Here is a 57,671-nt window from a genome sequence, read left to right as displayed (position 1 = left end):
CGACACCGCACCTGCCTTGTCGGGATGGCAATGCGCATAAAGATGGAGATCGCGCGGAGCAGACTTGCCTGCGTCGAGCACGATCGTTCCCATCAGCCGGCGCCACAGCAGCGCGGCCCAATAGCTTGGCCGCGGCCGGAACGTCGTTTCCTCGAGCAGGCCGTAATCGCTGGCGGCCAGCGTGTTGTGCATCACCACCTGCACGCCGGCCTTCGCCAGGCGTCCGAGCTGGTCGAGATAGCGGAACGTGTCCAGAAAAGTCCGGTCCCATAAGCCGCCGCCGCAGGCAGCATCAGCCGTCTCGGTCAGCCAGATCGGCTTGCCCGGCTCGAATGCGTCGCGCAGGGCCTGGTAGGTCGCGCGTGTCGTATCCGTGCGGCCCAGCCATTGCTCCGAGAGGGCTTGCGCCGGATCGTCCTGCCCGCCGCAGCGCGGCGAGATCGTGTTGTAATGGTGATAGGAAAACCGATCGACGCCGGGACCGGATGCGGCAAGCAGATCGCGCGTGGTGAGCCCCGCCCCGGATGGCGACGGTGGATCGCCGGCCGAGCCCGGGCCGAGGATCAGCGTCTCCGGTGCGGCGCGCCGCATCCAATCGCGAAAGACCTTGAAGTCGCGGCCATAGGCGGCCGCGTCATAGCCGGCCGGTGCACCGTTCGTCGCCGCGAGCGTCGGCTCGTTCATGAATTCGGCGGCGGCGATGCGGCCACCGAGCGCGCGCGTCGCCTCGATCAGCTGCTGCGCCTGGTCCGGCGTCCAGGTGCCGTGGGCATCGCGGCTGCCGGGGCTGATCGCAAAGGAGGTGACGATCTCTGCATCGACCGCACGCGCGAACTCCACGACGCCGCGCCATTGCGCCCGGCTGAGCACCGAGCTGAATCCCGGCGGCGGCTGTCCCGGCGCCTCCGCAAAGACCGTCGCATTGGCCCAGGTGCCGCTGACGCGCAGATAGGCCGGCGACAACGCCGCCGCGAGCCGGCGTAGCCGCCCATTGGCAAGGTCGATCGGCGGGCGCGCGCTGTAACGATCCCGTTGGTCGAAGGCGCGTGCGGTTCGCGGATAAGGTGTCCAGAACCGCCCGCCGGTCACCTCCACCATTTCGATATTGTAGGACTGAAAGCGCGCATCGACCTTTCCGATCGGCGTCAGTCCGGCGGGCGAGATGGCGATGTCGTCGGCCTGCGCCGCACAGGCCGTTGCGGCGGCGAGCAGGGCAATCGCGCCGGCCGCGAGACCGGCCGGCCGCGGTCGGGACCCTGGTCTGTGGTGTGCTGCCGCCTGGTACGCCATGCGCGTTGCCCGGTGCCACAAGGCCGGAGGCAATCTGGCCTTCCCTTCGACCCGGCTATTTTATCCCTATTTTACCTTGCCGTTGCCGCCGAGAGCGTGCGGGCCCGGCGGACCACCCATGGGGACAAAAAAATTTTGCAGGCCCCTCTTGAAACCGGTTGCCGGTTTTCTAAGTCGTTTTTCGCCGCGAGAGCGGTGTGCCGGATGCCAGATCGGGTCCGGCACGGGCGCCGGGCAGGTCTTTCGGACCCGTCTGAATTCCCGCCTTGCGCTCCTTCGTATCCATCTTGCTCTTTGGAGGACTTGGTTATGAGGACCAGTTTTGACTTCGCGCCCCTGTGGCGATCCACCATCGGCTTCGACCACCTCGCCGACCTCGTCGACAGCACGCTGCGCCAGGCGACCGAGGACAATTATCCCCCCTACAACATCGAGCGTTCCGGCGAAGATCACTACCGGATCAGCCTTGCGGTAGCGGGGTTCGGCGTTAACGACATCACCGTGACGGCCGAACAGAACGCGCTCACCATCGAGGGCAAGAAGCCCGAGACCGCCGCGCGCGAATATCTGTACCAGGGCATCGCCGCGCGTCCGTTCCGGCGCGTGTTCAACCTTGCCGACTACGTCCAGGTGAAACAGGCCTCGTTCCAGGACGGGCTCCTGATCATCGACCTCGTCCGCGAGGTTCCGGAAGCCATGAAGCCGCGCCGCATTCAGATTGCGGGCGGCGCTCCCGCGGCATCGCAGATCGAGCAGAAGAAGGCAGCCTGAGCGCTCGCATGAACGTCAAGCGGGACGGCGGCGATGTGGCGCCGCCGTCTCCTCGCCAACAAGCCGTCCCCCTGGAAAGGAGCATGTGGGAGACTTAACCGATGACCAACGTGAATACCGGTTCCGGCACTCTCAATCCGCTGTTTCATCCTGCCGCCCACTACGATTCGCCCGCCGACGTCCTGAATGCCGAAGAGCTCGCTTCGCCCGAGAAGCGCGTCATCCTGTCGTCCTGGGCATCGGACATGTACGCGGTCGAATCCTGTCCCGCCTTGCGCGAGATTCCCGGCATGAGCCACACGGTCCGGCTCGCCGACATTCTGGCCGCCTTGCGCAAGCTCGACGGCGACAACGACAATGACGACCCGCCGCGCGGCGGCGGCGTGCCGATGCGGCTGCGGCGGCCATGGGCCGCCGCAGAAGGGCGGGCGGCATGATGGTCACGCCCACCGTCCTCGCCCTCGTGCTGCTCGGCCAGGCCGCGGCAGCCTGGACCGTCCCGTTTCTGGTCCTGCAGGGCATGATCGTCGCGTCAGGCGACGAAGGCTGAAGCCACGGTTTCGACCATCCCCACAACACAAGCGGCAGGGTGACGATGATGAATGCTGTGCGTCTCTTGTTCCTGGCCTTGCTGATGCTGACGCTCACGGCATCGCAGCCTGCCGCCGGCCAGATTCCGGATCTGAAGACCGGTGGCCCGGTGCCGACCCTGGCGCCGCTGGTACGTCAGGTGACGCCGGCGGTGGTCAACATCTCCGTGCACGGCCGCGTGCGCGAGGACAACCCGCTCTATCGCGACCCGCTCTTTCGCGAGTTCTTCGACGTGCCCCGGCAGATCGAGAAGGAGGTCAATGCGACCGGCTCCGGGGTGATCGTCGACGCCCAGCGCGGCTATGTGCTGACCAACAATCACGTGGTCGAAGGCACCTCCGCCGTTCAGATCACGACCAAGGACGGCCGGCAGTTTTCCGCCAAGGTCATCGGCCGCGATCCGCCGACGGATGTCGCGGTGCTCCAGGTCCAGAACCCGGTCGGGCTCAAGGCGCTTGCCTTCGGCGACAGCGACGGGCTCGATGTCGGGGATTTCGTCCTTGCGATCGGCAATCCCTTCGGCCTCGGCCAAACCGTGACCTCGGGGCTCGTCAGCGCGCTGGGCCGCACCGGCCTCGGCAAGCAGGGCTATGAGGATTTCATCCAGACCGACGCGGCGATCAATCCCGGCAATTCCGGCGGCGCGCTGGTCAGCCTGCGCGGCGAGCTCGTCGGCATCAACTCGGCGATCATCTCGCCCGCGGGCGGCAATGTCGGCATCGGCTTTGCCATTCCGGTCAACATGGCGCGCAAGGTGATGGAGCAGATCATCGTGAGCGGCCGCGTCGAGCGCGGCCGCATCGGCGTTTCGCTGAAAGACCTGCATCCGTCGGTCAACAAGGGATTGAATCAGGGTGCCGTCATCGCCGAGATCGCGGCGGATTCGCCCGCAGACAAGGCGGGCCTGCGCAAGGGCGACGTCGTGACCGGCGCCGATGACCGCCCGATCCGCACCGCCGCCCAGCTCCGCAACACGATCGGCCTCGCGCGCGTCGGCGAGGACGTGAAGCTCACGCTGCTGCGCAATGGTGCGCCGTTCACCGCCACCGTCAGAGTGGCGCCGGCAGCCGAGCCGAGCAGCGCGCTCGCAGGCCCCAATCGTCTCGTCCGCTGAAACGAATGCGCCGACGAACCGCGGAAGCGGTTCGCCCCCTGCGTCGGCAGGGCTATCGCATACGACTTGTAGCGGCGGCCGGTGCGCCCGCCTCGTCCTTCGAGACGGCGCTGACGCGCCTCCTCAGGATGAGGCTCATCAGCGACAGTGCCTCTTGAACTGTAGCCACGCACTCCGTCCTCATCCTGAGGAGCCCGCCTCAAGCGGGCGTCTCGAAGGATGGCCGCGGGAAGGGCTCTCAAATGCGATAGCCTTGGGGTGTCGTGCCGTGTGATCTCCCATCTCAAGCCGCGCGGTGATTCCATTCGCCTTGCAGGTCCCGGATCAGCCGCCGCTCGCGTTCGATGCGCTGGCGATAGAGCTCGCGCTCATGCTCGCTCTTGGCGCTGGCAAGAAGCAGCTCGTAATGGCCAATGACCCTCTCGCTGCCGCGGATGAGCAGGTCGCGCTGGCTGTTCATTGCGCCATCCCCATTGCGCCAGCCGGCGCCTCAGAGGCGCGGAGGCCGACGGGAAAGGTCGCTGCGGTCAGGCCATCGAGCGCCGATTGCTCTTCGGCGAGGCGTCTCTCGATGAACTGGCGCTCCAGCTGCGACAACCTGGTCTTCAGCAGGCGCCGGTAGCGGTGGATGTTGTTGCGGTGCGCACGAATGCGGGCCAGATTCTCATCGAGCATCGTCGTCTCTCCAGACGGTCGCGTTGGATCCTTTGGTTGTGCGAGGATGAGAAGGTCTCTTCTCGGCGAAAAAAATATTCAGCGCGCGAGCGCTGTCAAGATCTTGGCGCGCCTGTCCTTGTTGCTGGCTCCTGGAGATCGACGATCGGCCAATCGACCTGTCCGGACGGCCGGTTCCGGGCGCGATTGCCTTTTGTTGGCCGGCAAGTGAACCTCGTGTGGCCATATTTGAGCAGGAGTGATCTGTCGCGAGGGAGGCGCTCCGATGAACAAGGCACTGATCACTGCTGTCGCAATGCTGGCCTGTGTGCCCGCGAGCGCGCTCGCACAGGAGCGCGCGGGCGATGCGGCGCTGGGCGCGGTCTCGGGTGCGGTCGTGCTGGGCCCCGTCGGTGCGGTCGCCGGAGCCTTGATCGGCTACACGGCCGGACCGTCGATCGCCCGTTCCTGGGGCCTGAGAGGCTCACAGTCGGCAAGGCAGCGGCAGCCGCCGCCGCGTCGTGCCGCCGCGACCGGCAGCCCGTCGCGCACGCGCGAGGCGATGGCCGCCAACGGCCAGATGAGAGCTGCCGGCAATTCGGCCCCGCCGGTCCAGGCTCCGCCGGTTCAAGCCGCGCCTGCCGCGCCGGCGCAATCGCCCGCACCGCCCGTTCAGGCATTCGATTAAGGCCGCCAACTTCAGGCCGCAGCCTACGCCCGCTCTAGGCCTCGCCGAGAATTTTCTTCGCCGCGCGAAGGTGCGGCTTGTCGATCATCTGGCCGTCGAGCCGCAGCGTGCCGGAATTGGGATTGCTCGCGAAGGCCGCGATCACCTTCTCCGCCCAGGCGCGCTCGGCCCCCGTCGGCGCGAAGGCCGCGTTGACGATGTCGACATGCTTGGGATGGATCAGCGCCTTGGCCGAAAAGCCGTCGCGCCGCGCGGCGCGCGTCTCCTGCTCGAGGCCGGCGAGGTTGTCGATGTCGGTGTAAACCGTGTCGATCGGCGCGACCTCGGCCGCGGCCGCCGCCATCAGGCAGAGATCGCGCGCCAGGCGATAGGGGCTGTGGAACACGCCGCCGCTCGCCTTCTCGGTGGCGCCGAGCGAGGCGGAGAGATCTTCCGCGCCCCACATCAGGCCGGCGAGGCGAGGGGAGCAGCCCTTGTAGCTGCCGAGACCGAAGATCGAGCCGGCGGTCTCCGTCGCGACGCAGACGATGCGGGTCGAACCGATCGCGATGCCGGCAGCGGCTTCTAAAGCCTCGAGCCAGGTCGCGACCTGCCGCACGTCGTCGCCGCCTTGCGATTTCGGCAGCACGATGCCGTCAGTCCTGCCCGGCATCACCGCGGCGAGATCCGCCAGCGTCAGGCCGGTGTCGAGCGCGTTGACGCGGACATAGAGCTGATGCGGGCCGGGGCGGCTCTTCAGCATCGAAAGCGTGAGCTCACGCGCTTCCGCCTTCTTCTCGGCGACGACGGAGTCCTCGAGATCGATGATCAGCGCGTCGGCCTTGCCTTCGCTCGCCTTCTCGAATTTGCGCGGGGAATCGCCCGGCACGAACAGCATCGAACGCATCAGACCGGCCTCTTGTGCATCATCGCCATGCGGCGGCATTTACCGACGATCTCGTCGTTCTGGTTCAAAGCGTGGTGCTCGAACTCGACGAGGCCGGCCGTGGGCCGCGATCTGGATTCCCGCACCGAGAGCACCTTTGTCGTGGCCCGCAACGTGTCGCCATGGAAGACCGGCTTTGGAAAGGTGACGTCGGTCATACCGAGATTGGCGACGGTGGTGCCCAAGGTCGTATCATAGACCGTCATGCCGATCATGATGCCGAGCGTGTAAAGGCTGTTGAAAATGCGCTGGCCGAACTCGGTCTTCTCGGCGAAATGCGCGTCGATGTGCAGCGGCTGCGGGTTGAGCGTCAGCAGGCTGAATAGGGTGTTGTCCATCTCCGTGACGGTCCGGGTCAAGGGATGCCTGAACTCCTGGCCCACGGAAAAGTCCTCGAAATAAAGTCCGGCCATCGCGGTTTCCTCCCTGCGAAATAACGGCGCGCTCTTGCCGTCGCGCCGCATGACCCCATGCATGGTAGACACACTTCGCGGGCAAATTCACGTATCTGCATGCGGTTTTTCGAGCTAAAGAACGCAAGGCGAAGGGAGATCAAGGCCATGGATTTCGCGCTCACCGATCAGCAGGAAGCCATTCGCGACGCCATCGCCAAGATCTGCGAAGGCTTTCCCGACGCTTATTGGCTGAAGAAGGACCACGACGGCGGCTTCCCGCACGACTTCCACAAGGCGCTGGCGGATGCCGGCTGGCTCGGCATCTGCGTGCCGGAGGAATATGGCGGCTCCGGGCTCGGCATCACGGAAGCCGCGATCATGATGCGCACCATCGCCGAGTCGGGCGCCGGCATGTCCGGTGCCTCGGCGGTGCACATCAACGTGTTCGGACTCAATCCCGTCGTCGTGTTCGGGACCGAGAAGCAGCGCAGGCGCATGCTGCCGCCGATGGTCGAGGGCCGCGAGAAGGCGTGCTTCGCCGTCACCGAGCCGAACACCGGCCTCAACACCACGCAGCTGAAGACCCGCGCGGTCGCCAAGAACGATCGCTACATCGTCAACGGTCAGAAGGTGTGGATCTCGACCGCCCAGGTCGCACACAAAATCCTGCTGCTGGCGCGCACCACGCCGCTGGAGGAGGTGCGCTCGCCCACCCACGGCCTCAGCCTGTTCTACACCGATTTCGATCGGAACAGGATCAAGGTCCACGAGATCGAGAAGATGGGCCGCAAGATCGTCGATTCCAACGAGTTGTTCTTCGAGGACTTCGAAATCCCGATGGAGGATCGGATCGGCGAGGAAGGCAAAGGCTTCGAGTACATCCTCGAAGGCATGAATCCGGAGCGCATTCTCATCGCGGCCGAGGCCGTCGGTCTCGGCAAGCTCGCGCTGTCGCGCGCGACCGAATACGCCAAGACGCGCGTCGTGTTCAACCGCCCGATCGGCAAGAACCAGGGCATCCAGCATCCGCTCGCGGTGAACTGGGTCGAATTGGAAGCGGCCTGGCTGATGGTGATGTCGGCGGCCTGGCAATACGACAAGGGCATGCCCTGCGGCGCGGCGGCCAATGCCGCAAAATATCTGGCGGGCGAAGCGGGCTTCTCGGCCTGCGAGCAGGCGGTGATGACCCATGGCGGCTTCGGCTACGCCAAGGAATTCCACGTCGAGCGCTATTTGCGCGAGGTGCTGATCCCGCGCATCGCGCCGGTCAGCCCGCAGCTTGCGCTCAGCTTCATCGCGGAAAAGGTGTTGGGGCTCGCGAAGTCGTATTGAACGAGTCTATTCGGCGGCGATCCGCTCCATCGCCATGGCGCGAAGCCTGGCGCGCTGGATCTTCACGCCGTTGGCGCTGTCGGTGACGGGGAAGGCGTCCACGACATAGATCCGCGCCGGCACCTTGTAGCCGGCGAGCCGCTCGCGCAGACGCGCGATCAGCGTCTCCTGCGTTGGTGGCTCCGTCGTCGGGATCACGAAGGCGACGCAGCGCGCCTGCCCCTTGAGATCGACTGCGACGACCTGGGCGTCGGCGACGCCAGCGCAGGATTTGAGCTCGTCCTCGATCTCGCCCGGTGCGACCAGGAAGCCGCCAAGCCGCATCGCATCGCCGGCGCGGGTCTCGTAGACGAACGAGCCGTCGCCGCGCAGCCGGCCGATGTCGCCGGTACGGAAGAAGCCGTCGGCGGTGATCGCCTCGCGCGTCGCCGCAGGATTGTTGAAGTAGCCGAGAAAGCGCGAGGGCGCGCTGATCTCGATCTCGCCGGAGACGAGGCTTCCGGCGAGCTCGCCGGTCTCGACATCGCGCACGCGGACTTTCGCGTCGGGCGACATCGGCCAGCCGCCGCCCTCGATCCGATCGGCGAAGGCATCATTGGGGCGGCCGATCGAGAACAGCGCCTGCACCTCGCTCGAACCGTAGAGGCCGAACAGCTTCAGGCCGCGCGCCTCGGCCTCCGCAGCCAGCTCGCGCCAGCCGGGCTGGAACGCGGCGAAGCCGCAGACTTCGAGATGCGGAAACGGGCGTGGCGCATCGGTGAGGGCGAGGATGCGCCGGAACATCTCGTCCGAGCCGAAGGCATGCGTGATCGGTTGCGTGCTGAGGATCTGCAGGGCCGGCGCGGCCTCGAAGGCGTCGAGCACATGAATGGTTGCACCGGCTGCGAGGAAGCCGAGCAGGCTCGTCATGCCGAACGTGCCGCAGAACGGCAGGATGGCCAGCAGCGAATGACGGTGGTGATCGAGCTGGAGCGCGCGGGCGACGGAGGCGGCGTGCGTCGCCAGCGTCGCTTGCGAATGCGCGACGAGCTTCGGCCCCTTGGTGGTGCCCGACGTCGTGTAGAGCAGCACGGGCAGGTCGACATCATCCTGGATCGGCGGAGGGGGCGGGTAGGGCGTCTCGAAGGCATCCAACCGCACGCAGGGCCAGTGCGCCGGCAGCGCATTTGCGCCGACCACCGCCAGCCGTTGCAGCGCGGGCACTTCGGCCTTGCCGATATCGGCGAGGATTGCGGCAAAGTCGATCGCGCGGAATGCGGCCTCGACCACCAGCAGCTTCGCGCCTGATAGTTTGAGCAGGTGCGCGACTTCCGCGCTGCGATAGCGCGTATTGACGGCGGCGACGATCGCGCCGAGCCGTGCGGCGGCGAACAACAGTGCGAGCCATTCGACCCGGTTGACCAGCCAGACCGCGACGACGTCGCCCTTGCCGATGCCTTGCGCCGCAAGCCAGGCGGCGGTCTGCTCGATCTTCGCCGAGAATTCCGCGCGCGAGACGGCGTTGCCGTCGAAGACCAAGGCAGGATCGGCCGCGCTCTTGATCCGGAGCAGCGATTGCAGCGAAACGTCGTTGGCGCTCATGGCCATCGGACTAACCCGATCGCGAAAACCTGTCTACTTGGTGCCGAACATCCGGTCGCCGGCATCGCCCAGGCCCGGCACGATGTAACCGTGGTCGTTGAGCCGCTCGTCGATCGCGGCGGTCCAGATCGGCACGTCGGGATGCTCGCTCTGGAACTTGGCGATGCCCTCGGGCGCGGCTAGGAGGCAGACGAAGCGGATATCGCGGGCGCCGCGGGCCTTGAGCAGGGAGGCGCCGGCGCAGGCCGAGTTGCCGGTCGCCAGCATCGGGTCCATCAGGATCACGGTGCGGTCGGACAGGTCCTGCGGCGCCTTGAAGTAATATTCCACGGCCTGCAACGTCTCGGGGTCGCGGTAGAGCCCGATATGGGCGATGCGTGCCGAGGGCATCAGCGCCAGCATGCCGTCGAGAAAGCCGACGCCGGCGCGCAGGATCGGCGCCAGCGTGAGCTTCTTGCCGGCGATCTTGGGCGCCTGCATGGCCGCAATCGGCGTCTCGATCTCGACCAGCTCCAGCGGCAGGTCGCGCGTCACCTCGTAGCCGAGCAGCATTCCGATCTCGTTCAGGATCTCGCGGAAGCTCTTGGTCGAGCGGTCCTTCTCCCGCATCAGGGAGAGCTTGTGCTGGACCAGGGGATGGACGACGACATTGACGTTGCTGATGCTCATGAAACCGCTCTACACGGTTCCGTGAAACTGCGCCAGATCGGCCAGGTACTTTTAGGCAAAGCCTTTTCTGCGGGATAGGCGGCCTCAACCGGGCATCGCGACCGCGGTTGCTCACTTCACAGGCAGCCATGGTCAGCTCGCGGTCGATCGCGTGCGAGATCGGACGAGCTAGACCCCGTGCCTCGCGCCGCCCTCTGTCAGACCTGAAGTAGCCTGTGATTTCCACGAAGAATCGATCGACGGCGCCGAGGCTGATTGGCGGACGGGCCTAGCCGAAATGATCGCAGGCGACCGGCTCATAAAGTGGGTCCAGCATCGGACGGACCGAAGGAACGCTCGGTCGCGATGCGTCGGCGGTCAGCGCCCGCACCTCGACGAATGCCGACAACAGGGCGAGCGCGAGGTCGGCATGGCGTGCCTCGACTGCGGCATCCAGCCAATCCGGCAGCTCGCGCTCGCGCGACAGCGCGCAATGCCACTCGCCGTCATCGTAGGCGATGCGGCGGACCTGCCACATCGGCAGCTCCAGCTCCATCACAACCAGTGCGGCATCGGCCCATGCCCCGACATCGATCAGGCGCGTGAGGCGTGCGGTGCGCTCGCTGTCTCCGAGCGAAGGGATGCGCCGGCAGGCGTGTCCGATGATGTCGAGCATCAGCGGCCGCGTCGTCGCATGTGCCTTGCGCAGCCGCTCGGCGAGCGAGGGGAGATCGAGCGGGTGGAGAGCGGCGGTCATGTCAGGCCTCCTGGAATGGCGTCGGTCAGTCGGCCGGCCTCGCCAAAATGGCCTGGAGGGGATTTGAAAACGAGATGGGGTTCGGGCGAGAGATATAGGGATTCCATAAGTGGACGGGGCCTTCCGGGCAGCGCGATCGTCCCTCGACTTTCGTTCTTGCCAGGGCCGCCCGCCGAGACGGGCCGGCCTTTATGAGATTCCTATAACGTTGTCATAGGCCTCATCTCGAAAACCTATGGGCGCGGTGGCACCTCAGCGCGGTGAAGTTTCCGGCCGCGCCGCGATCAATCGCAGCAAGCGGCCAGCCGGAATCCAGAGACGGCTATGCCGGACATCGTCTCGCTTGAGGAGTATCGCCATGATGGACCTTTTGATGCTGGCGCTGGGCTTCGTCTTCTTTGCCCTCGCGATCGGCTACACCTATGCCTGCGAACGGCTGTGAGGGAGCGGACCATGATCTTCGATTATGCGCTCGCCGGCGCCGTTTCGTTCGGCCTCCTGATCTATCTCACCTATGCACTGCTGCGGCCCGAGCGGTTCTGACGCCGTGCTGCTGCTCGTCGAATTGCTGCTGGCCGACGCTGCGCTCGTCTCGGGCCTGCTCGCGCTGCTTCTGCCGCACTTGCGCCGGACCAAAAGCCTGAAGGGTTGATGCCATGACTGTGATCGGTTGGTTCCAGATCATCCTCTATTGCGCGATCGTGGTCGCGCTGACCAAGCCGCTCGGCTGGTACATGACGCGCGTATTCAAGGGCGAACGCACCTTCCTGTCGCCCGTCCTGCGCCCGATTGAAGCCGGCATCTATTGGATCTCCGGCGTCGACGAGAAGCGCGAGCAGCACTGGCTCACCTACACGGTCGCGATGCTGCTGTTCCATGTCGGCGGCTTCCTCATCATCTATGGCCTGTTGCGGTTCCAGGCCGTGCTGCCGTTCAATCCGGCCGGGCAATCGGCGGTCGCCGAGGATCTGTCCTTCAACACTGCGATCTCCTTCATCACCAACACCAACTGGCAGAATTACGGCGGCGAGAGCACGGTTTCGTATCTCGTCCAGATGGTAGGCCTGACGCACCAGAACTTCCTGTCGGCGGCAACCGGCATCGCGCTGGCGGTGGCACTGATCCGCGGCTTCTCGCGCGCCTCGATGCGCACGGTCGGCAATTTCTGGGTCGATGTCACCCGCACCACGCTCTACGTGCTGCTGCCGATCTGCGTCGTCTACACGCTGTTCCTGGTCTGGCAGGGTATGCCGCAGACGTTGGGCGATTACGTCGAGGCGACGACGCTCGAGGGCGCCAAGCAGACCATCGCGGTCGGCCCGGTCGCTTCGCAGGTCGCGATCAAGATGCTCGGCACCAACGGCGGCGGCTTCTTCAATGCCAACGCTGCGCATCCTTTCGAGAACCCGACCGCGCTGTCAAATTTCGTGCAGATGCTGTCGATCTTCCTGATCGGCGCAGCCATGACCAACGTGTTCGGCCGTATGGTCGGCAACCAGCGCCAGGGCTGGGCGATCCTCGCCGTGATGGGCGTGCTGTTCGTCGCCGGCGTCGCTGTCACCTATTGGGCGGAAGCCAATGGCACCTCGACGCTCCAGGCGTTGGGCCTGACCGGCGGCAACATGGAAGGCAAGGAGGTCCGCTTCGGCATCGTCGCCTCCTCGCTGTTCGCCGTGATCACGACGGCGGCGTCCTGCGGCGCGGTCAACGCCATGCATGACAGCTTCACCGCGCTCGGCGGCATGATCCCGCTGATCAACATGCAGCTCGGTGAGATCATCATCGGCGGCGTCGGCGCCGGCCTCTACGGCATGCTGCTGTTCGTCGTGCTCGCGATCTTCGTCGCTGGCCTGATGGTCGGGCGCACGCCGGAATATGTCGGCAAGAAGATCGAGGCGCGCGAGGTCAAGATGGCGATGCTCGCAATCCTGGTGCTGCCGCTGATGTATCTCGGCTGGACCGCGGTCGGCGTGGTCTATCCGGCGGCGGTCGCCTCGATGGCCAATGCCGGCCCGCACGGCTTCACCGAGGTGCTCTACGCCTTCACCTCGGCGACCGGAAACAACGGCTCGGCGTTCGCGGGCCTCACCGGCAACACCTTCTTCTACAACCTCACGCTCGCATCCGCGATGTTCGTCGGCCGCTTCTTCATGATCATCCCGGCGATGGCGATTGCGGGATCGCTCGCGGCCAAGAAGTCGATTCCGCCGTCGGCGGGTACGTTCCCGACCACCGGCGGGCTGTTCGTCGGCCTGGTCGTCGGCGTGATCCTGATCATCGGCGGCCTCACCTTCTTCCCGGCGCTCGCGCTCGGCCCGATCGTCGAGCACCTCGCGATGAACGCCGGCCAAGTGTTCTGACTTCTGATTGGTTTGGAGTGACCTCCATGGAAACGATGAAACTGCAAAAGCGCGCTCCGATGTCGGCGATGCTCGATCCCAGGATCGTGCTCCCTGCGATCCGGGCGTCCTTCACCAAGCTCGACCCGCGGCTGATGGTGAAGAACCCCGTGATGTTCGTGGTCGAGATCGTCGCCGCGCTCACCACGGTGATCTTCCTGCGCGACCTCGTCACGGGCGGAGCGAGCCTCGGCTTCACCTTCCAGATCATCCTCTGGCTCTGGTTCACGGTGCTATTCGCCAATTTCGCTGAAGCCGTTGCGGAAGGCCGCGGAAAGGCGCAGGCCGAATCGCTGCGCAAGACCCGCACCGAGAGCCAGGCCAAGCTTTTGACCGGCGCCGGCCAGGCTTTCAAGCTGGTGCCGGGCACCAGCCTGAAGGTCGGCGACATCGTGCTGGTCGAAGCCGGCGACACCATTCCGTCCGACGGCGAGGTGATCGAGGGCGTCGCCTCCGTCAACGAGGCCGCCATTACCGGCGAGTCTGCGCCCGTGATCCGCGAATCCGGCGGCGACCGTTCGGCGGTGACCGGCGGCACGCAGGTGCTGTCGGATTGGATCCGGGTGCGCATCACGGCAGCCCAAGGCTCGACCTTCATCGATCGCATGATCAAGCTGGTCGAAGGCGCCGAGCGGCAGAAGACGCCGAACGAGATCGCGCTCAACATCCTGCTCGCCGGCCTCACCATCATCTTCGTGTTCGCCACCGTCACCATTCCGAGCTACGCGGCCTATGCCGGCGGCTCGATCTCGGTGATCGTGCTGGTCGCGCTGTTCGTGACGCTGATCCCGACCACGATTGGCGCGCTGTTGTCGGCGATCGGCATCGCCGGCATGGACCGCCTGGTGCGCTTCAACGTGCTGGCGATGTCGGGCCGTGCGGTCGAGGCCGCCGGCGACGTCGACACGCTGCTGCTCGACAAGACCGGCACCATCACGCTGGGCAACCGGCAGGCGACCGCGTTCCGTCCCGTTCGCGGCGTGACCGAGCAGGAGCTGGCGGATGCCGCCCAACTTGCCTCGCTCGCAGACGAGACACCCGAAGGCCGCTCCATCGTCGTGCTGGCAAAGGAGAAATACGGCATCCGCGGCCGCGACATGGCGGAGCTGGGTGCCACCTTCATCCCGTTTACGGCGCAGACCCGCATGAGCGGCGTCGATGCCGGCGGCTCGTCGGTGCGCAAGGGCGCGGTCGATGCCATGCTCAATTATGTCGGCGGCGGCGCGCCGCTGGCGGTTGCCTCCGGCAACACGGCGCGGGCGATGCAGCCTGCTGCGCTCTCGGAGGTGGGCCGTGAGACCCAGGCCATTGCCGATGAAGTCTCGAAATCCGGCGGCACGCCGCTGGCTGTCGCCAAGGACGGCAGGCTGCTCGGGATCGTCCAGCTCAAGGACATCGTCAAGGGCGGCATCCGCGAGCGCTTCGCCGAGCTGCGCCGCATGGGCATCCGCACCATCATGATCACCGGCGACAACCCGATGACGGCGGCCGCCATCGCCGCGGAAGCCGGCGTCGACGATTTCCTGGCGCAGGCAACGCCCGAGGACAAGCTCAAGCTGATCCGCGACGAGCAGGCCAAGGGCAAGCTGGTGGCGATGTGCGGCGACGGCACCAACGACGCGCCGGCGCTCGCCCAGGCCGATGTCGGCGTCGCCATGAACACCGGCACCCAGGCCGCCCGTGAGGCCGGCAACATGGTCGACCTCGACTCCAACCCGACCAAGCTGATCGAGGTGGTCGAGATCGGCAAGCAGCTGCTGATGACGCGTGGCGCGCTGACGACCTTCTCGATCGCCAACGACGTCGCCAAATATTTCGCGATCATCCCGGCGATGTTCCTGGCGTTCTACCCGCAACTGAGCGTGCTCAACGTCATGAACCTGTCGAGCCCGCAGAGCGCCATCCTGTCGGCGATCATCTTCAACGCGCTCGTCATCATCGCCCTGATCCCGCTCGCGCTGAAGGGCGTCGCCTACCGCGCCGTCGGGGCCGGCGCGCTGCTCCGGCGTAACCTCTTGATCTACGGGCTCGGCGGCATCGTCATTCCCTTCATCGGCATCAAGGCGATCGACCTCGCGGTAACCGCGTTGCGCTTGGCTTAACCCCGTCATTGCGAGGAGCGAAGCGACGAAGCAATCCAGACTGCCGCTGTGGAAAGACCCCTGGATTGCTTCGCTTCGCTCGCAATGACGAAAAGACAGAGGAGACCTAACATGCTCAGAGAAATCCGCCCCGCCATCGTCCTGCTGCTGGCGCTCACCGCCATCACCGGGCTTGCCTATCCGCTCGCCATGACCGGCATGGCCGGCGCGCTGTTTCCCGTGCAGGCGCAAGGCAGCCTGATCGAGAAAGACGGCAAGGTGATCGGCTCCGCCCTGATCGGGCAGGAGTTCAAAGACGACAAATATTTCCACGGCCGCCCCTCGGCGACGCTGGCGCCGGACCCGAACGACTCGGCCAAGACGGTGTCCGCGCCCTACAATGCCGCCAATTCGGGCGGCTCCAATCTCGGCCCGACCAGCAAGGCGCTGGCCGACCGGTTGAAGGAAGATGTGGACAAGCTCAGGCGCGAGAATCCGAACGCCTCGGTGCCGGTCGACCTGGTGACGACTTCGGCCAGCGGCCTCGATCCGAACATCTCGCCGGAAGCGGCGCAATTCCAGGTGCCGCGCGTGGCGAAGGCGCGGAGTCTGCCCGAGGATCAGGTCAAGCAGCTTGTGACCGCCAGCACCGAAGCCCGCCTGCTCGGCCTGCTCGGCGAGCCCAGGGTTAACGTTCTGGCGCTGAATCTCGCGCTCGATCGCATGGCCGCGAAGTAGCCGTCTAGGCTCGCAGTGTGGGGGTGATTATACTGGCAAGATGGTCCGAGAGCGCCGCGATCCCGAACAACGTCCGTCCCCGGAGGCCCTGCTGGAAGCGGCGCGCCGGGAGGAGAGCGCGAGCGGCAGGCTGAAGATCTTCGTCGGCGCCGCTCCCGGCGTCGGCAAGACCTACGAGATGCTGCAAAGCGCCCATGCCAAGCGCAAGGCCGGCATCGATGTCGTGGTCGGCTTCGTCGAGACCCATGGCCGCGCCGAGACCGAGGCGCTGGTGCGTGGCCTCGAAGTGGTGCCGCGCAAGCGGCTGGACTACCGCGGCCAGATCGTCGAGGAGATGGACCTCGACGCGGTGATCGCGCGGCGGCCGCAGATTGCGCTGGTCGACGAGCTCGCCCACACCAATGCGCCCCTTTGCCGCCACCCCAAGCGCTATCTCGACGTCGAGGAGCTGCTCTCGCACGGCATCGACGTCTACACCGCCGTCAACATCCAGCACATCGAGAGCCTGAACGACGTCGTTGCCCAGATCACCCACGTCCGGGTGCGCGAAACCGTGCCGGATTCGGTGTTCGACCGCGCCGATGCGATCGAGCTGATCGACCTCACGCCAGACGACCTGATCCAGCGGCTGAAGGAGGGCAAGGTCTATGTGCCCAAGCAGGCCGAGCGGGCGCTGGAGCATTATTTCTCGCCGGGCAACCTCACGGCGCTGCGTGAGCTCGCACTGCGGCGCACCGCCGAGCGGGTCGACGAGCAGCTGCTCAACCACATGCAGGCGAATGCGATTCCCGGGCCCTGGGCCGCGGGCGAGCGCATCCTGGTCTGCGTCAGCGAGGATCCCCGCGCGGCCGGCCTCGTGCGCTACACCAAGCGGCTGGCCGACCGGCTGCATGCGCCGTTCACCGCGATCTCGATCGAGACGCGGCGATCGCTGCAATTGTCCGACGAGGAGCGGGATCGGCTGGCCGATACGCTGCGGCTCGCGGAATCGCTCGGCGGCGAGGCGCTGACCATTCCCGCCGTCGGCCGCCGCATCGCCGACGACGTCGTCAATTTCGCGCAAGGCAACAACGTCACCCAGATCGTGATCGGCAAGTCGACGCGCTCGCGCTGGTTCGAGATGACGCGCGGCTCCGTCGTGCACGATTTGGTGCGCCGCGCGGGCAATATCAGCGTTCACGTCATCCCCGGCGACGAGCTTTCCGGAGAGGCCGCGCCCAAGATGGCGGTGCAGACCGCCGCACGATCCGAGCCATTCGATCCCTTGCCTTATCTCAAGGCGCTTGGAATCGTGCTCGTGGGTCTCGGCGCGGCCAAGCTGATCCAGCCTTATTTCGGCATCGAGAACGTCGACCTGGTGCTGCTGACCGCGGTGGTCGCGGTGGCCGTGCGCTATGGCCTGTGGCCGTCGCTGCTGGCGACCGTCGCGGCCTCGCTGTCCTACAATTTCTTCTTCCTGCCGCCGATCTACACTTTCACGATCACCGACCCGACCAATGTCGCCGCCTTCGTGCTGTTCCTGGTGGTGGCGATGATCGTCTCCAATGTGGCGGCGCGTGTGCGCATCCAGGCCGACACCGCGATCGGCCGGATCAGGATGACCGAGCAGCTCTATGCCTTCAGCCGCAAGCTCGCCGGCACCGCCACGCTCGACGACGTCTTGTGGGCGAGCGCCTACCAGACCGCATTGATGCTCAAGGTCCGCGTGGTGCTGTTGTTGCCGGATGAAGGCCTGCTCACGGTGAAATCAGGCTATCCGCCCGAGGACGAGCTCGACCAGGCCGATCTCGCTGCCGCCAATTGGGCCTGGAGCAACGATCGCCCCGCCGGCCGCGGCTCGGACACCTTGCCCGGCGCAAAACGGCTGTTCCTGCCGATGCGCACCGGGCGCGGCCCGATCGGCGTGATCGGCATCGACAACGACCGCACCGGCCCGCTGCTGACGCCGGACCAGCGCCGGCTGCTCGATGCGCTGGTCGACCAGGGCGCTCTCGCGATCGAGCGCGTGCTGCTGGTCGAGGACATGGACCGCGTCAAGCGCACCGTCGAATCCGAGCGGCTGCGCTCGGCACTGTTGACCTCGATCTCGCACGATCTGAAGACGCCGCTGGCGTCGGTGTTGGGCGCAGCCTCGACCATGCGCGATCTCGCCGGTGCGCTCTCCGACACCGAGAAGCGCGACCTGCTCGCCACCGTGATCGACGAATCCGAGCGGCTCAACCGCTTCATCGCCAATCTGCTCGACATGACCAAGCTCGAATCCGGCGCGATCGTGCCCAACACGGCGCTGCACGATCTCGGCGAAATCGTGGGCAGCGCGCTGCGGCGCGCCAGCAAGATCCTCAGCCGCCACAAGGTCGAGCTGGTGCTGGCCGCCGATCTGCCGATGCTCCAGCTCGATGCCGTGCTGTTCGAGCAGGTGCTGTTCAATCTGCTCGACAACGCCGCAAAGTACGCGCCGCCGGAGACGACGATCTCAATCCGCGGCCGGCGCGACGGTGCTCATGTCGTGCTCGAGATCGCCGACGAGGGCGCCGGCATTCCGGCGGACGAGCTCGAGAGCGTGTTCGACAAGTTCTATCGCGTGCAGAAGGGCGATCACGTCCGTCCCGGCACCGGGCTCGGGCTTGCCATCTCCCGCGGCTTCGTCGAGGCCATGCGCGGCACGATCTCCGCTGCCAATCGCAGCGAGCGAAGCGGCGCGGTGCTCACCGTTCGCCTGCCGGTTCCGGCAGAGAACCACGCATTGGATACCGCCGCATGAGCGCCGCTCCGATCAAGGTCCTGGTCATCGACGACGAGCCGCCGATCCGCAAATTGCTGCGGATGGGGCTGACGACGCAGGGCTACGACATCCTGGAGGCGCCGAACGGCAAGACGGCGCTGGAGAAGCTCGACGAGGAGCCGGCGCTGATCATCCTCGATCTCGGACTGCCCGACGTTCAGGGCCATGAGCTGCTCCGCACCATCCGCGCCCGCAACGAAGGCGTGCCGATCGTGGTGCTGTCGAGCCGCGGCGACGAAGCCGGCAAGGTCCAGGCGCTCGATCTCGGCGCCGACGATTATCTGACCAAGCCGTTCGGCATGGAGGAGCTGCTGGCGCGGCTGCGCGCCGCGCTGCGCCACCAGCTTCAGGTCAAGGGCGAGCGTCCGGTTTTCCGCACCGGCGATCTCTCGGTCGATCTCGTCCGCCGCATCGTCAAGATCGGGGATCGCGACGTCAAGCTCTCGCCGAAGGAATATGACCTGTTGCGGGTGCTGGTGCAGCACGCCGGCAAGGTGCTCACCCACCGCTTCCTGCTGAAGGAGCTGTGGGACGAATTGACCGATGCGCAATATTTGCGCGTCTATGTCCGCCAGCTCCGCCAGAAGATCGAAGCCGATCCGGAGCGGCCGCAATACGTGCTGACGGAAACCGGGATCGGGTATCGGCTGAAGGCGGGGGATTAGCGTTCCACAGACCCCGTAGGGTGGGCAAAGGCGCAACGCGCCGTGCCCACCATTCTCTCGATTTCGATAAAGGTGGTGGGCACGCTTCGCTTTGCCCACCCTACGAGACTGTGAATCTTTTGTACCGCGCGTCAGACGAATGTGATTCTCTGGGCAGACTGATCTGCTGGAGAGGATGATGGCTGACGACGGACTTTTTGGTGAATTGCCGGAGCAGTCGGCACGAACCGAAGCGGTGCCGCAAGGCGCACCTCGGCTGCGCGAGCCTGTGCGCAATCAGGTCGAATTGCGAGCGGTCGATATCGACAGCCTGATCGGGCAGGATCATCCAGCGCGGGTGATCTGGGCTTATGTCGAAGGGCTGGACCTGAGCGAGCTGGAAGATCGCGTCAAGGCACGGGAAAACAGGCCGGGCCATCCGGCGCCATCGCCACGGTTGTTGCTGGCGCTTTGGCTGTACGCCGCGAGCGATGCCGTTGGCAGCGCGCGGGCGCTGGACCGGCTCTGCGACAGCCACGACGTCTACCGCTGGCTCTGCGGTGGCGTGTCGTTGAACCATCACGGGCTGTCGGACTTCCGGGTCGGCTGTGCCGACTTGCTCGACCGTTTGCTGGTTGAACATCTGGTGGCCCTGAACGAGGCAGGGCTGGTCGATCTGGAGAAGCTGACCCAGGACGGGGTGCGGATACGAGCGAATGCCGGGACCGGATCGTTCCGGCGGGAGGCGACGCTGGATCGGCAGATGGCGCAGGCCGAGGCCATTGTGGAAGAGCTCAAGCGCGAGGTCGATGCGGACCCGGAAGCCAGCAATCGGCGGATCCGGGCCGCCAAAGAGCGGGCGGCGCGCGAACGCAGCGAGCGGGTGCAAGCCGCGCAGGCCGCGCTGGCCGAGATCAAGCGCAAGCGAAAACAGCTCGACGACAAGGGCGGCAATGGCAAGAAGCCGAAGGAGCCTCGGGCCTCCACCACCGACCCGCAGGCCAGGGTGATGAAGATGGCCGATGCCGGCTTCCGTCCGGCCTATAATGTGCAGGTGGCTAGCGCGGCTGGCGAACTGATCGTGGTCGCGATCGATGTCGACAACAGCGGCTCAGATCGTGGCTTGATGCGCCCGATGCTGGAGCGAACGCGCGCTCGGCTGAAGCGCTTGCCACGCCGCTACCTCGCCGATGGCGGGTTCTGCACTGGCGACGACATCGAATGGGCGCATGGCGAGGGCATCGAGGTTTACTGTCCACCGCCCCAATCCAGGAGCGGTGTCGATCCCTTCTTACCCCGGAGCAGCGACGGTCCTGGCATAGCGGCCTGGCGTGCTCGCATGGCCAGCGAAGCCGGCAAGGCACAGTACCAGGCCCGTACCATCTGCGAATGCATCCATGCCCGCTGGCGCAACTGGGACCTCAGGCAACTGACCGTGCGCGGCATCGAGAAGGTCCGTGCCGTCGTGCTCTGGTACGCCCTCACCAACAACATCCTGCAAGGGCATCGTCTCGCAAAAGCATAGATAACCAACAGCCTGACGCCGCCGGCTTCCCCCATCAAGGGGCGATACCACCCCTTGATGCCGAAGCCGAAACAAAACGAATTGGCTCACAGGCTCTACGATATCTCTCTCCACATCGTCATTGCGAGCGCAGCGAAGCAATCCAGAGTCCCGCCGCGGAGGCGGTCTGGATTGCTTCGTCGCAAGGGCTCCTCGCAATGACGCCGGTGTAAACTAGCCCGCCTTCCTGTGCCGCGCCGTCGACCGGTGCGCCTTCTTCGGAGCGTGCCGCCGCCCCGTCGCGCGGCGCGCATGCGACTTCGCCGCCGTCTTCTTGCCGCCCTTCAGGCTCTGCTTCAGCGCGTCCATCAGGCTGACGACGTTGCTCGGCCGCTCCTCGGGCTCGGGCAGCTCGATCTTCTTGCCGCTGGCCTTGCGCTTCACCAGGGCCTTCAGCGCGTCCTCGTATTCGTCCTTGAACTTGCTGGGGTCGAAATGCGCCGCCTTGGTCTGCAGGATGTGGCCGGCGAGCTCGACCATGTCCTTGGTGATCTTCGGGCTCTTGATGTCGTCGAAGAACTGGTCCTCCTCGCGCAGCTCGTAAGGGAAGCGCAGCGTGGTGCCGAGCAGGCCCTTGCCGAGCGGCTCGATCGCCATGACGTGCTCGCGGTTGGTCAGAACGATCTTGGCGAGCGCGACGCGTTCCTGGTCCTTCATCGCGTCGCGGATCACCGCGAACGCATCGGCCGCCGCCTTGCCGTCGGGCGCGATGTAATAGGGATGGTTGAGAAAGCGCTGATCGATCTCCTCGCGCGGCACGAAGCTCTCGATGTCGATGGTATGGTTGCTCTCGATCTGGACCGCCTCGAGCTCCTCCGGCTCGATCTCGACGTACTTGCCCTTGCGCAGCTCGTAACCGCGGCCCTTCTGGTCGCTCTCGACGACGTCACCGGTCTCGGAATCGATCATCTGCTGCTTGAGCCGGTTCCCGGTCTCGCGGTTGATCAGGTGAAAGCGCGTCTTCTCGGCCGCGGTGGTCGCCGGATAAAGCACGACCGGGCAACTGACCAGCGACAGCTTCAACGTTCCCTTCCAATAGGCGCGCGGGGCCATTCCATTCTCCAGCGTTTTCAAGGCGTTTTGGAACCCCAACCGTCCCATCGGGTTTTGGTTCCGGGCGGGACTTTCGCCGTGATAGGCTTTGAGTGCCGAACGAGAAGCGGGACCGGTCGTGCTGCAAAAACTTTCCACTTACCGACAGAAGCGAGACTTCGAGAAAACGCCGGAGCCATCGGGCAAGTCCGCCGTGGCGCCATCGAAACAGCGGCGCTTCGTGATTCAAAAGCATGATGCGAGCCGGCTGCATTACGATCTCAGGCTCGAATTCGACGGCGTGTTCAAGTCCTGGGCGGTGACGAAGGGGCCCTCGCTCGATCCCCATGACAAGCGGCTCGCGGTCGAGGTCGAGGACCATCCGCTCGATTATGGCGATTTCGAAGGCACGATTCCGGAAGGCCAATACGGCGGCGGCACCGTGATGCTGTGGGACCGCGGCACCTGGGACTCGGACGATCCGGAAGCCGGCTTCAAGAAGGGCGATCTGAAGTTCACGCTCCACGGCGACAAGCTGCAGGGAAGCTGGGTCCTGGTGCGCATGCGCAACCGCGGCGGCGAGAAGCGGACCAACTGGCTGCTGATCAAGCATCGCGACGAAGATGCTCGCGAAGGTGCGGACAACGATATTCTCGAGCAGGACAAGTCCGTCGCCTCCGGCCGCACCATGGAGCAGATCGCCGCGGGCAAGGGCCGCGCGCCGAAGCCGTTCATGCTGGCCAAGGGCACCAAGGGCAAGGCCGACGCAGTCTGGCAGTCCAACCGTGCCGAGGAGACGAAAGGGCGCACGGTGAAGCCGGCGCCGCGCACCGCGTTGAAGGCCGGCAAAGCGGCGAAGACAAGTGCCACGACCGCGACGAGCGCCAAGAAGGTGTCGGAGATGCCGGATTTCGTTGCGCCGCAGCTCTGCACGCTGGTCGAGCGGCCGCCCGGAGACGAGGGCTGGTGCCACGAGATCAAGTTCGACGGCTATCGCGTTCAGCTCCGGGTCGAAGACGGCGAGGCGACGCTGAAGACCCGCAAGGGTCTCGACTGGACGAGCAAGTTCGCCTCCTTCGCCGAGGAGGCGGCCGCGCTGCCGGACGTGATGATCGACGGCGAGATCGTCGCGCTCGACCATAACGGTGCGCCGAACTTCTCCTCGCTGCAAGCGGCCCTGTCCGACGGCAAGACCGACGACCTGATCTTCTTCGCTTTCGATCTGCTCTTCGCAGGAAGCGAGGATTACCGCCGCCTGCCGCTCAGCGAACGCAAGGCCCGCCTGAAGCAGCTGCTGGGCCAGCGCAAGCGGAAATCGACCCAGCTCCGCTATGTCGAACATTTCGAGAGCGGCGGCGATGCCGTGCTGCAATCGGCCTGCAAGCTCGAGCTCGAAGGCGTGGTGTCGAAGAAGCTGAACGCGCCCTATCGCTCGGGGCGCACCGAGAGCTGGGTCAAGTCGAAATGCCGCGCCGGCCATGAGGTGGTGATCGGCGGCTACAAGACCACCAACGGCAAATTCCGCTCGCTGATGGCAGGCGTGCAGCGCGGCGATCATCTCGCCTTCGTCGGCATGGTCGGCACCGGCTTTGGCGCGGACAAGGTCAAGCGCCTCATGCCGTCTCTCAAGGCCATGGAGGTCAAGGAGAGCCCATTCGGCGGCAAGAACGCGCCGAAGAAGACGCGGGACGTGCACTGGCTGAAGCCGGAGCTCGTCGCCGAAATCGAGTTCGCAGGCTTCACGGCCGACGGCAATATTCGCCAGGCGGCGTTCAAGGGGTTGCGGCAGGACAAGCCGGCCGAGGAAGTCCAGGCCGAGACGCCCGTCGATACCGAGCTCGCCGAGCCCCGGGCCAGGAAGGCGGCGCGCACGAAGGCGGGCGGACGAGCGAAGCAGACCGCTCAAAATGCCGAGGTCATGGGCGTCGTCATCTCCAAGCCGGACAAGGAGCTCTGGCCCGACGACGGCGATGGTGGCGCCGTCACCAAGCTGGACCTTGCCCGCTATCTCGAAGCCGTCGGCGAATGGATGATCGCGCATCTCAAGGGCCGGCCATGCTCGCTGATCCGTGCGCCCGACGGCATCAAGGGCGAATGCTTCTTCCAGCGCCATGCGATGCAGGGAACGTCGAACCTTCTGGAGCTCGCGCGGGTCTCCGGCGACCGCAAGCCCTATCTTCAGATCGACCGGATCGAAGGGCTCGCCGCGGTGGCGCAGATCGGCGGCGTCGAGCTGCATCCCTGGAACTGCGCGCCCTATGCCTACGACACCCCGGGCCGGCTGGTGTTCGACCTCGATCCCGCGCCCGACGTCGACTTCGCCGACGTCGTCGAGGCGGCCAAGGAGATGCGGCAGCGGCTCGCCGACATCGGCATGGACAGCTTCTGCAAGACCACGGGCGGCAAGGGCCTGCACGTCGTGGTGCCACTGCTTCATGGCGCGCGCGACAAGGTGAGCTGGAAGGAGGCCAAGGCCTTTGCGCAAGGCGTCTGCCAGTGGATGGCGGACGATGATCCCGAACGCTATCTGCTCAACATGTCGAAGAAGCTGCGCAAGGGAAAGATCTTCCTGGATTATCTGCGCAACGACCGCATGTCGACGGCGGTGGCCCCGTTGTCGCCGCGAGCCCGCGCCGGGGCCACGGTCTCGATGCCGCTGACCTGGGCGCAGGTGAAGAGCGATCTCGATCCCAAGCGATACACGCTACGCACCGTGCCGGCCCTGCTGGCGCGATCGAAGGCGTGGGAGGGTTATGACGATGCCGCCGCATCGATCAAGGCGGCGATGAAGAAGCTGGCAGGGAAGGTGAAGTAGGTCGTCGCTGTTGCGACGAAGGCGGGTGCCGTAGGGTGGGCAAAGCGAAGCGTGCCCACCACCTGCTTTCGTTCGAGCGATGAGGTGGGCACGGCGCGCCGCGCCTTTGCCCACCCTACCAAGTCTGCATCTAGATCCTACCCATCAGCAGAAGGATCAGCAGAATGACGATGACAAGCCCGAGGCCGCCGCCGCCGTAATAGCCGGTGCCGTAGAACGGCCCGCCGCCGATGCCGCTGAAGCCGCCGAGCAGGGCGATGATCAAAATGATCAGAATGATCGTGCCGATTGACATGCGAATCTCCTCCAGCCCTTTGTTCAAAGGGTCGTTGCAACCTGTCCCGTTGTGCGGGGGCAACTTGCCGCAGGTTGTAAAGTTCCGGCTTTGAAACACGGACGGGGGATCAACTTGCATGGAACCTTTGTTGGTCGACCTGACATGATTATGTGGAGTTAGTCAGAAGAGGCAGGACCATGTCAGCACCGCTTGTCGTCTCAATTCCGCATCGTCTCGGCCGAGAAGAGGCCGTGCGCCGGCTGAAGACTGGGCTTGGCCGCGCCGCAGCAAGCATTCCCGTGATGCAGGTCGAGGAGGAACGCTGGAGCGGCGACACTATGGCCTTCCGCATCCGCGCGCTCGGCCAGGTCGCGACCGGACAGGTCGATGTTGGCGACGATCAGGTCCGGGTCGAGGTGGTGCTGCCCTGGCTGTTGCAGCGCTTTGCCGAGATGGCGCAGGCGACGATCAGGAAGCGCGGCCAATTGCTGCTGACCAAAGACGGGGGGAAGTGACCTCAGGCGCGCACGCGTTGTCGCGGCGCTCCGACGGCATTCGCGGTTCGGGCCGCGATGACCGAGGCAGGATAGTCGCGAAAGGCCTGCGCGAGCGGCAAGTCGTTGCCCGCCAGGCCCGGCACGGTATAGCCCGTGATGTCGATGGTGGCGTCGATACCTTCCGGTGCGGGCCATGCCCGGCCCGCTTGGGTGAACGGGGCGAAATGACGCCCAGCCACGACGATCGCGGCGGCGCGGCCATGACGGCGCGCGAAGGCGACGACATGGTCGGCATGGGCGCCTCGTACCTCCAGCGGCTGGTAGTCGCCCTGCGCGAAGACGTCGCCCAGCTCGTTGCGCAGCTTGAGCAGATGCCGCGTCCAGGCCAGCTTGAGCTTGCCGTCCGGCCAGTTCTCGATGAGGCCGCTCCAATCCGGCGCTTCCAATGATGTCAGCGCCGCATGGCGCGCGGCGAAATCGACCGGACGGCGGTTGTCGGGATCGACCAGCGACAGGTCCCAGAATTCGGTGCCTTGATAGAAGTCCGGCACGCCCGGCAGCGTCGCCTTGAGCGTGAGCTGGCTCAGCGAGTTCAACGTGCCGAGCAGCGCGATGCGGCGAGCCAGCGTCTGCAACGCCTGAAGGAATTCCACGGACCGGTCGGCGTCGAGGATCTTGGCGATGAAGTCGCGGATGCCGTCCTCATAGGCTTCATGCGGGTTGAGCCAGCTCGTCTCCTCCTTGCCCTCGCGCGCAGCCTTGAGGGCATAGGCCTGGATGCGCTCGACAAAGGCGGCATCGGCCGGCGCCTCAATCGGCCAGACGCCGAGCAGGGTCTGGTAGAGCATGTATTCGAACGTTGCCGACGGCGCGCGGAAATTGCCGTGGAGCGTGAGATGCGGTGCGTTCAGCACCTTCCAGCGCGCCACCGCGCTGGTCCATTCACCGGGAATCTCGCTAAGCGCCGCGATGCGCGTGCGCGCATCCTCGCCGCGCTTGGTGTCGTGGGTGGCGGTTGCCGTCATGCCTTGCGGCCATTCCCTGGCGCGAGCCTGCATGGCTTGATGGAACGCGGGAATGCTGAGGCCGGTGCTTGAGGGATCGCCGCCGACCTCGTTCAGCGCGAGCAGCCGGTGGAATTGATAGAACGCGGTGTCCTCCAGCGACTTCGCCATCATCGGCCCGGTGAATTGCTGCACCTTGAGCGCAAAGCGGCGCACGCGCGGGGCGCTGTGCGGCGGACGGCCAGGCTTGAGCAGGTCCATGGTCAAGGCATCGCGCAGGAAGTCGAAAATGCCGTCGTCGGCGGCGAACCAGTCCCGGCGGGCGCGCGCGATGGTGTCGTCGATCAGCTTGCGGTCCGCTGCCGTCGGGCCGCTGTGCGTCAGATAGGTGCGATAGACCGGGAAATGCAGCACATAGAGCTCGAGCGCCTGCCGCAGGCTGTCGGCCGAGAAGTCCCGCGTCGAATAATGCCCGTTGGCGATGCGCGCGAGCAGGCGGGTCAGCACGGTGAATTCGCTGGTCAGCAACGTCTCGAGCACGCGCCGCTTGGCGTCCTTGACGTAAGGCACAAGCCGCGGCGGCCGGTTGCTGATCTGCCGCCAGGTCTCGTCCAGCGCCTCCAGCCCCCTGGGATCGATCAGCACGTGGGTGATGACATTCATCCACTCGTAGCCGGTGGTGCCCTGGACACCGGCGAAATGCGGCAGGCGCTCGTGCTCACACAGGATTTTTTCGATCACCGTATAGAACGGCTTTGTGTTGCCTTGGGCGGTGTTGCTTTGGGCGTCGCGCACCAGCCGGCGCAATCGCTGGCAATATTGGGCGGGGTCGCGCAGGCCGTCGATGTGATCCAGCCGGATTCCCTGCAATTTGCCGTCGGCAATGAGCTGCTTCACCAGCCGGTGCGTGGCGGCAAATGTGCTCGCGTCCTCGACGCGCAGGCCGGCGAGGCCGTTGACGTCGAAGAAGCGGCGATAATTGATGTCGCTGGAGGCAAGCCGCCAGTGCCCGAGCTTGTAGTGCTGGCGCTCCAGGAGATGATGCAGCGTCAGCGTCTGTGCCGGGCGGTCCTTGCCGGCGCGATAGGCGGCAAGGCCGCGCTTGATGATATCGGCGGCGCCTGCGATCTCCTTGAGCTCGGCCTTGAAGCCGGGAGCTTCCTTGCGATTGGGACGCCGCAGCCCCGTGTAACGGGTCGCGAGCGACAGCAGGCGCTTGCCGGGCTCCGTTTCCGCCGCGTCCGCCTCCTTGACGACCATCCGCAGCATCTCGCCATAGCGCTCCGGCGCGATGGGCAAGCGGTGCTCGAAATACCACGCCGCGAAGCTTCCTTCGTCCGGGTCGTAGCGCAGCTCGATGTCGCCGCGCTCCAGCGCCTCGCCGTAGGACGAGCCGAGGATCGGCAGCAGCACGCCGCCGCGGGCGCGGTAGGCCAGCTGGTCCCAGTCGATGTCGAAGGAGGCGGCGTGCGGCGAGGCCTGGCCCCATTCCAGCACGTCGAGCCACCAGGGATTGTCGGCAAAATGCACGCCGACATGGTTGGGGACGAAATCGATGATGAGCCCGAGATCGTGCTGCTGAAGCGCCTCGCTCAGCCGCGCAAAGCCGGCTTCGCCGCCGAGCTCGGGATTGAACTGGCCGTGGTCGACGGTGTCGTAGCCATGGGTCGAGCCCTTGCGGGCCTTCATCACCGGTGAGGCGTAGAGATGCGTGATGCCAAGCGCCTTGAGGTAAGGAACGACGGCGGCAGCCTTGTCGAAGTCGAAATCTGCGGTGAGCTGGAGCCGGTAGGTCGCGAGCGGAATGGCGGGAGGCATCCTAACCTCCGAGGCGCCAGACCACCGACCAGGGCGGGAGCCGCTCGCCGGATCCGCCGCCCCAGATCGGCGTGCCCGCGCTGACGCTGGAGGTGATCTCGTGATCGGACAGATTGGCGACAAGGCGCAATGTCGAGCCATCGCCCATGCGCCAATGCGCGGTGAGGAGGCCGTTGTCGGCCGCCTCGGCATCACCGAAGCTTGCGCCTTTCAGCCGCGGCATGATCTGCTTGCGACGGACGCCGAGCAGCTCTCGCACCAGCCCAAGCCGCGCATCGTGTTGCGGCGTGCGGCCGGTCCAGTCGAGCACGGCCGATTGCAGCGTTGCCGGATCGAGCGGGTCGGGCACCTCGTCGCCGTATTTTTCGTAAGCCCAGGCATATTCCCGCTTGCGCCCCGTGCGCACGGCATCGGCGAGTCCGCCCTGGAAATCGCAGAAGAACGGGAAGGGGACCGTCGAGCCCCATTCCTCGCCCTGAAACATCATCGGCACCATCGGCGCGAGCAGGGTGACCGCGAGCGCGGCCTCGATCTGCTTTGGCGATGCCAGACTTTCCAGCCGCTCGCCGAGTGGACGATTGCCGATCTGGTCGTGGTTCTGCAGGAAATTGACGAAGGTTGCCGGCGGCAGCTGGCCGCTCGGCTCGCCGCGCGGCTTCTTGCCCCAGAACTCCGAGATCTCGCCCTGATAGACGAAGCCGGAGGCGAGCGCGCGCGCCAGGTCCATGCGCGGCGTCTGGTAGTCGCCATAGTAACCGACATGCTCGCCGGTCAGCATCACGTGCCAGACGTGATGATAGTCGTCGTTCCACTGCCCGCGATATTTGCCGTTCGGCGGGTCCTGCGCAGCGTCGAGCAGGCTGGCGCGATTGTCGCCGTTCTCCAGCACGAGGTGGATGTGGCGTCCCGTAGCCTTGGCGAGCTCGCCGGCGGCAACGCTGAGGTCCTGCAGCATGGACTGCTCGCCCGGGACAGCCATGATGTGATTGGCGGCGTCCAGCCTGAGGCCGTCGAAGCGGTAGTCGCCGAGCCAGGACAGCGCGTTCTCGACGGCGAAGGCGCGCACCTGCGGCACGCGATAATCGATCGCACTGCCCCACGGCGTGTGCGCATCGGTGAAGAAGGTCGGCGCGTAACGGCCGAGATAGTTTCCTTCCGGGCCGAAATGATTGTAGACGACGTCGAGGAACACCATCAGCCCGCGCAGATGCGCCTCGTCGATCAGCGTCTTCAGGTCTTCGGGCCGGCCATAGGCACTGTCCGGCGCGTACCACAGCACGCCGTCATAGCCCCAGCCGCGGCGTCCTGCGAAATCGGCGAGCGGCATCAATTCCAGCGCCGTGATGCCGGTCGCGGCGAGATGATCGAGCTTGTCGATCATGGCGCGATAGGTGCCTTCCGGCGTGAAGGTGCCGACATGGGTCTCGACCAGCACCGTCTCTTCCCAGGGACGGCCGCGCCAATCGCGCGCGCGCCAGGCGAAGTTATCGTGATCGATCACCTCGCTCGGGCCGAACACGTCCTCGGGCTGGAAGGCCGAAGCGGGATCCGGCACGTCGATCTCGTCGTCGATTCTGAACTTGTATTTGCTGCCGGCGGTGAGGCCGGCGATCTCGGTGACGTACCAGCCGTCCTGCCGGCGCTGCATCGCGTGCCTGCGGTCGAGCAGGAGATCGACGCGGCGCGCGGCCGGCGCCCACAGCCGGAACGACACGCCGTCCTTGGTCGGCCTCGCCCCGAAGGATGGCCTCATAGCGCGCCTGCGAAGGCAAGCACGGATCGCGGCGGCGCCTTGCTGTCGCTCCCGGGCAGGAAGTCGATCGTATTCAGCTTGGCATCGGTCGTGTTCAGGAGCTGCTGCCAGCTCTTGTATTCGGTCATTTTGGGCAATTTGAATGCGATCTCTTCGGGAGCGGCGTTCAGTACGATAAAGATCGCGGCCCCACCCGGTTCCATCGGGCCCATCACATAGGAGAGAAACCGCCCATCCGGGAATGTCCAGTCGCTCTCCGTCATCTCGTCGCCGGCCGGCGTCAGCCACAACGCGCCGTAGGAGACGCCGTCCTTGGGCCGGCCGTCGAGCCAGCGATGGCTGCGCAGCTGCGAGAAACGGCGACGGATGTCGGCGAGCTGGGCGACGAAGTCGATCATGTCGTCGCCGTCCTTGCCGAGATTGTCCCAGCCGACCCAGCCGACCTCGTTGTCCTGGCAATAGGCGTTGTTGTTGCCGGATTGCGAGTTGCCGACCTCGTCGCCGGCGAGGATCAGCGGAACGCCCTGGGCCAGCATCAGGCAGGCCAGCACGTTCTTGCGCAGCTGACGGCGCAGGCTGATGATATCAGGATCGTCGGTCGGCCCCTCGACGCCGCAATTGTTGCTGTGATTGTCGTTGGAGCCGTCGCGATTGTCCTCGCCGTTGGCCTCGTTGTGCTTCTCGTTGTAGCTGAAGAGATCGGCGAGCGTGAAGCCGTCGTGGACGGTGATGTGGTTGATGCTGGCGCGCGGCCGCCGCCCGTCGTGATTGAACAGGTCGGACGACGCGGTCATGCGGCTGGAGATGTCGCCGATCAGGCTGCCTTCGCCGCTCCAGTAGCGGCGCATGGCGCTGCGATAGCGATCGTTCCATTCCGACCATTGCGAGGGGAAGGCGCCGACCTGGTAGCCGCCGAGGCCGAGGTCCCATGGCTCGGCGACGAGCTTGACGGTCGCCAGCACCGGATCCTGTCGCACTGCGGTCAAGAACGAGCTGCCGCGATCAAAACCGTTCGGCCCGCGTGCCAGCGTGGTGGCGAGGTCGAAGCGGAAGCCGTCGACGTGGCAGACCTCGACCCAGTAGCGCAAGGAATCCATCACCATCTGCAGCACGCGCGGATGGGTGAGGTTCACCGAGGAGCCGCAGCCGGTGAAGTCGTCGTAATAGCGCGGGTTCTCGCGGTTCAGCCAATAATAGGAGGCGTTGTCGATGCCGCGATAGCACAGCGTCGGACCGAGATGATTTCCCTCGGCGGTGTGGTTGTAGACCACGTCGAGCATGACCTCGATGCCGGCATCGTGCAGCCGCGCCACCGTGGTGCGGAAGGAATCGAGCGCATTGTCCTGGGCGTAGCGCGGCTCCGGCGCGAAGAAGGACAGCGTGTTGTAGCCCCAGTAATTGGCGAGCTTCTTTTCCACGAGGATGCGGTCGTCGACGAAGCTGTGCACCGGCAGCAGCTCGACCGTGGTGACGCCGAGCTTCCTAAGGTGCTCGATCATCGCGGGCGAGGACAGTCCGCCATAGGTACCGCGCAGGTTCGGCGGCACGTCGTCGCGCTTCTGGGTCAGGCCCTTGACGTGGGCCTCGTAGATGATGGTGTCTTCCCAGGGAATGTTCGGCCGGATCTCGCGGCGGCCCCAGTTGAAGGTCTCGTCGACCACGACGGCCTTGGGCATGCCGCGCGCGTTGTCGCGCCGGTCGAACGACAGGTCCTCGCGCGGGCTTCCGGTGCGATAGGCGAAATGCGCATCGCTCCAGACCAGGCGCCCGGCGAGCCGCTTGGCGTAGGGGTCGAGCAGCAGCTTGTTGGCATTGAAGCGATGGCCGTGCTCGGGCTCGTAGGGGCCGTGCACACGATAGCCGTAGAGCTGGCCCGGCGAGACGTCGTTGAGATAGCCGTGCCAGACGTCCTCGGTCTTCTCGGGCAGCTCGATGCGCTCGAGCTCGCGGCGGCCTTGCGTGTCGAACAGGCAGAGCTCGACCTTCTGCGCGTTGGCGGAGAACAGCGCGAAATTGGTGCCGCGTCCGTCCCAGCTTGCGCCGAGCCGTGCGGGCGATCCGGCGGTCAGGCGCATCGATCAGCTTTCCGGAACGAGGAAGATCGCAGCGAGCGGCGGAATGGTGAGGCGGAGCTCGCCGCCCTCGGCCTGGACTTCGCCGATATTGCCGACATTGCTGCCGCCATAATGGGCGGAATCGGAGTTGAGCACTTCCTTCCACTTGCCGCCGAAGGGCACGCGAACGCGATAGTTCTGGTAGACGTTGGGCGAGAAGTTGACGATGACGATACACCGCGCGCTCTCGTCGAACCCCTTGCGCAGCCAGGCGAATACGTTGCGGTTGGCATCGTCCGTGATCAGCCATTCGAAGCCGGCCTGCTCGCAATCCATCTGGTGCAGCGCCGGCACCGCGCGGTAGAGCCGGTTGAGGTCGCGGATCAGGGCCTGGACGCCGGAATGGACCTTGTACTCGAGCAGGTGCCAGTCGAGCGACTGGTCGTGATTCCATTCGCGGCTCTGTGCGATCTCCGCGCCCATGAACAAGAGCTTCTTGCCGGGATGGCCGAACATGAAGCTGTAATAGGCGCGCAAATTGGCAAAGCGCTGCCACTCGTCGCCGGGCATGCGGCCGAGGATGGAGCGCTTGCCGTGCACGACCTCGTCATGCGACAGCGGCAGGATGAAGTTCTCCGAGAACGCATAGTGCAGGCCGAACAGGATCTCGCCGTGATGATGCTTGCGATGGATCGGATCCTTGCTGATGTAGTTCAGCGTGTCGTGCATCCAGCCCATGTTCCATTTGTAGCCGAAGCCGAGCCCGCCGAACTCGACAGGGCGCGAGACCTGGGGCCAGGCGGTGGATTCCTCCGCGGCCGTGGTCGCCTGCGGGAAGCGGGCGAACATCTCCGTGTTGAAGCGGCGCAGGAAGTTGATCGCCTCGATGTTCTCCCGCCCGCCATACTGGTTCGGGATCCACGCGCCGGGCGGCCGGCTGTAGTCGAGATAGAGCATGGACGCGACCGCATCGACGCGCAGGCCGTCGATGGCATAACGCTCCATCCAGAACAGCGCGTTCGACACCAGGAAGTTCGTCACTTCGGTGCGGCCGTAATTGTAGATCAGCGTGCCCCAGTCGAGGTGGCGGCCCTGCAGCGGGTTGGCGTGCTCGTAGAGCGCGGTGCCGTCGAAATGGCCGAGCCCGTGCGGGTCGTCCGGGAAGTGACCCGGCACCCAGTCGAGCAGCACGCCGATGCCTTCGCGGTGGCAGGCATCGATCAGCGCCGCAAAATCCTCGGGGCTGCCGAAACGGCTGGTCGGCGCATAGAGGCCGGTCGGCTGATAGCCCCATGAGCCGTCGAACGGGTGCTCGCTCACGGGCAGGAATTCGAGATGGGTGAAGCCCATGTCGCGCGCATAGGCCGGCAGCTGCTCGGCAAGCTCGCGATAGGTCAGCCATTCATTGTTGCCTTTGCGCCGCCACGAGCCGAGATGAACCTCGTAGATCGACATCGGCGCCGACATTGCATTGATGCCTTCGGGCGCCGGGCGCGGCCGCGGCAGATGCGCCTCGTCGAACACGATCGACGCTGTCTTCGGCCGCAACTCGCTGGCGAATGCCATCGGATCGGATTTCAGCGGCAGCAGATGACCATGCGGTCCGACGATCTCGAACTTGTAGTGATCGCCTGCCTTCGCATGCGGGATGAACAATTCCCAATAGCCGTTGCCGCGCACCCGCATCGGATGGCGCCGACCGTCCCAGAAGTTGAAGTCGCCGACCACGGAGACGCGCCGCGCATTCGGCGCCAGCACGACGAAGCCGATGCCGTCGACGCCCTCGAGCCGCAAGGGGTGCGCGCCGAGCTTGTCGTAGAGGCGCTGATGGGTGCCTTCGCCGAGCAGGTAGAGGTCGAAATCGGTCAGGATCGGTGGAAAGCGGTAGGCATCCTCGAACTCGACGACGTTGCTGCCGAACTTGGCGCGCAGCTGGTAGTGCTTCGAGCCGTTGGGCAGGGCGCCGATGAACAGGCCGGAATCGTGGACGCGGTCGAGCGGCGCGACCTCGCCATGGTCGCCGACCGCCTCGACATTGGTGGCCTCGGGCAGGAATGCGCGGACCACGCTTTTGCCGCCCTCGGGATGCAGCCCGAGATAGTGGAAGGGGTCGGAGTGGCGGCCCTCGATGATCGCGTAGGCTTCGGCAGGCAGTTTAGGCATGGGCTTCGCTCTCGGCACTGGACAGAATGCGAAGCAGTCCGGTCAGCGGCGCATGGAGCCCCTCAGGCCGGTGGGACAGCTCGTACTCTACGTCGTGGAACGCTCGATCTAGCAGGAAAAATTTCAACAGGCCTTCCGCGCTGGACCGATCCTCCGGCCACAGCCTCCGGTCGGTCATGGCTTCGCGGTAGGCGGACAGGAAGGTCGCGGTGGCGCGCTCGCGCCATTCGTCGAGCGCGGCCGCGAGCCGGTCCTGCTCGTCGGAGGCGCCCGTGAGCGCGCGGCCTAGCGCCGCGTTCACGGAAAGGTTGATGGAATGGATCAGGCCGGCGACGTCGCGGGCGGCCGGCGCCTTGCGGCGCTTGTTGGCCAGCGGCACACGCGGATCGCCGTCGAAGTCGATGATGAAGATATCGTCCTTCACGATCAGAGTTTGCCCGAGCCGGAAGTCGCCATGATGACGGATGTTCAACCCGCCGATGTCCGATGGCAAGAGCGCATTCAGGCCGTCGAACAGGCTACGGCGTGCGGCGACGAGCCGGTCGATCAGGGGCCGGTCCGCCTCCCGCAGCCCGTCGCGGCTGTCGGCCAGCCGCTCGAGAACCCGCTCGGCACGCGCCTTGAGGTCGGAGAGCCAGGTCCTGATCTGGGCCGGCTCGATCGGCACGGGCGCGAGATCGTCGGGCTTTGCCGCGGCGAGCGCGACGTGCAGTTCGGCGAGCCGCCGGCCGATCTGCGCGATGAAATGCAGATACGGCGCCTGCTCCTGGGTTTCGCGCGGCATCTCATCGGCCGGCGCCAGGCGCTGCTCGTCGACATAGCGATCGAGATACCCAGTCGTCACGGTCCAGCCGTCGCCCTGGTTTTCGACATAGGCGTGGAGCACGCCGAGCGCGCTGCGCTGGTTATTGTCGACAAGCTCGACGCTGCCGAGCAGCGCCGGCGTGTTGGCGAAGCGAGCGACCTCGGTGAGATAGCGGCCGATCTCGATCTCGGGGCTGACGCCGCTTTCGAGCCGGCGATAGATCTTGGCGACGTACTTGTTGTCGACCAGCGCGGTGCTGTTCGATTGCTCGATGGCGCGGATGCGTTCGGGCTCCTTGATGGTGTAGTCGGCGAACCGGCTGGTCGCCTTGAACTCCAGCCGCAGATTGTTCTCCTCCACCACCAGGTTTTGCGACAGGCCCCGCAGGAACAGGCCGATGAAGATCTGCTCGGTCGCGACGTCGAGCAGCGTGCCCTCTCGCGCACCCTGGCGCACGGCGGCGAGCGCCTTCGGGTTGAAGCGTTCGCGGTCGAAGCGCACCCACTCGATCTGCATCGGCATCACGTAGCGCGTGGTGACGTCGTTCCGCGTCGTCTCGAAGAACGCGATCCAGGGTCTGTTGTCGCCGATGTCGCTGAACGGCACCGCTGAGGTGAGCGTGGCCTTGATCTGCTTGGGATTGTGCTCCGGATACCAGCGCGTCCGCGACAGGAAGCCCGGCAGCACGTCGCGCTCGAACACCCCGCGCTCGCGGGCGAGCGAGACCCAGTTCGAATTCACCGGCACCACCAGCGTCTCGAATTCCGGCACTGCGCGCGGAATCACCGGCTCCGACTTGTCGCGCTCCTGAAGCTGGAACCAGTAGAAGCCGTAGGGCCCCAGCGTGATCATGTAGGGCAATTCGCCGATCGCGGGAAAGCGCGTGCGGCCGAGCATTTCCTGTGGAATGCGGTCCTTCCACGGCGACAGGTCGAGCTCGGTGGCCTGCGCGGCGCGCGACAGATTGGCGACGCAGAGGATCACCTCGTCGCGGTATTGCCGGACATAGGCCAGCACGGCGCGATTGGCCGGGCGGATGAAGGTCATGGTGCCGCGTCCGAAGGCGAGCGTCGACTTGCGCACCGAGATCAGCCGCTTGGTGGCGCTGAGCAGCGAGGACAGGCTGCGCGATTGCGCCTCGACGTTCACGGATTCATAGCCGTAGACCGGGTCCATGATCAGCGGCGCGTAGAGCCGGGCCGGGTCGCAGCGCGAGAAGCCGCCGTTGCGGTCCGGGCTCCACTGCATCGGCGTGCGCACGCCGTTGCGATCGCCGAGATAGATGTTGTCGCCCATTCCGATCTCGTCGCCGTAATAGATGATCGGCGTGCCCGGGAACGACAGCAGCAGCGAGTTCATCAGCTCGATCTTGCGCCGGTCGTTGTCCATCAGCGGCGCAAGGCGGCGGCGGATGCCGACATTTATGCGCGCGCGGGGATCGTTGGCGTAGGTGGTCCAGAGATAGTCGCGCTCGACGTCGGTGACCATCTCCAGCGTGAGCTCGTCGTGATTGCGCAGGAACAGCGCCCATTGGCAGCTCGCGGGGATATCAGGCGTCTGGCGCAGGATGTCGGTGATCGGGAAGCGGTCCTCCTGGGCGATCGCCATGTAGATGCGCGGCATCAGCGGGAAGTGATAGGCCATGTGGCATTCGTCGCCACGGCCGAAATATTCCTGCACGTCCTCCGGCCATTGATTGGCCTCGGCCAGCAGCAGCTTGCCCTTGGAATATGCGTCCAGCTCCTGGCGCAGCCGCTTGATGATCGCATGGGTCTCGGGCAGGTTCTCGTTCGAGGTGCCCTCGCGCTCGCACAGATAGGGAATGGCATCGAGCCGGAAGCCGTCGACACCGGCATCGAGCCAGCGCTTCATCACCTGGATGATGGCGCTGACCACGCGCGGATTGTCGAAATTGAGGTCCGGCTGGTGCGAGAAGAAGCGGTGCCAGTAGAACGCGCCGGCCTCGGGATCCCAGGTCCAGTTCGACTTCTCGGTGTCGGTGAAGATGATGCGCGTGCCCTGGTACTTCTGGTCGGTGTCGCTCCAGACATACCAGTTGCGGGCGCTGGAGCCCGGATGGCTGCGGCGCGCACGCTTGAACCATTTGTGCTGGTCCGAGGTGTGGTTGACGACGAGCTCGGTGATGACGCGCAGGCCGCGCTTCTGTGCCTCCTGGATGAAGCGCTTGAAGTCCTTCATTGTCCCGAAATCGGGATTGACCGCGCCGTAATCGCCGATGTCATAGCCGTCGTCGCGGCCGGGCGAGGGATAGAACGGCAGCAGCCACAGCGCCGTGACGCCGAGCTCCTGCAGATAGGGCAGCCGCTCGGTCAGCCCGGCGAAGTCGCCGATGCCGTCATTGTTGCTGTCGGCGAAGGCCTTGACGTGGAGCTGGTAGATGATGGCGTCCTTGTACCAGAGCTCATCCACGACCTCGGCAGCCTCAACCTTCTTGGTATCGACGGAAGACAGAACATTCATGGCGTGACCCCTTACGCCAGGCAGCGGAACAGAAGTGCCGGATCGCGGTCGGGATCGATACGCAACTTGATGCCGCCCCATTCGATGCGGGATTGTTCGCCGGTGAGCAGGTTTTCGAGTGTCGTCACATGGTGACGCCGTCCGCCGACGTCAACGGTGAGATCACCGAGCGGCAGCCAGCATTCACGGACATGGCGCGCCACCGCGATCACGACGACGACAATGTTGGCCGGATCGGCCGACTCCTTGGCGAAGGCGATCGTCTCGCCGTCCTCGATGGCGATAAAGCGCAAATTCGCGGTCTGCTGAAGCGCCGCGTTGTCGTTGCGGATGCGGTTGAGCGCCGCGATGTAGGGTTTGATGTTGCCGGATTTGTCCCAGTCGCGCTGCCTGATCTGGTACTTCTCGGAATCCAGATATTCTTCGCGGCCGGGAATGGCGTCATGCTCCAGCAGCTCGAATCCGCTGTAGATGCCGTAATTGCCTGACAGCGTGGCCGCCAGCGCGACGCGCGACTTGAAGGCCCAGGCCTCTCCGCTCTGGAGGTGAAAGGGCAACAGGTCAGGCGTGTTGACAAACATGTGCGGACGATAGAAATCGCGTTCGGGATAGCGCGTCAGCTCGCCGAGATATTGCTGTAGCTCCCACCTCTCTGTGCGCCAGGGAAAGTACGTGAAGGACTGCGCGAAGCCGAGCTTGGCGAGGCCCTTCATCAGCTTTGGCCGTGCATAGGTCTTGGAGAACAGGATCACGTCGGGATGACGGCGGCTTATGTCGCGGATCAGCCACTCCCAGAACGCAAGCGGCGCGGTGTCGTGATTGTCGATGGCGAAGATGGTCACGCCCTTGTCGATCCAGAACAGCATGGCATCGCGAAACGCGTTCCAAAGCCCGACGCGATCCACCGAATTGAAATCGGGGATGACGATGTCGGAATAGGGGCCGTCCGCCGCCTTCACCGAGCGGTCGGGCCGCCATTTGAACCATTCCGGATGCTGCGTCAGCCAGGGATGATCCGGCGAGCACTGCACCGCGAAGTCCAGCGCAAGCTCGATCCCATACTCGAGACACGTGGCGACCAGCGCGCGAAAATCCTCGATCGTGCCGAGCTCCGGATGCAGCGCGTCGTGGCCGCCCTCGACCGAGCCGATCGCATAGGGCGAGCCGGGATCGCCTTCACCGGCCACCGGCGCGTTGTTGCGGCCCTTGCGGCTCGTGTGGCCGATCGGGTGGATCGGCGTGAAGTAGAGCACGTCAAAGCCCATCGCGGCGATGTCGGGCACGCGCGCGATGCAGTCGCGCAGCGTGCCATGCCGGCCCGGCCATGCGCCCTGGCTGCGCGGCATCATCTGATACCAGGCGCTGAAGCGCGCCTTGTCGCGGTCCGCGGTCAGCGGAAAGAATGGCGAGCGCGTCAGGTCCGGCCGCGACTGGCTCTCGGCCATGGCTTCGCCGAGCTCGGTCGCGAGCAGCGAGGTGATGTCGCCGTTCCTCAAATAGTCCTCGCACTGCCTGATGATGATCGCTGCGGCGTCCTGCTGCGCGCCATGCGCCTTGGTCAAAAGGCCGGCGCCCTCGATCGCATCGAGGCTGACATCGGCCCCGGTGCGCCGTTTTCGCGTGACGGCGCGCGACCAGGTGGCGAACTCGTCGGTCCAGGCTTCGATCGCGTAGACATATTGGCCGGGCTCGGGGGGCGTGAACGCGCCGGACCAGCGGTCATCGCCGTGATGGGTCATCGGCTCGCTCCGCCATTCGCGCTCCTGCTCTCCTCGCCAGATCAGCGCGGCTGATATCACGGCCTCGCCATCGCGGTAGATGTCGGCCCAGACCTCGATCCGTTCGCCCGCGATCCGCTTCACGGCGAAGCGGCCGCCGTCGATCGCGGGATAAACGTCCTCGATCAGGAAAGCGCTGCCGGCCGCGGCACTTTCGACAGTTTGAATTGTCTTGTTCACGGTGATGCCATTGACAAGAAAGCAGGAGCCCGTTTCCCTTGTCGGGAACCCACGCTTGGTACCATTATAGAAAGCCGCTTGTGTGTCATTGGTTCCCTCGGGAACGGCAAGCGCAGTTTGCGAGTTACCCCTGACTAACCTCTTCCGCGATCTCGTTAAAATCGATGCCCCCGGCCAAACCATGGCCTGCAAGCTGCGTGCCGAATGGATCTTTTAGCTCAAGCCCGGATCAAGGGCGTTCAATCCGAATTCATCGATGCCCTCGGCAAGCTGCGGGTCACCGCGCCCGAGGCCCTCAAATCCATCCTCGACGCCCTGCCGGAGAAGCGGGTCTATCGCTTCGTCAGCGGGCCGGTCGTGGTGCGTGCCCTCGGACATCCGCGCACGGAATTGGCCTCGATCGGCGCCCCGCCGCTGCAATGGAAAATTTCCGGCAACGGCAATGTGATCGCGGCAGGCGAGACGCGCGAGCCCGTGATCGCCTGGCCCGCCGGCCTGGCGCTCGGGTATCACCGCCTGACGCTGACCGATGCCGAAGGTGCCAGCGAAGACGTGCCGATGATCGTGGCGCCCGAACGCTGCTTCGGCGGCGATTTCGATCGCGGCTGGCTGCTTGCCGTGCAGCTCTACAGCGTCCGCTCGGGCCGCAATTGGGGCATCGGCGATTTCACCGATCTCGCCGGCCTGGTCCGGCTCGCCAAGCAGCTCGGGGCCGACGGCGTCGGGCTCAATCCGCTGCATGTCCTGTTCGACGACCACCCGGCCGATTGCAGCCCCTATTCGCCGAACAGCCGGCTGTTCCTCAACCCGCTCTATATCGACGTCGAGGCGATACCTGAATTCTCGGCCGACCTCGTGCCCGACGCGGCCGCGACGGCCGCCCGCCTGCGCGAGGGCGATCGCGTCCCTTATGCCGACATGGCGGCGCTGAAATGGCTGGGCCTGCGCGCGGCCTTCGACAGCTTCGTCAGAAGCGCGAGCGGGGCGCGTCGCAAGGCGTTTGACGCCTTCCGTGCGGACCGCGCGCCGCTGTTGTCCCGTTTTGCCTGCTTCGAGGTGCTGCGGCATCGCTTCACCGGACCCTGGTGGGAATGGCCGCAAGAGTGGCAGCAGCCGGATGAGGCGAAATTCGCCGAGCTGCGCAACGGTCCCGACAGGCGCGAGGTCGAGTTCGTCGAATTCGTGCAATGGACGGCCGACAGCCAGCTGCATGCGGCCAAGGAGCTCGCCAGCCAGCTCGGCATGCGCGTCGGGCTCTATCTCGACGTTGCCGTCGGCGTGCAGTCCAACGGCTTCGATGCCTGGAACGAGCAGACGGCGATCTCGCGTCATCTCGCGGTCGGCGCGCCGCCCGACGTGCTCAACACCATCGGCCAGGATTGGGGCCTTGCCGGCTTCAACGCCGGTGGGCTGGAAGCGCAGTCCTTCGTCCCCTTCGCCGACATGCTCGCGGCCTCGATGCGTCATGCCGGCGCCATCAGGCTCGATCACGTGCTCGGCCTGAAACGGCTTTATCTCGTGCCGCGCGGCTTCAAGCCCGACAACGGCGCCTATGTGCAGATGCCGTTCGAGGCGCTATTGGCTGCCGTGGCGCGCGAGAGCGCGGCCCATAAATGCATCGTGATCGGCGAGGACCTCGGCACCGTGCCGGAAGGTTTCCGCGAAATGATGCAGGATTTCGGCATCTGGTCCTATCTCGTCATGATGTTCGAGCGCGACGATGCCGGACATTTCCGCAATGTCGACCATTACCGGCCCAATGCGCTGGTGACGCTGAACACGCATGACCTGTCGACCTATGCCGGCTGGCGCTCCTTCAGCGATCTCAGGATGAAGCGCTCGCTCGGGCTCGATCCCGGCGAGAACGACCAGGCGCGCTGGGATGCGCTCGGCAGGCTCGACGAGATTCTGGGCCAGAACGGCATCAACGCCAACGATGTGTACTCCGTGCTCGCGTTCCTCTCGCGCACGCCCTCGCGGCTGCTTGCGGTGTCGCTGGAGGATCTGCTGGGCGTGATCGACCAGCCCAACATCCCCGGCACGATCGACGAGCATCCGAACTGGCGGCAGCGCCTTCCGGTCGCGCTCGACGAGATCGCGTCCAAGATCGATCTCGCAGCCTTGAAGGCCGCGACACGGGAACGTTCATTGCCCGGCGGGAGTTGAACGGCCGGGCATTGCTAGGCTCGCACGACATTGTCTCAGAGGATCGAAGACTATGCGCTGATCGGCGATTGCGAGACCGCGGCGCTGGTCGGGCGCAACGGCTCGATCGACTGGCTGTGCTGGCCCGCCTTCGATTCCGACGCCTGCTTCGCCGCCATTCTCGGCACCCACAAGAACGGGCGCTGGCTGATCGCGCCATGCGAGGACGCGACCCGCATCTCGCGGCGCTATCACGATAATACCCTCATCCTCGAAACGCGATTCGAGACGAAGAGCGGCACGGTTGCGCTGATCGACTTCATGCCGCCGCGCGGCAAGGCGTCCGACATCGTGCGGCTGGTGCGCGGCCTCGGGGGCACCGTGAAGATGCGGATGGAGCTCGTGATCCGCTTTGGCTTCGGCGCCGACATTCCCTGGGTGCGGCGGATGGATCATTCGCTGCTGGCAATCTGCGGCCAGGACATGACGGTGCTGCGAACACCCGTCGACACCCGCGGCGAGGATCTGACGACGGTCGCCGAATTCGAGGTCGGCGCGGACCAGACCGTGCCCTTCGTGCTGACCTACGGCCCCTCGCATATCGAGCCGCCCGCGCCGATCGATCCCGAGGTCGCGCTCCAGGAGACCGAAACGTTCTGGCGCGATTGGTGCGGCCACTGCACCCGCGACGGCGACTACCAAGACCTCATCCTGCGCTCGCTGATCACGCTGAAGGCGCTGACCTTCGCTCCGACCGGCGGCATCGTCGCGGCACCCACCACGTCCTTGCCGGAAAAGCTCGGAGGCAGCAGGAACTGGGACTACCGCTTCTGCTGGCTGCGCGATGCCACCTTCACGCTGCTGGCGCTGATGAACTCGGGCTACACCGAGGAAGCCTCGGCCTGGCACAATTGGCTGCTGCGCGCGGCGGCCGGCTCGCCTTCGAACATGCAGATCATGTACGGCATCTGGGGCCAGCGGCGGCTCCTGGAATGGGAGGCGGCCTGGCTCGCCGGCTACGAGGGCGCGCAGCCGGTGCGGGTCGGCAATGCCGCCCACGCCCAGCTCCAGCTCGACGTCTATGGCGAGTTGATCGACGCCTTCCATCAATCGCGCATGGCCAAGCTCAAGCTCGACGACGAGAGTTGGGCGCTGGAATGCGCCGTGCTCAATCATCTCGCCGAGGTCTGGGACCAGCCCGATCACGGCATCTGGGAGCGGCGCGGCCAGCCCAGGCACTACGTGTTCTCCAAGGTGATGACCTGGGTCGCCTTCGACCGCGGCATCAAGAGCGCCGAGACCTTCGGCTTCAAGGCGCCGCTCCTGCACTGGCGCACCTTGCGCGATGCGATCCACCGCGACGTCTGCACCAGGGGCTTTGACGCGGAGGTGGGCGCCTTCGTCGAATCCTACGGCACGAAGCTGCTCGATGCCAGCGTGCTGCTGCTGCCGGCCGTCGGCTTCCTGCCGGCGTCGGACCCGCGCATCTGCGGCACCATCGCCGCCGTCGAGAGATGCCTGATGCGCGACGGTTTCGTGCTGCGGCACGATCCGCGCGAGCTGCCTCCGGGACAGCCGCCGCTCGAAGGCGCGTTCCTGGCCTGCAGCCTCTGGCTCGCCGATGCCTATGTGCTCTCGGGTGATCTCGACAAGGCGCAGGAATTGTTCGATCGCGTGGTCGGCGTCGCCAATGACGTCGGGCTGCTCGCCGAGGAATACGATTCCGTCGCCCGCCGCCAAACCGGCAATTTCCCGCAGGCGCTGACCCACATTGCGCTGGTCAACACGGCGCATAACCTCTCGGCTGCACGGCAGAAGAGCGAGAAGCCGGCGATGCAGCGGTCGAAGTAGTAGCAAGAGCCGTCAGGCTCTGTTGCCTCCACAAGGACGGTGCTCCCCCTCTCCCGCTTGCGGAAGAGGGTTGGGGAGAGGGCTCTCTCCGCTGGGCGAGAACCCCCAAGAGGAGAGAACCCTCACCCGCCGCGACGCGGCGACCTCTCCCGCAAGCGGGAGAGGTGACCCGACTGGCAGCCCGTCTAGCCCACCCCATTCCGCGTCAAGATCATCTCCATCGCCTCGGCAAAGCCGTCCTGCTCGTTGCTCGCAGTGACATGCGTGGCCTCGTCCTTGACGTTGTCGGCGGCGTTGCCCATCGCGATCGAGGTGCCGCTGACGCGGAACATCGCGAGATCGTTCTGCATGTCGCCGATGGTGGCAACCGCGTCGGTCGAGATGCCCAAGCGCTGGGCCATGGCCTGCACGAACGTGCCCTTGTTGAAGCCGGGCGGGGTAACGTCGAGATAATAGGTCTGCGAGCGCACCGCGGTGGCCTCACTGCCGAGCGCCTCCTGCATCGCCTTCTCGCAAGCGGCGAGCCCGGCCGCATCGGCGCTGGCGCCGACGATCTTGCAGGCGCTCGCAAGATAGGGCGAGAAATCCGTCACGATGGTCGGATCGGCGCGGATCGTGTGCTGCTCGTGCGCGACGTAGCTGCCGCTGGGATTGTCGATCAGCCATTTGTCGGTGGTGAACAGCCAGATGTCGGCGCCGTAGTCGCGGAGGATCTGCAAGGCGCGCTCGGCCGCGCGCGCCGGAATCAGGTGCTGCTCGACCGGCCGCATCTCGGGATCGACGATCGAGGAGCCGTTGAACGGGCCGACCGGCAGCCACAGCGCCAGCGGCTCGATCAAAAAGCGCATGCCGATCGCCGGCCGGCTGGAGGTGATGGTGAAGCCGATGCCGGCCTGGTGCAGCCGCTGCACCGCGCGTCTTGCGCGCTCGGTCAGCGTCTTGTCCTTGGTCAGCAGCGTGCCGTCGACGTCGGAGACCACGAGTGAGATTTGCGTCATGGCAAGACCTTGGGTATTGCGCCGCCCAGCTTCAATTGCCGCACGATGCCGTCCACGATCGCCTCGACGGTCTCGTCGATCGAGACGGTGATGACGTGCTCGCCCGCCTCCGGCGGCTCCAGCGTCTCGAACTGGCTGGTCAACAGTCCGGGCGGCATGAAATGTCCCTTGCGCTGCGCGAGCCGTTCGGCGATCAGCTCCTTGGTGCCCTTCAGGAACACGAAGCGGACGTCGTCGCGGCCGCGCAGCAGCACGTCGCGATAGGCGTGCTTCAGCGCCGAGCAGGCGATGATGACGTGCCCGCCGCGTCCGCACACCAGCGCGATCTCGTCGGCGATGGCATTCAGCCAGGGCCAGCGGTCTTCGTCGGTGAGGGGATGTCCGGCTCGCATCTTCTCGACATTGCTGGCGGGATGGAAGCTGTCGCCGTCCTCGAAACGCCAGCCCAGGCGCTCGCCGAGCGCCTTCGCAACCGTGCTCTTGCCCGAACCCGACACGCCCATCACGATCAATGCACAAGGTGCTTCAGCGCGGCCCACGAATTTCCTCCGGAAGCGCGGCCTTGTCGACCAGCCAGACGGTCTCGCCGTTCGAGCGCGCGCGTAAGGCCGGCAGATTCTCGCCATTGACGAGGCGCGTCAAGATCGGCTGCTTGTCGTGCCCGGCAATCTCGAACAGCATCTCGCGGCAGGAGGCCAAAGCGGGCAGGGTGAGCGAGACCCGCGGCACGAACGGCGCGACGTTCGCCTTGGGCACGCCGACGACCCAGCGTCGGGTCTCCTCGATCTCGGGGTAACCGGGAAACAGCGAGGCGGTGTGGCCGTCCGGCCCCGCGCCCATCAGGACGAGATCGAACAGCGGGCGGGCCGGATCGAGCTGGTCTGCGCCATAGAAGGCCTGCAGCTCGCGCGCATAGGCTGCCGCGGCGGCATCGGGATTGTCAGCCGTGGTCGGGATCGGGTGGATATGGCCGGCGGGCGCATCGCGGTCGAGAAAGGTCGCGCGCGCGACCGCCATGTTGTTGAGGGGATCGCTTTCAGGCACGAAGCGCTCGTCGCCGATGAACCAGTGCACGCGGTCCCACGGAATCCTGCTGCGCCAGGCCTCGCTGCCGAGCAACTGATACAGCTTCTTCGGGCTGGAGCCGCCGGTGAGGCAGACCGCGATGCGGCCGGGATTGGCCGCAATCCGCGCCATCACCCGTTCGGCCGCGGCGCGGGCGAGAGCTTCGGCATCGGCCTCGACGATCAGCTTCGGCTGCTCGGCCAGAGCCATCACGAGTACTTCCGCCAGCTGCGCCCGTCGCGCCGGAGCAGCTCGTCGGCGCAGGCAGGGCCGTCGCTGCCGGCTTCATAGGTTTCGATGCCGTTGGTGCCCGCGCTCTTCCAGGCGTCCAGGAACGGCTGCACGGCCTGCCATCCGGCCTCGACACCGTCCGCGCGCTGGAACAGGATGTTGTCGCCGATCATGCAGTCGTAGATCAGCGTCTCGTAGCCGGTCGAGGGATCGGCGCGGAAATAGTCGCCGTAGCGGAACTTCATCTCGACACCATCGATGGTGACGCTCGGCCCCGGGACCTTGGCGTTGAACTGGAGCTCGATCGTCTCGGTCGGGGCGATGCCGATGGTGAGGAAGTTCTGCGACAGCCGGTCGACGTCCGTGCCTGAAAACATCGACAGCGGCGCCTGCTTGAACTTGATCGCGACCTCGGTGCGCTTGTGCTTGAGCGCCTTGCCGGTGCGCAAATAGAACGGCACGCCGGCCCAGCGCCAATTGTCGATCATCAGCTTCAGCGCGACATAGGTCTCGGTGGTGCTGCCAGGCTTGACGTCCGCGGTCTTGCGATAGTCCGTGATCTCGTCGTCGCCGATGCGGCCGGCGAGATATTGCGCGCGCACCGAATTCTTCAGCGCCTCTTCCCGGCTGGGCTGCGGGATCGCGGTGAGCACGTCCGCCTTCTCGGAGCGCACGGAATGTGCGTCGAAGCGGGCGGGCGGCTCCATCGCGACCAGCGACATCAGCTGGAACAGGTGGTTCGGCACCATGTCGCGCAGCGCGCCGGTGGCATCGTAGAAGCCGCCGCGGTGGCCGACGCCGAGCTTCTCCTCCACGGTGATCTGGATGTGGTCGATGTGGTTGCGATTCCAGATCGGCTCGAACATGCCGTTGGCAAAGCGCAGCACCAGGATGTTCTGCACCGTTTCCTTGCCGAGATAATGGTCGATCCGGTAGATCTGGTGCTCGTCCATGATCTTCAGCAGCTCGGCATTCAGCGCGCGGGCCGAGGCAAGGTCGGTGCCGAACGGCTTCTCGATCACGAGCCGCCGCCAGGCGCCGTTCTCCTTCATCATGCCGGTGCGGCCGAGCTCCCGCGCGGTCGGCGCGAACGCGGCGGGCGGCGTCGCCAGATAGAACAGCCGGTTGCCGCCGGTGTCCTGCGCGCATTCCAGCGAATCCAGATGCTGGTGCAGGCGATCGAAGGAGGGCGGATCCTTCGGATCGGCCTCGACGAAGGTCACGCATTCCAGCAGCCTCGTCGCGATGTCGTCGTCGACGGGGCGCGTCGCAAATTGCCGCAAGCCCTTCAGCAGGCTGTCGCGCAGCTCCTCATCGGACTGGCCCCTGCGGGCGACGCCGACGACGCAGAATTTTTCCGGCAACAGATGCTCGGCGGCCAGATTGTAGAGCGACGGCATCACCAGACGATGGGTGAGATCGCCGGTGACGCCAAAGATGACGAAGGCGCAATTTTCCGGCTTGCGCTTTGGCTGCGGGTCTTTTGTCACGAATAGTCGGCCTTCGCTTGGTTCACTCGTTACTTTGGCTTCGCCGCGCCCGGCTCCTTGTGCCCGCCGAACCCTGCACGCATCGCGGAGAGAATTTTTTCGGCGAAGGTGTGTTCCTTGCGGGACCGGAAACGTGTGTAGAGCGCCGCGGTCAGGACCTCGGCCGGCACGGCCTCGTCGATCGCGGCATTCACGGTCCAGCGTCCTTCGCCGGAATCCTCCACGAAGCCGGAATATTCGGCAAGCTGCGGACTGTCGGCGAGCGCAGTCGAGGTGAGGTCGAGCAGCCAGGATGGAATCACGCTGCCGCGCCGCCACACTTCGGCGATGTCGGCGAGATCGAAATCGTAGCGGTGATCCGCCGGCAGGGCCTCGATATTGGCGTTCTTGAGGATGTCGAAACCTTCGGCATAGGCCTGCATCAGGCCGTATTCGATGCCGTTATGGATCATCTTGACGAAGTGCCCGGCGCCGACGGGGCCGGCGTGAATGTAGCCTTGCTCGATGCGGGGATCGCGGCCCTCGCGCCCCGGCGTGCGCGGAATGTCGCCGGCGCCCGGCGCGAGCGCCGCGAAGATCGGATCGAGCCGGTCGACCACCGTCTTCTCGCCGCCGATCATCATGCAGTAACCGCGGTCGAGCCCCCAGACGCCGCCTGAGGTGCCGACATCGATATAATGGATGCCGCGCGCCTTCAGCGCCTTGCCGCGGCGGACGTCGTCCTGCCAAAAGGTGTTGCCGCCGTCGATGATGACGTCGCCTTCCTGCATCACGCCGGCGATCGTCTCGATCGTGGTCTCGGTGATGCGTCCAGCCGGCAGCATCACCCAGGCCGTGCGCGGCCGCTCCAGCTTGGCGACGAACTCTTCCAGCGTCGCCGAGCCGACCGCGCCGTCTGCGGCAAGGCCGGCGACGGCCTTCGCATCCTTGTCGTAGACCACCGTCGAATGCCCGTGGCGCATCAGGCGGCGAACGATGTTGCCGCCCATTCGGCCGAGGCCGATCATGCCGAGTTGCATCTGCATCATTCCTTTAGTTCAGCGCGTCGTTGAGCGCCGCATTGAGCGCGGCGAGGCCTTTCTTGAGCCCGCCCTTCAGGTGCACGCGCAACGCGCGCCGGCCGCGCTCCGTCAGCACGTCGAAATCGCCGCGCGCCTGCGCCGCCTTGATCACGCCGAAGCTCGCCTTCTGGCCCGGCACAGGCAGGTCCTTGGCATCGTCCGCGGTGATCTGGAGGAACACGCCGCTGTCGGGCCCGCCCTTGTAGGCCTGTCCCGTCGAGTGCAGGAAGCGCGGGCCGAACTCGGCGCAGGTCGCGACGTGCCGCTTCTCGCGCACCTCGAGCCGCATCGCCTGGAGCGCGTCGATCGTGGCCTTGTCGCGCGCGATGTAGCCGAGCAGGGCGACGTAGTCTCCATCGCTGGATCGCGACAGATGCGCCTTCAGCCAGGAGCTGAGATCGCCATTGGCGCCGGCGGCGCGCAGCGCCGTGGCATTGGCCTCGTCGGTGTAGAGATCGGCGTCCTTGGTGCTGACCACCGGCTCTTCGGCCGGCAGCTTGCCGGTCTTCTCGAACGCGGCCGTGAGCTCGCGGGTCTTGATCTTGGCCGCTTCCACGTCGGGCTGGTCGAACGGGTTGATGCCGAGAATGCCGCCGGCCACGGCGGTTGCCATTTCGAAGCGGAAGAATTCCTGGCCGAGATGCTCGATCGACTTCATGACGATCCGCACCACGGGATGACCCGCCGCCTCGATCGCGGCAAGCTGGGAATCGTGTGCGGCGTCCGCTTCGCCTTCGACACGGATGTCGATGAAGAAGCGGTCATTGCCGTAGACGGAGGGATCGCCCAGCGGCTCGCCCTCGATCGGGATCAGGCCCTTGCCCTCCTTGCCGGTCGATTCCGCGATCAGCTGCTCGGCCCAGGCGCCGAAATCGGCGATCTTCTTCGACGCCAGGATCGTCACCTTGTCGCGGCCTTCGAGCCCGGCGAGACCCATGGCAAGGCCGAGCTGCACGCCCGGATTTTCGGACGGCGGCACGTCTGGGCCACAGGAGCGGGCCATCGCCAGCGCATGCTTGACGAAGGTCTTGACGTCGATGCCCGCGGTTGCCGCCGGCACCAGCCCGAACGGTGAGAGCACCGAATAGCGCCCGCCGATCGAGGGCTCGCCATGGAAGACGCGGGCATAGTTCAGCTGCTTCGCCGCCTTCTCCAGCGACGAGCCGGGATCGGTCACCGCGATGAAGCGATGGCCGGTCTTCACCTTTGCCCCCACCGCCTTGGCGACCTGCTCATGGAAATAGTCCTTCATCGCGTTCGGCTCGGTGGTGCCGCCGGACTTGCTGGAAACGATGAAGACGGTGTTGGTGATGTCGATCTTCGCCTCCATCGCCCGGACCTGCGCCGGGTCGGTGGAATCGAGCACGTGCAGCTTGGGGAAGCCGGGCTTCTTGCCGAAGGTCTCGGCCAGCACCTCGGGGCCGAGGCTGGATCCGCCCATGCCGAGCACGACGGCGTCGGAGAATTGCTGGCCCTTCACGCGGCCGGCATAGTCCTCGTAATCGGCAATGTCGGCCTGGTGCGGGCTGACGAGCCAGCCCAGCCATTTGTCCTCGTCCGCACCGGTCCAGACCGACTTGTCGCGCTGCCACAGCCTGCGGATCCTGGCCGACGCCCGCCACTCCTCGGTGGTCTTGGCCAGCGCCTTGCCGAGCCCGTCGCCCAGCGAAAGCTGCTGGCGGTCGAGTGCGGGCCCGAGCACGACCGCGCGCTTGTGGGCGACGGCGCCGTAGAGCTTGTCGGCGGCATCCGCAAACAGCTTGACGCCGTCCTTGACCAGCTCCTCGGCGATCGCATCGAGCGAGATGCCGGAGCGCTCCAGCTCCTCCAGCACGCGCTTCGCGTCCTCGACATTCTCCTCCAGGCTGTCGCGCGGCTTGCCGTGGTCGCGGAACGCATCCAGCGTTGCCGGCGGAACGGTGTTGATGGTGTCGGGACCGATCAGCTCCTCGACGTAGAGGACGTCGCTGTAGTCCTTGTTCTTGGTGCCGGTCGAGGCCCACAGCATGCGCTGCGGCTTGGCGCCCTTGGCGGCGAGCTTCTCCCAGCGGGGACCTGAGAACAAGCGCTTGTAGTCCTGGTAGGCGAGCTTGGCGTTGGCGATCGCGACCTTGCCCTTGAGCGCGGCGAGCCGCTCCTTCTCCGACGGATCGTTGGCGCGGGCGATCTTCTCGTCCAGCTGCTTGTCGACCACCGAATCGATCCGGCTGACGAAGAAGCTGGCGACGCTCGCCACGTGCGAGGGATCGCCGCCGCCGGCGACGTAGGTCTCGAGACCGGCGATGTAGGCCTCCGCCACCTCGAGATAGACGGCCTTGGAGAACAGCAGCGTGATGTTGATGCTGATGCCCTCGCTGATCAGTTGCTCGATCGCCGGCAGCCCCTCCGGTGTCGCCGGCACCTTCACCATCAGGTTCTTGCGACTAACGTCCTTCCAGAGCCGCCGCGCCTCCGCGATCGTGCCTGATGTGTCCATGGCGAGATAGGGCGACACCTCCAGGCTGACATAACCGTCGCCGCCCTTGAGGCGGTCATAGACCGGGCGCAGCACGTCGGCGGCGTTCTGGATGTCCTCGACCGCGACGGCCTCGAACAAATCGGCCACATTGCGGTCGCCGCGCTTCAGCGCCTTGCCGATCGGGGCGTCGTATTCGTCCGAGCTGCCGATCGCCTTCTCGAAGATCGATGGATTGGAGGTGACGCCTTTGACGCCGTCGGTGTCGATCAGCCGCTTCAGGTCGCCCTTGGCGATGAAGCCGCGGGCCAGGAAGTCGAGCCAGACCGCTTGTCCGTGCTTTTCCAGTTCTTTGACGGGATTCATGATGCTTATTTATCTCCAAGCCTGCGGGCGAGGGGTTTTCGCGCCGGTCCTGACGCGCTATCCTCTAGCTTACATGCACCCGGGAGGGAACCAATCAAGGGTATGGGAGTCATACCCTCCAGTGTAACTCCGTCGCGATCATGGCGATCCAGGCGGGCAGGGCTATGTTGCGTAAAAGTCGTTGGCCAGAGGACAGGGCCGAGGTCTCCTTGCGTAATGTCAGCCGTCGCGCCTCGTCGGCCAGTGGTTGCGTAGAGTGCCACCGGCGGATTTCGATCCGCCGTCGCATCGTGGCTCGGCCGCGAATGGCCATGCTGGGGGAAGAGCATGTACGCCAATAAGAAGAAGGGTCTGGCCGTCGCCGACAGCCAGCCAGCGGTTGCGTCGGTCAGCATCGACGCATCGCGCGATCTCGAAATCAACCGCTGCGTGACGCAGCTGCGGCTGCTGGTCGCGGCGGGCTTTGCCATGACCCTGCTCAGTGCGAGCCTTGCCTTCGACTGGTGGGACGGGCCCGGCGGCTACGATACGATGGTCGGTTATGCCGGCGTCGTCGTGTTTGGCCTGGTCACGTCCTGGCTGATCTGGATGCTTCCCGCCGAACGAGGAGCGGTGGTGGTCGTCACCCCCTACGGCATCCGCGATCTCCGTATCGGCAATGAATTTCTCCTCTGGGAATCGATCGCGGAGATTTCGGCTGAAGAAAGCCGCGGCCACAAGGCGATCGTGCTCACGCCCTCGCCGGCGCTGCAGCGCCAGCTGTCCGCCATCCCGACCCTGGCCCGTCGCGCGCAGGATGGCCGCATCGTCATCCGCTCGGAGGGCCTGGCGACCGATTTTGATACATTGCTGCGCGCTTGTCGCGACTTCCACGCTGGCATCAGCGCGCGCACCGCATTGCAGCAGGAAGATGAACGGCGGCCGCAAGGCTTCGCCGTACAAGCGTCATAAGATCGCCGCTCCCGGACCGCTATGCTGCATCGCCGGATGGGGTCATATCCGGGAACGCCCGGATGTGGCGACCGAGTGACATTTTCTGGAAATGAGCCAGAATAGACAGAGATTCGCACAAATTACAGGCATGTGCCTGTTCGTAACTCATGGAGTGCCTACGTTGTGCGTTGCGTCGAGTTGGCACCCGGGTGTCCAATGATCGTCATGTGCTCACGCTGATTCGAAACGGCCTGAGGAACGCTCCGGTAACTGCTTTCGTTTCAGCTTGTAGCGGAACTCACGCGGAGAGGGATCATGTACAACGATTCTCTATTCAACGCTTTCGCTCGGTCGTTCGAGGCGAGAAGCCAGCACGACATGTCGATGGCGGAATATCTGGAATCGTGTCGAAGCGATCCCATGAAATACGCGAACGCGGCCGAACGACTCCTAGCGGCGATCGGTGAGCCCCAGACGATTGACACGGCCAAGGACCCACGCCTTGGCCGTATTTTTTTGAACCGCACCATCCGCACCTATCCGGCCTTCGCCGGCTTCTACGGCATGGAAGAAACCATCGAGCGTATCGTCGGTTTCTTCCGCCACGCGGCGCAAGGTCTCGAAGAGCGCAAGCAGATCCTCTACCTGCTCGGCCCGGTCGGCGGCGGCAAGTCCTCGCTCGCCGAGCGACTCAAGTCGCTGATGGAAGTGCAGCCGATCTACGTGCTCAAGGCCGGCGACGAGCTCTCGCCGGTGTTCGAGAGCCCGCTCAGCCTGTTCGATCCCGATCAGCTCGGTCCGATGCTGGAGGAGAAGTACGGCATTCCGCGCCGTCGCCTCACCGGCCTGATGAGCCCGTGGTGCTACAAGCGGCTCGAAGCGTTCGGCGGCGACATTTCGCAGTTCCGGGTCGCCAAGATCCAGCCCTCGCGGCTGCGCCAGATCGCGATCGCCAAGACCGAGCCCGGTGACGAGAACAACCAGGACATCTCTTCGCTGGTCGGCAAGGTCGACATCCGCAAGCTCGAGACCTACGCCCAGAACGATCCCGACGCCTACAGCTATTCCGGCGGCCTCAACCGCGCCAACCAGGGCGTGCTCGAGTTCGTCGAGATGTTCAAGGCGCCGATCAAGATGCTGCACCCGTTGCTGACCGCAACCCAGGAAGGCAATTATATCGGCACCGAGAACATCGGCGCGATCCCGTTCACCGGCATCATCCTGGCGCACTCGAACGAAGCCGAGTGGGCGAGCTTCAAGGCCAACAAGAACAACGAAGCCTTCATCGACCGCATCTGCGTCATCAAGGTGCCCTACTGCCTCAGGGTCACCGAGGAGCAGAAGATCTACGAGAAGCTGATCCAGGGCTCCGAGCTCGCCGCGGCTCCTTGCGCGCCGTCGACGCTGGAGACGCTGGCGCGGTTCTCGGTGATGTCGCGCCTGCGCAAGCATGAGAACTCCACCCTGTTCGGCAAGATGCGGGTCTACGACGGCGAGAGCCTGAAGGAATCCGATCCGAAGGCGCGCAGCGTCCAGGAATATCGCGACGCCGCCGGCGTCGACGAGGGCATGGACGGCGTCTCGACCCGTTTCGCCTTCAAGATCCTGGCCGCCACCTTCAACCACGATCCGCAGGAGGTGGCCGCCGACGCCGTGCATCTGATGTACGCGCTCGAGCAGGCGATCCGCCGCGAGCAGCTGCCTGAGGAGACCGAGAAGCGTTATCTCGAATTCATCAAGGCGGATCTGGCGCCGCGTTATGCCGAGTTCATCGGCAACGAGATCCAGAAGGCCTATCTCGAATCCTACTCGGATTACGGGCAGAACCTGTTCGATCGCTACGTCGACTATGCCGACGCCTGGATCGAGGACCAGGACTTCAAGGATCCCGACACCGGCCAGCTGCTCGATCGCGAGCTTTTGAACCAGGAGCTGACGAAGATCGAGAAGCCGGCGGGCATCGCCAACCCCAAGGACTTCCGCAACGAGGTCGTCAAATTCTCGTTACGGTCGCGGGCTCAGAACGGCGGCAAGAATCCGACCTGGACCTCCTACGAGAAGATTCGCGATGTGATCGAAAAGCGGATATTCTCCCAGGTCGAGGACCTGCTTCCGGTCATCTCCTTCGGGTCGAAGAAGGACGGCGAGACGGAGAAGAAGCACGGCGAGTTCGTCGCACGCATGGTGGAGCGCGGCTATACCGAACGCCAGGTTCGCCGGCTCGTCGAATGGTACATGCGCGTGAAGCAGGCCGGTTGAGGCGGATGGGAGGCGAATGGTAAAGTGCCCATTCACATTATTGACAGGCGCCTGAATCCAGGCGGCAAGAGTCTTGAGAACCGCCAGCGGTTCTTGCGTCGGGCCAAGTCCCTGGTGCAGGGCGCCGTCAAGAAGACCTCGCAGGAACGCGACATCAAGGACGTCCTGGAGGGTGGTGAGGTCGCGATCCCGCTCGACGGCATGCACGAGCCGCGTTTCCGCCGTGAAGGCGGGACGCGCGACATGGTCCTGCCCGGCAACAAGAAGTTCATCGAAGGCGACTATCTCCAACGCTCCGGCCAGGGCAGCGCCAAGGATTCCGGTCCCGGCGAAGGCGACAGCGAGGACGCCTTCCGCTTCGTGCTGAGCCGCGACGAGTTCGTCGATCTGTTCCTCGACGACCTCGAGCTGCCGGATCTCGCCAAGCGCAAGATCGCGCAGACCGAGAGCGAAGGCATCCAGCGCGCCGGCTACACCATGACCGGCTCGCCCGCCAACATCTCGGTGAGCCGGACGGTGAAGCTCGCGCTCGCCCGCCGCATCGCGCTGAAGCGTCCGCGCAAGGACGAGATCGAAGAGCTGGAAGCCGCGATCGCAGCCTGCACGGACGAGGAGGAGCGTGCGGCTCTCGTGGCCCAGCTCGATGCGCTGAAAGCAAAGTCCAAGCGCATCCCCTTCATCGATCCGCTCGACATTCGCTACCGGCGCTTCGAGACGGTGCCCAAGCCCGTCGCGCAGGCGGTGATGTTCTGCCTGATGGACGTCTCCGGCTCGATGTCCGAGCACATGAAGGATCTGGCGAAACGCTTCTATATGCTGCTCTACGTGTTCCTGAAGCGGCGCTACAAGCACGTCGAGATCGTCTTCATCCGCCACACCGACCGTGCCGAGGAGGTTGACGAGCAGACCTTCTTCTACGGTCCGGCCTCGGGCGGCACGCTGGTCTCCAGCGCGCTGCAGGCGATGCACGAGATCGTGCGCGAGCGCTTCAACCCGTCGGACTGGAACATCTACGCCGCGCAGGCTTCCGACGGCGACAATTCCTATTCCGACGGCGAACTCACGGGGCTCCTGCTAACCGAGAAGATCCTGCCGGTCTGCCAGTTCTTCGCCTATCTCGAGGTCGGCGAGGCCGGCGGCAGCGCCTTCGATCTCTCCGACTCCTCGCTCTGGAGCCTCTACGAACGCCTGCGCAACAGCGGCGCGCCGCTCTCGATGCGCAAGGTCTCGGAGCGCAGCGAGATCTTTCCGGTATTCCACGATCTATTCCAGCGCCGCGACACTGCCCAGGAGAAGGCCGCTCCATGACGGAACGTTTGTTCGAAGGCGCCGATTGGGATTTCCACACCTTGCAGCGCATCACCGATGCCTGCGAGGAGGTGGCGTTGAAGGATCTCGGCCTCGACGTCTATCCGAACCAGATCGAGGTGATCACCGCCGAGCAGATGCTGGACGCCTATTCGTCGGTCGGCATGCCCTTGTTCTACAAGCACTGGTCGTTCGGCAAGCACTTCGCGTTCCATGAGGCGTCCTACCGCAAGGGCCTGATGGGGCTCGCCTATGAGATCGTCATCAACTCCTCGCCCTGCATCTCCTATCTGATGGAGGAGAACACGGCGACGATGCAGACACTGGTGATCGCGCACGCCGCCTTCGGCCACAACCATTTCTTCAAGAACAATTATCTGTTCAAGCAGTGGACCGATGCCGACGGTATCCTGGACTATCTCGACTTCGCCAAGAACTACGTCATGCAGTGCGAGGATCGCTACGGCCGCATCGAGGTCGAGCGCACGCTCGATGCCGCGCACGCGCTGATGTCGCACGGCATCGACCGCTATCCCGGCAAGAAGAAGCTCGACCTGCGCGCCGAAGAAAAGCGGGCAGGGCGCCGCCGCCAGCACGAGGAGGAGGTCTTCAACGATCTCTGGCGCACGGTGCCGAAGGGCGCCGCCAAGAGCCGGTCCACGCTCAGCATCGAGCGCCGCCGCAAGCTGCTCGGCCTGCCGCAGGAGAATTTGCTCTATTTCCTGGAGAAGAGCGCGCCGCGGCTGGCGCCCTGGCAGCGCGAGCTGCTCCGCATCGTCCGCCACATCGCGCAATATTTCTATCCGCAGAGCCAGACCAAGGTCATGAACGAGGGGACGGCGACCTACGTCCACTATCGCATCATGACCAAGCTGCACGAGCAGGGTCGCATCAGCGACGGCAACTTCCTGGAATTCCTGGGGTCGCACACCAACGTGGTGTTCCAGCCCGAGTTCGACGACCCGCGCTTCTCCGGCTTCAACCCTTACGCGCTCGGCTTTGCGGTGATGCAGGACATCGAGCGCATCGTCACCAATCCGGAAGACGAGGACCGCGAATGGTTCCCCGACATCGCCGGCAAGAACGACGTCATGGGCGTGCTGCGCGACGTCTGGGCCAATTACCGCGACGAAAGCTTCATCGGCCAGTTCCTGAGCCCCAAATTGATGCGGCACTTCCGCATGTTCCACCTGCACGATGATCCCGAGGAGCGTGCCGGCATCCGCGTCGATGCCATCCACGACGAGCGCGGCTTCCGCCGCGTCCGCCGCGAGCTGGCGCGGCAGCACGATGTCGGCTTCATCGACGCCAATATCGAGGTGGTCGACGTCGATCTCTCCGGCGACCGCCGCCTGATCCTGCATCACCACGTCATCAAGGGCTCGCAGCTCAACGAGACCGACGCCAAGCGCGTGCTGCAGCACCTGGCCGACCTCTGGACCTACGACGTCGCGCTGATCGAGGTCGACGCCAACGACAAGGTCTTGCGCGAATACGTCGTCAGCCCGCGCCCGATTCCGGCGGCGGTGGCGTGACGGGGGCTGATCACGTGGAGCACCATGCGCGATGCGCGTTGGTGTGCCCTCGCCCCTTGCGGGAGAGGGCAGCGACGCCGGCAGACATAAGCTCACTGGGGTGAGGGGTATCTCTCGGCACTTTCCCCTGCCGATGGAGACCCCTCATCCGGCGCTTCGCGCCACCTTCTCCCGCAAGGGGAGAAGGAAGGCCTCCGCGGCTGCACAACGGCTATTCTAGGCTGATCGCTTCCCCGGCTTCTTCTTCGACGCATTCAGCTCCACCGCCGCGCGGATCAGCGCCTGCAACGCCTTCTCGTTGACCTTGTCGCCCTCGCGGATGTCGATCGCGCGGCGCACATTGCCGTCGAGGCTGGAATT

Annotated in this window: 43 protein-coding genes (2 of these 43 only partly in view); 20 read left to right on the top strand and 23 right to left on the bottom strand. The window is 65.3% G+C overall.

Going from position 1 to position 57,671, the window contains the following annotated elements; translation table 11 throughout:
• A protein-coding gene (locus ACNJYA_RS29675) for a hypothetical protein (RefSeq protein ID WP_439364121.1) crosses the window boundary here: on the bottom strand, positions 1–1,290 show its 5' portion. The gene continues 273 nt to the left of window position 1, outside the view; the window shows 1,290 of its 1,563 coding nt (coding positions 1–1,290); its start codon is at positions 1,288–1,290; the stop codon falls past the left edge of the window.
• A gap of 309 nt (positions 1,291–1,599) precedes the next feature.
• Here ACNJYA_RS29675 and ACNJYA_RS29670 point away from each other — a divergent pair, with 309 nt between their 5' ends.
• The 3 genes from ACNJYA_RS29670 (at position 1,600) to ACNJYA_RS29660 (ending at position 3,766) form a co-directional block, all read left to right on the top strand.
• Positions 1,600–2,061: an Hsp20 family protein gene (locus tag ACNJYA_RS29670; RefSeq protein WP_439364120.1), complete on the top strand. Its 462-nt coding sequence runs from the start codon at positions 1,600–1,602 to the stop codon at positions 2,059–2,061.
• A gap of 101 nt (positions 2,062–2,162) precedes the next feature.
• Complete coding sequence (locus ACNJYA_RS29665; protein WP_439401160.1) at positions 2,163–2,498, top strand: hypothetical protein; 336 nt, start codon at positions 2,163–2,165, stop codon at positions 2,496–2,498.
• A 161-nt stretch (positions 2,499–2,659) separates the two neighbouring features.
• The gene (locus tag ACNJYA_RS29660) at positions 2,660–3,766 is read left to right on the top strand and encodes a trypsin-like peptidase domain-containing protein (RefSeq protein WP_212254898.1); all 1,107 of its coding nucleotides are present in this window, start codon (positions 2,660–2,662) and stop codon (positions 3,764–3,766) included.
• Between the two features lie 283 nt (positions 3,767–4,049).
• Here the strand turns inward: ACNJYA_RS29660 and ACNJYA_RS29655 are convergent, their stop codons facing one another.
• Entirely contained in the window at positions 4,050–4,226 is a 177-nt protein-coding gene (locus tag ACNJYA_RS29655; protein ID WP_439401159.1) for a hypothetical protein, read from the bottom strand.
• Positions 4,223–4,441 carry a hypothetical protein gene (locus tag ACNJYA_RS29650; protein WP_212254481.1) on the bottom strand — a complete coding sequence of 73 codons (219 nt, stop codon included), beginning with the start codon at positions 4,439–4,441 and terminating at the stop codon, positions 4,223–4,225. The genes ACNJYA_RS29655 and ACNJYA_RS29650 overlap by 4 nt, the downstream gene beginning before the upstream one ends.
• Before the next feature lie 265 nt (positions 4,442–4,706).
• Between ACNJYA_RS29650 and ACNJYA_RS29645 the strand changes: the two genes are divergently transcribed.
• Positions 4,707–5,108 carry a hypothetical protein gene (locus ACNJYA_RS29645; protein WP_212254482.1) on the top strand — a complete coding sequence of 134 codons (402 nt, stop codon included), beginning with the start codon at positions 4,707–4,709 and terminating at the stop codon, positions 5,106–5,108.
• A gap of 34 nt (positions 5,109–5,142) precedes the next feature.
• Here the strand turns inward: ACNJYA_RS29645 and ACNJYA_RS29640 are convergent, their stop codons facing one another.
• Both ACNJYA_RS29640 and ACNJYA_RS29635 read right to left on the bottom strand, forming a co-directional pair.
• Positions 5,143–5,994, bottom strand: a complete 852-nt coding sequence (locus tag ACNJYA_RS29640; protein ID WP_439401158.1) for an HpcH/HpaI aldolase/citrate lyase family protein — start codon at positions 5,992–5,994, stop codon at positions 5,143–5,145.
• A complete protein-coding gene (locus ACNJYA_RS29635; protein ID WP_260382499.1) occupies positions 5,994–6,446 on the bottom strand; it encodes a MaoC family dehydratase in 453 nt (150 codons plus the stop codon). Before ACNJYA_RS29635 ends, ACNJYA_RS29640 begins: the two co-directional genes overlap by 1 nt.
• Positions 6,447–6,593: 147 nt before the next feature.
• Here ACNJYA_RS29635 and ACNJYA_RS29630 point away from each other — a divergent pair, with 147 nt between their 5' ends.
• A complete protein-coding gene (locus tag ACNJYA_RS29630; RefSeq protein ID WP_439401157.1) occupies positions 6,594–7,760 on the top strand; it encodes an acyl-CoA dehydrogenase family protein in 1,167 nt (388 codons plus the stop codon).
• A 6-nt stretch (positions 7,761–7,766) separates the two neighbouring features.
• On the opposite strand, the gene ACNJYA_RS29625 is transcribed toward ACNJYA_RS29630, so the two are convergent.
• The 3 genes from ACNJYA_RS29625 to ACNJYA_RS29615 all read right to left on the bottom strand — a co-directional run bounded on the left by ACNJYA_RS29625 (position 7,767) and on the right by ACNJYA_RS29615 (position 10,746).
• Entirely contained in the window at positions 7,767–9,341 is a 1,575-nt protein-coding gene (locus ACNJYA_RS29625; RefSeq protein WP_439403487.1) for an AMP-binding protein, read from the bottom strand.
• A 33-nt stretch (positions 9,342–9,374) separates the two neighbouring features.
• Complete coding sequence (gene upp / locus ACNJYA_RS29620; RefSeq protein ID WP_212254485.1) at positions 9,375–10,010, bottom strand: uracil phosphoribosyltransferase; 636 nt, start codon at positions 10,008–10,010, stop codon at positions 9,375–9,377.
• A gap of 268 nt (positions 10,011–10,278) precedes the next feature.
• Complete coding sequence (locus tag ACNJYA_RS29615) at positions 10,279–10,746, bottom strand: hypothetical protein (RefSeq protein WP_439364114.1); 468 nt, start codon at positions 10,744–10,746, stop codon at positions 10,279–10,281.
• A gap of 453 nt (positions 10,747–11,199) precedes the next feature.
• On the opposite strand from ACNJYA_RS29615, the gene ACNJYA_RS29610 reads away from it, so the two are divergent.
• From ACNJYA_RS29610 to ACNJYA_RS29580, 7 genes are all read left to right on the top strand, one after another.
• Positions 11,200–11,289, top strand: a complete 90-nt coding sequence (locus ACNJYA_RS29610; RefSeq protein WP_035698142.1) for a K(+)-transporting ATPase subunit F — start codon at positions 11,200–11,202, stop codon at positions 11,287–11,289.
• Positions 11,290–11,402: 113 nt separating this feature from the next.
• The gene (gene kdpA, locus ACNJYA_RS29605) at positions 11,403–13,106 is read left to right on the top strand and encodes a potassium-transporting ATPase subunit KdpA (protein WP_439401156.1); all 1,704 of its coding nucleotides are present in this window, start codon (positions 11,403–11,405) and stop codon (positions 13,104–13,106) included.
• 26 nt (positions 13,107–13,132) lie between these two features.
• Positions 13,133–15,247: a potassium-transporting ATPase subunit KdpB gene (gene kdpB / locus ACNJYA_RS29600; RefSeq protein WP_439401155.1), complete on the top strand. Its 2,115-nt coding sequence runs from the start codon at positions 13,133–13,135 to the stop codon at positions 15,245–15,247.
• A gap of 111 nt (positions 15,248–15,358) precedes the next feature.
• Positions 15,359–15,964, top strand: coding sequence for a K(+)-transporting ATPase subunit C (locus tag ACNJYA_RS29595; protein WP_439401154.1), 606 nt, complete (start codon positions 15,359–15,361; stop codon positions 15,962–15,964).
• Between the two features lie 40 nt (positions 15,965–16,004).
• Positions 16,005–18,728, top strand: a complete 2,724-nt coding sequence (locus ACNJYA_RS29590) for a sensor histidine kinase (RefSeq protein ID WP_260382506.1) — start codon at positions 16,005–16,007, stop codon at positions 18,726–18,728.
• Positions 18,725–19,414 carry a response regulator gene (locus ACNJYA_RS29585; RefSeq protein WP_439401153.1) on the top strand — a complete coding sequence of 230 codons (690 nt, stop codon included), beginning with the start codon at positions 18,725–18,727 and terminating at the stop codon, positions 19,412–19,414. Before ACNJYA_RS29590 ends, ACNJYA_RS29585 begins: the two co-directional genes overlap by 4 nt.
• 175 nt (positions 19,415–19,589) lie before the next feature.
• Positions 19,590–20,918, top strand: coding sequence for an IS1182 family transposase (locus ACNJYA_RS29580; protein ID WP_212257604.1), 1,329 nt, complete (start codon positions 19,590–19,592; stop codon positions 20,916–20,918).
• A 213-nt stretch (positions 20,919–21,131) separates the two neighbouring features.
• Here the strand turns inward: ACNJYA_RS29580 and ACNJYA_RS29575 are convergent, their stop codons facing one another.
• Positions 21,132–22,010, bottom strand: a complete 879-nt coding sequence (locus ACNJYA_RS29575; RefSeq protein ID WP_212254492.1) for a non-homologous end joining protein Ku — start codon at positions 22,008–22,010, stop codon at positions 21,132–21,134.
• A 118-nt stretch (positions 22,011–22,128) separates the two neighbouring features.
• Here ACNJYA_RS29575 and ligD point away from each other — a divergent pair, with 118 nt between their 5' ends.
• Positions 22,129–24,804 carry a DNA ligase D gene (gene ligD, locus ACNJYA_RS29570; RefSeq protein ID WP_439364109.1) on the top strand — a complete coding sequence of 892 codons (2,676 nt, stop codon included), beginning with the start codon at positions 22,129–22,131 and terminating at the stop codon, positions 24,802–24,804.
• 130 nt (positions 24,805–24,934) lie between these two features.
• On the opposite strand, the gene ACNJYA_RS29565 is transcribed toward ligD, so the two are convergent.
• Positions 24,935–25,099, bottom strand: coding sequence for a DUF3309 family protein (locus ACNJYA_RS29565; RefSeq protein WP_008560028.1), 165 nt, complete (start codon positions 25,097–25,099; stop codon positions 24,935–24,937).
• Positions 25,100–25,278: 179 nt separating this feature from the next.
• On the opposite strand from ACNJYA_RS29565, the gene ACNJYA_RS29560 reads away from it, so the two are divergent.
• Positions 25,279–25,596, top strand: coding sequence for a polyhydroxyalkanoic acid system family protein (locus ACNJYA_RS29560; RefSeq protein ID WP_271499627.1), 318 nt, complete (start codon positions 25,279–25,281; stop codon positions 25,594–25,596).
• 2 nt (positions 25,597–25,598) lie between these two features.
• Here the strand turns inward: ACNJYA_RS29560 and treY are convergent, their stop codons facing one another.
• Genes treY through ACNJYA_RS29530 form a run of 6 tightly spaced genes read right to left on the bottom strand, consistent with a single transcriptional unit; the run spans position 25,599 to position 39,614 of the window.
• Positions 25,599–28,400 (bottom strand): malto-oligosyltrehalose synthase, encoded by a 2,802-nt coding sequence (gene treY, locus ACNJYA_RS29555; RefSeq protein ID WP_439364108.1) that lies wholly within the window; start codon positions 28,398–28,400, stop codon positions 25,599–25,601.
• A 1-nt stretch (position 28,401) separates the two neighbouring features.
• Positions 28,402–30,153, bottom strand: coding sequence for a malto-oligosyltrehalose trehalohydrolase (gene treZ / locus ACNJYA_RS29550; RefSeq protein WP_439364107.1), 1,752 nt, complete (start codon positions 30,151–30,153; stop codon positions 28,402–28,404).
• Positions 30,150–32,228: a glycogen debranching protein GlgX gene (glgX, locus tag ACNJYA_RS29545; RefSeq protein ID WP_212254497.1), complete on the bottom strand. Its 2,079-nt coding sequence runs from the start codon at positions 32,226–32,228 to the stop codon at positions 30,150–30,152. The genes treZ and glgX overlap by 4 nt, the downstream gene beginning before the upstream one ends.
• 3 nt (positions 32,229–32,231) lie before the next feature.
• A complete protein-coding gene (glgB, locus tag ACNJYA_RS29540) occupies positions 32,232–34,370 on the bottom strand; it encodes a 1,4-alpha-glucan branching protein GlgB (RefSeq protein WP_439364105.1) in 2,139 nt (712 codons plus the stop codon).
• The gene (treS, locus tag ACNJYA_RS29535) at positions 34,363–37,656 is read right to left on the bottom strand and encodes a maltose alpha-D-glucosyltransferase (RefSeq protein ID WP_212254499.1); all 3,294 of its coding nucleotides are present in this window, start codon (positions 37,654–37,656) and stop codon (positions 34,363–34,365) included. Before treS ends, glgB begins: the two co-directional genes overlap by 8 nt.
• An 11-nt stretch (positions 37,657–37,667) precedes the next feature.
• Entirely contained in the window at positions 37,668–39,614 is a 1,947-nt protein-coding gene (locus ACNJYA_RS29530) for a maltotransferase domain-containing protein (protein WP_212254500.1), read from the bottom strand.
• A 204-nt stretch (positions 39,615–39,818) separates the two neighbouring features.
• Here ACNJYA_RS29530 and malQ point away from each other — a divergent pair, with 204 nt between their 5' ends.
• On the top strand, positions 39,819–41,780 hold the full coding sequence (gene malQ / locus ACNJYA_RS29525; protein ID WP_212254501.1) for a 4-alpha-glucanotransferase: 1,962 nt from the start codon (positions 39,819–39,821) through the stop codon (positions 41,778–41,780).
• Positions 41,781–41,810: 30 nt separating this feature from the next.
• On the top strand, positions 41,811–43,610 hold the full coding sequence (locus ACNJYA_RS29520; RefSeq protein ID WP_212254502.1) for a glycoside hydrolase family 15 protein: 1,800 nt from the start codon (positions 41,811–41,813) through the stop codon (positions 43,608–43,610).
• A gap of 185 nt (positions 43,611–43,795) precedes the next feature.
• Here the strand turns inward: ACNJYA_RS29520 and ACNJYA_RS29515 are convergent, their stop codons facing one another.
• The 6 genes from ACNJYA_RS29515 to ACNJYA_RS29490 are packed head-to-tail and all read right to left on the bottom strand — an operon-like array spanning position 43,796 to position 51,276.
• Complete coding sequence (locus tag ACNJYA_RS29515) at positions 43,796–44,608, bottom strand: HAD family hydrolase (RefSeq protein WP_172786880.1); 813 nt, start codon at positions 44,606–44,608, stop codon at positions 43,796–43,798.
• A complete protein-coding gene (locus tag ACNJYA_RS29510) occupies positions 44,605–45,147 on the bottom strand; it encodes a gluconokinase (RefSeq protein ID WP_212254503.1) in 543 nt (180 codons plus the stop codon). The genes ACNJYA_RS29515 and ACNJYA_RS29510 overlap by 4 nt, the downstream gene beginning before the upstream one ends.
• Positions 45,134–45,883 (bottom strand): 6-phosphogluconolactonase, encoded by a 750-nt coding sequence (gene pgl / locus ACNJYA_RS29505; RefSeq protein ID WP_172786994.1) that lies wholly within the window; start codon positions 45,881–45,883, stop codon positions 45,134–45,136. Before pgl ends, ACNJYA_RS29510 begins: the two co-directional genes overlap by 14 nt.
• Complete coding sequence (zwf, locus tag ACNJYA_RS29500) at positions 45,883–47,394, bottom strand: glucose-6-phosphate dehydrogenase (RefSeq protein WP_439364104.1); 1,512 nt, start codon at positions 47,392–47,394, stop codon at positions 45,883–45,885. The genes pgl and zwf overlap by 1 nt, the downstream gene beginning before the upstream one ends.
• 29 nt (positions 47,395–47,423) lie before the next feature.
• Entirely contained in the window at positions 47,424–48,413 is a 990-nt protein-coding gene (gene gnd / locus ACNJYA_RS29495) for a phosphogluconate dehydrogenase (NAD(+)-dependent, decarboxylating) (RefSeq protein WP_439403486.1), read from the bottom strand.
• Between the two features lie 13 nt (positions 48,414–48,426).
• Complete coding sequence (locus tag ACNJYA_RS29490) at positions 48,427–51,276, bottom strand: bifunctional transaldolase/phosoglucose isomerase (protein WP_439401152.1); 2,850 nt, start codon at positions 51,274–51,276, stop codon at positions 48,427–48,429.
• 327 nt (positions 51,277–51,603) lie between these two features.
• Between ACNJYA_RS29490 and ACNJYA_RS29485 the strand changes: the two genes are divergently transcribed.
• The 4 genes from ACNJYA_RS29485 (at position 51,604) to ACNJYA_RS29470 (ending at position 57,311) form a co-directional block, all read left to right on the top strand.
• On the top strand, positions 51,604–52,227 hold the full coding sequence (locus tag ACNJYA_RS29485; protein ID WP_172786876.1) for an STM3941 family protein: 624 nt from the start codon (positions 51,604–51,606) through the stop codon (positions 52,225–52,227).
• Between the two features lie 297 nt (positions 52,228–52,524).
• Positions 52,525–54,468, top strand: a complete 1,944-nt coding sequence (locus tag ACNJYA_RS29480; RefSeq protein ID WP_172786875.1) for a PrkA family serine protein kinase — start codon at positions 52,525–52,527, stop codon at positions 54,466–54,468.
• A 30-nt stretch (positions 54,469–54,498) separates the two neighbouring features.
• Entirely contained in the window at positions 54,499–55,776 is a 1,278-nt protein-coding gene (locus ACNJYA_RS29475) for a YeaH/YhbH family protein (RefSeq protein ID WP_439403485.1), read from the top strand.
• A complete protein-coding gene (locus ACNJYA_RS29470) occupies positions 55,773–57,311 on the top strand; it encodes a SpoVR family protein (protein WP_172786874.1) in 1,539 nt (512 codons plus the stop codon). The genes ACNJYA_RS29475 and ACNJYA_RS29470 overlap by 4 nt, the downstream gene beginning before the upstream one ends.
• A gap of 216 nt (positions 57,312–57,527) precedes the next feature.
• On the opposite strand, the gene ACNJYA_RS29465 is transcribed toward ACNJYA_RS29470, so the two are convergent.
• A protein-coding gene (locus ACNJYA_RS29465; protein WP_212254902.1) for a DUF1801 domain-containing protein crosses the window boundary here: on the bottom strand, positions 57,528–57,671 show its 3' end. It continues 294 nt past the right edge of the window; only the last 144 of its 438 coding nucleotides appear in the window; its start codon lies beyond the right edge, outside the window; it ends in the stop codon at positions 57,528–57,530.

The sequence above is a fragment of the Bradyrhizobium sp. BLXBL-01 genome (assembly GCF_051853025.1).
Lineage (GTDB): Bacteria > Pseudomonadota > Alphaproteobacteria > Rhizobiales > Xanthobacteraceae > Bradyrhizobium.
The sequence above is the reverse complement of the archived record's forward strand: the minus strand, read 5'-3'. Positions and strand labels throughout refer to the sequence as shown.

What these genes read in the sequence shown, in the direction of transcription:
- ACNJYA_RS29670 (WP_439364120.1), top strand. Translation starts at nt 1,600, where the DNA reads ATGAGGACCAGTTTTGACTTCGCGCCCCTGTGGCGATCCACCATCGGC.
- ACNJYA_RS29665 (WP_439401160.1), top strand. Translation starts at nt 2,163, where the DNA reads ATGACCAACGTGAATACCGGTTCCGGCACTCTCAATCCGCTGTTTCAT.
- ACNJYA_RS29660 (WP_212254898.1), top strand. Translation starts at nt 2,660, where the DNA reads ATGAATGCTGTGCGTCTCTTGTTCCTGGCCTTGCTGATGCTGACGCTC.
- ACNJYA_RS29655 (WP_439401159.1), bottom strand. Translation starts at nt 4,226, where the DNA reads ATGAACAGCCAGCGCGACCTGCTCATCCGCGGCAGCGAGAGGGTCATT.
- ACNJYA_RS29650 (WP_212254481.1), bottom strand. Translation starts at nt 4,441, where the DNA reads ATGCTCGATGAGAATCTGGCCCGCATTCGTGCGCACCGCAACAACATC.
- ACNJYA_RS29645 (WP_212254482.1), top strand. Translation starts at nt 4,707, where the DNA reads ATGAACAAGGCACTGATCACTGCTGTCGCAATGCTGGCCTGTGTGCCC.
- ACNJYA_RS29640 (WP_439401158.1), bottom strand. Translation starts at nt 5,994, where the DNA reads ATGCGTTCGATGCTGTTCGTGCCGGGCGATTCCCCGCGCAAATTCGAG.
- ACNJYA_RS29635 (WP_260382499.1), bottom strand. Translation starts at nt 6,446, where the DNA reads ATGGCCGGACTTTATTTCGAGGACTTTTCCGTGGGCCAGGAGTTCAGG.
- ACNJYA_RS29630 (WP_439401157.1), top strand. Translation starts at nt 6,594, where the DNA reads ATGGATTTCGCGCTCACCGATCAGCAGGAAGCCATTCGCGACGCCATC.
- ACNJYA_RS29625 (WP_439403487.1), bottom strand. Translation starts at nt 9,341, where the DNA reads ATGAGCGCCAACGACGTTTCGCTGCAATCGCTGCTCCGGATCAAGAGC.
- upp (WP_212254485.1), bottom strand. Translation starts at nt 10,010, where the DNA reads ATGAGCATCAGCAACGTCAATGTCGTCGTCCATCCCCTGGTCCAGCAC.
- ACNJYA_RS29615 (WP_439364114.1), bottom strand. Translation starts at nt 10,746, where the DNA reads ATGACCGCCGCTCTCCACCCGCTCGATCTCCCCTCGCTCGCCGAGCGG.
- ACNJYA_RS29610 (WP_035698142.1), top strand. Translation starts at nt 11,200, where the DNA reads ATGATCTTCGATTATGCGCTCGCCGGCGCCGTTTCGTTCGGCCTCCTG.
- kdpA (WP_439401156.1), top strand. Translation starts at nt 11,403, where the DNA reads ATGACTGTGATCGGTTGGTTCCAGATCATCCTCTATTGCGCGATCGTG.
- kdpB (WP_439401155.1), top strand. Translation starts at nt 13,133, where the DNA reads ATGGAAACGATGAAACTGCAAAAGCGCGCTCCGATGTCGGCGATGCTC.
- ACNJYA_RS29595 (WP_439401154.1), top strand. Translation starts at nt 15,359, where the DNA reads ATGCTCAGAGAAATCCGCCCCGCCATCGTCCTGCTGCTGGCGCTCACC.
- ACNJYA_RS29590 (WP_260382506.1), top strand. Translation starts at nt 16,005, where the DNA reads ATGGTCCGAGAGCGCCGCGATCCCGAACAACGTCCGTCCCCGGAGGCC.
- ACNJYA_RS29585 (WP_439401153.1), top strand. Translation starts at nt 18,725, where the DNA reads ATGAGCGCCGCTCCGATCAAGGTCCTGGTCATCGACGACGAGCCGCCG.
- ACNJYA_RS29580 (WP_212257604.1), top strand. Translation starts at nt 19,590, where the DNA reads ATGATGGCTGACGACGGACTTTTTGGTGAATTGCCGGAGCAGTCGGCA.
- ACNJYA_RS29575 (WP_212254492.1), bottom strand. Translation starts at nt 22,010, where the DNA reads ATGGCCCCGCGCGCCTATTGGAAGGGAACGTTGAAGCTGTCGCTGGTC.
- ACNJYA_RS29565 (WP_008560028.1), bottom strand. Translation starts at nt 25,099, where the DNA reads ATGTCAATCGGCACGATCATTCTGATCATTTTGATCATCGCCCTGCTC.
- ACNJYA_RS29560 (WP_271499627.1), top strand. Translation starts at nt 25,279, where the DNA reads ATGTCAGCACCGCTTGTCGTCTCAATTCCGCATCGTCTCGGCCGAGAA.
- treY (WP_439364108.1), bottom strand. Translation starts at nt 28,400, where the DNA reads ATGCCTCCCGCCATTCCGCTCGCGACCTACCGGCTCCAGCTCACCGCA.
- treZ (WP_439364107.1), bottom strand. Translation starts at nt 30,153, where the DNA reads ATGAGGCCATCCTTCGGGGCGAGGCCGACCAAGGACGGCGTGTCGTTC.
- glgX (WP_212254497.1), bottom strand. Translation starts at nt 32,228, where the DNA reads ATGCGCCTGACCGCCGGATCGCCCGCACGGCTCGGCGCAAGCTGGGAC.
- glgB (WP_439364105.1), bottom strand. Translation starts at nt 34,370, where the DNA reads ATGCCTAAACTGCCTGCCGAAGCCTACGCGATCATCGAGGGCCGCCAC.
- treS (WP_212254499.1), bottom strand. Translation starts at nt 37,656, where the DNA reads ATGAATGTTCTGTCTTCCGTCGATACCAAGAAGGTTGAGGCTGCCGAG.
- malQ (WP_212254501.1), top strand. Translation starts at nt 39,819, where the DNA reads ATGGATCTTTTAGCTCAAGCCCGGATCAAGGGCGTTCAATCCGAATTC.
- ACNJYA_RS29515 (WP_172786880.1), bottom strand. Translation starts at nt 44,608, where the DNA reads ATGACGCAAATCTCACTCGTGGTCTCCGACGTCGACGGCACGCTGCTG.
- pgl (WP_172786994.1), bottom strand. Translation starts at nt 45,883, where the DNA reads ATGGCTCTGGCCGAGCAGCCGAAGCTGATCGTCGAGGCCGATGCCGAA.
- gnd (WP_439403486.1), bottom strand. Translation starts at nt 48,413, where the DNA reads ATGCAACTCGGCATGATCGGCCTCGGCCGAATGGGCGGCAACATCGTT.
- ACNJYA_RS29490 (WP_439401152.1), bottom strand. Translation starts at nt 51,276, where the DNA reads ATGAATCCCGTCAAAGAACTGGAAAAGCACGGACAAGCGGTCTGGCTC.
- ACNJYA_RS29485 (WP_172786876.1), top strand. Translation starts at nt 51,604, where the DNA reads ATGTACGCCAATAAGAAGAAGGGTCTGGCCGTCGCCGACAGCCAGCCA.
- ACNJYA_RS29480 (WP_172786875.1), top strand. Translation starts at nt 52,525, where the DNA reads ATGTACAACGATTCTCTATTCAACGCTTTCGCTCGGTCGTTCGAGGCG.
- ACNJYA_RS29470 (WP_172786874.1), top strand. Translation starts at nt 55,773, where the DNA reads ATGACGGAACGTTTGTTCGAAGGCGCCGATTGGGATTTCCACACCTTG.